This window comes from Selenomonas sp. oral taxon 137 str. F0430 (assembly GCF_000183625.1).
GTDB lineage: Bacteria > Bacillota > Negativicutes > Selenomonadales > Selenomonadaceae > Centipeda > Centipeda artemidis.
Genome location: NZ_AENV01000003.1, coordinates 1 through 54,177 on the forward strand (window position 1 = coordinate 1; position 54,177 = coordinate 54,177).

The window sequence follows — 54,177 nt, forward strand, 5'->3', positions numbered from 1 at the left end:
GGCGCTGCCGCGGGAGCGGGAGCCGCCGCACGCGGTGCGGGAGCCGCTGCGCGCGGAGCTGCCGATGCGCCGCCGCGTACTTCTTCGACTTCTACGTCATAGGCGGTGCCGTTGACAGTGATGTTGAACTTTTTCATGTGTGATTCCTCCAACGTGTTTATTCCAAAGTCTCCGGTATGATGGGATTCCTCAGATACTGCTGCGATTTGCAATCGTCCAGATCTCTGCCGGCTTAATGCTGACAGCAACGACCTTGCTCCCCGTCACCGTTTGAACGGCGGCGGTAATAGCGGCGACAATTTCCGGTGCAACGCTGCTCGTAGCCATGCTATCCCTCCTAAGGATTAGAGCGGAATGTTCCCGTGCTTCTTCGCCGGGTTCGCCTCACGCTTGCTCGAGAGTGCGTTGAGCGCCGTGATGATGTACGGACGCGTCTCGCTCGGCGTGATGACCATATCGACGTAGCCGCGCTCTGCCGCTTTGTACGGCGTCGCAAATTCCTTGATGTACTCTGCTGTGCGCGCTTCCTTATCCGGATCCTTGCGGAAGATGATGTTGGCTGCGCCCGCAGGTCCCATAACGGCGATCTCAGATGTCGGCCATGCCATGACCTGATCCGCGCCGAGCTCACGGTTGCACATTGCGATGTAGGAACCGCCGTATGCCTTGCGCGTGATAACCGTCACCTTGGGCACGGTTGCTTCGCTGTATGCGTAGAGCATCTTTGCGCCGTGACGGATGATGCCGTTGTACTCCTGGTTGACACCCGGGAGGAAGCCCGGAACGTCGACGAGGTTGACGAGCGGAATATTGAACGCATCGCAGAAGCGGATGAAGCGCGAGGACTTGCAGGATGCGTCAACGTCGAGGCAGCCTGCCATGACGTTCGGCTCATTCGCGATGATGCCGACCGCGCGGCCGTCGAAGCGTGCGAAGCAGCAGATGATGTTCTTTGCGTAGTGCTCGTGCACTTCGTAGAACTCGCCGTTGTCGACGATGCTGCGGATGACGTCCTTCATGTCATACGGTGCATTCGGGTTGTCCGGCACAACGGAGTTGAGCGACTCGTCCTGACGATCCGGATCATCGCCCGTATCAACGCGCGGGGTCTCTTCCATGTTGTTGCTCGGGAGGAAGGAGAGAAGATAGCGGATCTGCTCGATGCAGTCCTCGTCGTTCTCCGTTGCGAAATGCGCAACGCCGGAGCGGCTGTTGTGCGTCATCGCGCCGCCGAGTTCCTCTGCCGTAACCTCTTCCGCTGTGACGGATTTGATAACCGCAGGGCCCGTGATGAACATCTGGCTCGTGTTCTTCACCATGTAGATGAAATCCGTGAGTGCCGGGCTGTAAACGGCGCCGCCCGCGCAGGGTCCCATGATAACGGAGATCTGCGGGATCACGCCCGAAGCCTTCGTGTTGCGGTAGAAGATGCCGCCGTAGCCGGAGAGCGCGTCGACTGCCTCCTGGATACGTGCGCCGCCGGAATCGTTGATGCCGACGCACGGTGCGCCCATCTTCATCGCGAGATCCATGACCTTCCAAATCTTGTGGGCGTGTTTCTCACCGAGCGAGCCGCCCTCGACGGTGAAGTCCTGTGCGAACGCATAGACGAGACGGCCGTTGACCGTGCCGTAGCCCGTAACGACGCCCTCGCCGGGCAGTTCCTTCTCCTCCTGCCCGAAGTTCGTGCAGCGATGCTTCACGAACAGATCGAGCTCGACGAAGCTGCTCTCGTCAAAGAGCAGGTTGAGACGCTCGCGCGCCGTCAGCTTCCCTTTGGCGTGCTGCTTCTCGATGCTCTTTGCGCCGCCGCCCTGCATGACATGCTCTTTTTTCTTGAGCATCTCATCAATTTTTTCCTGGACTGTGGACATCATATCCCTCCTGATGTTTATATGTGGAATCTACGGCAGTGCGGCGGGGATGAGTCGCGCTCTGCCGGGGAATCACCCAATGAAATGATATGCGTAGAAGAGCCGCCTCAGCGATCCTCATGCTCGCAGATCTCAAGGAGAACGCCCTTCGTCGCTTTCGGATGAAGGAACGCAATCTTTGCGCCGCCCGCACCGATGCGCGGCTTCTCGTCGATCATGCGGACGCCCTTTGCCATGAGGTCGGCAATTGCGTTCTCGATATTGTCGACACGCAGAGCGACATGCTGGATGCCCTCGCCGCTGCGCTCGATGTACTTCGTGATCGGGCTGTCCGGCGCCGTGCCGATCAGGAGCTCAATTTCGCTGCCGTTCGGGGTCGGATGGAACGTCGTCGTGACTTTCTGCTCGGCGACCGTCTCCTGATTCGTGCAGGGGATGCCGATGACATCCGACCAGAACGATTTGCCCTCTTCGAGGTCTTTCACTGCGACACCGATGTGATCGATTCCCAAAACCTTGAACATTGTTAATCCTCCTCATCAAGGAAATGCCCGCGCAGAGTGATCCGGCGCTCGGTATTTCCCTATGACAACATTTCGGCCATGACCTCGCCCACTACGGTGTAGGGGTCTGTCTCATGTGCCTTGATCTGCGCCACATACGCGTCGAGCCGTCCGGTACTGACGATTCGTTTTTCGATATGGCGCCCCACCCCCGCATGGAGGATGTCGAGCATCTCGTCGCGTGTACGGCGTGTCCGCCGTTCCGTGAGGACGCCGTTTCCTTCGATGTGGGTGCGGTGTTCTTCGAGCGTGTCCACCAGATCCTCGATTCCTTCGCTGCGGTTGGCAACGACTTTGCGGATCGGCGGCCGCCAGTCTGACATATGATCGTCAAGATCCAGCATCATATTGATTTCGCGGACGAGTTTATCCGCACCGTCAAGATCAGACTTGTTGACGGCGAACACATCGCCGATCTCCAAGATGCCCGCCTTAATGGCCTGAATATCGTCGCCCATACCGGGGATCAAAACGACCATGGTAGTGTCCGCCGCCCGCACAATGTCCACCTCGGACTGCCCGACACCGACGGTCTCGACAAAGATGATATCTTTGCCGAACGCATCCATGACCTTTACCGCGTCAGCAGTCTTGTGCGAAAGCCCGCCAAGGCTGCCGCGCGTTCCCATACTGCGGATAAATACGCCCTCGTCGAGCGTCAGGTCGTTCATACGGATGCGGTCGCCCAAGATGGCGCCGCCGGAAAAGGGGCTTGTGGGGTCGACGGCGATGATGCCGACGGTTTTCCCGCGTTTGCGGTATTCCTTGGCAATCTTATCCGTCATGGTGCTTTTCCCAGCACCGGGGGGTCCCGTAATGCCGAGGACATAGGCGTGTCCCGTGTGTGGATAAAGAGCCTTCATGATGTCCGTCGCGCTCTCGCGCTCGTTCTCAATCGCCGTAATGGCGCGTGAGAGGGCAAGGCGATTGCCGCGCAGCACTTCGGCGGCGATATCCATATTACCCGCCTCCTTCGCGTCGCTGCTTCCATCAAAACATGTCAGGTGGATGGCAGTGAAGAGATTCCGCTGCCATCCACCTTTCTAAAAATGCGTTTGTTACGCTTTTACATGTGCCTTGATGAAGTCAACAATCGTGCTGGTCGGCGTTCCGGGTGTAAAGACTTCTGCGACGCCCGCCTGTTTGAGTGCGGGGATATCGCCCTCGGGAATCACTCCGCCGCCGATGATCAGGACGTCGTTCATGCCCTTGCTGCGGACGAGATCCACGACCTTCGGGAACAGATGCGGATGCGCTCCAGAGAGGATGCTCATCGCGATGACGTTGACGTCTTCCTGCAGTGCCGCTTCCGCGATCTCCTCGGGCGTCTGACGAAGACCTGTGTAAACGACCTCAAATCCGGCATCGCGCAGTGCGCGTGCGACGACCTTCGCGCCGCGGTCATGCCCATCAAGACCGGGTTTCGCAACGAGTACTCTGATTTTCTCTGCCATTTTTATATTCCTCCTGAACCTTGCATTCACCAATTCATTACAGGTTGACGTGTGCTTCGTATTCGCCGAAGACTTCGCGCATCACGCCGCAGATCTCGCCGAGCGTTGCGTAGGTCTTGACCGCTGCGAGAATATGCGGCATGAGGTTCTCGTCCTCGTCCGCACAGGCGTTCTTCAGATCCGCCAGAGCAGCCTGAACTGCGGCGTTGTCACGCTTTTCCTTCATAGCCTCAACCTTGGCCTTCTGTTTCTCGCCGACAGAAGCGTCAACCTTGAGCAGGTTCTTCGGAGCTTCCTCTTCCACCTGGAATTTGTTGACACCGACGATGACGCGCGCGCCGGACTCAACATCCATCTGCCACTTGTAAGCGCTGTCCTGAATTTCCTTCTGGATATAGCCCTTCTCGATCGCCGCAACAGCGCCGCCGATATCATCAATCTTCTTGATGTATTCCCATGCCTCCGCCTCGATGCGGTTCGTCATGGCCTCTACATAGTAGGAGCCTGCGAGCGGATCGATGACGTCGGCAAGCCCGCTTTCATACGCAACGATCTGCTGCGTGCGGAGAGCGACCATAACCGATTCCTCCGTCGGAAGCGCGAGCGCTTCGTCGCGGGAGTTCGTATGCAGCGACTGCGTGCCGCCCATAACCGCAGCTGCGGTCTGGAGTGCAACGCGGACGATGTTGTTGTTCGGCTGCTGCGCGGTCAGCATGGAGCCGGCCGTCTGCGTGTGAACGCGGAGCATCATGGACTTGGGTTTCTGCGCATGGAAACGCTCTTTCATGACCTTTGCCCAGACGCGGCGGGAGGCACGGAACTTCGCAACTTCTTCGAGCACGTTGTTGTGTGCGTTCCAGAAGAAGGAGAGACGTCCCGCGAAGTCGTCGACGCTGAGCCCCGCCTTGATGGCGGCTTCAACGTAGGCGATGCCGTCCGCAATGGTGAATGCAATTTCCTGCGAAGCGGTGGAACCTGCCTCGCGGATGTGGTAGCCGGAGATGGAAATGGTGTTCCAGTTCGGCACGTTCTTGGAGCAATATTCAAAAATGTTCGTGATGAGACGCATGGACGGACGCGGCGGGAAAATGTAGGTGCCGCGTGCCGCATACTCCTTCAGAATGTCGTTCTGAATGGTCCCTTTGAGTTTGTCCGCGGAGACGCCCTGCTTCTCTGCCACAGCGATATACATCGCGAGCAGAACGGAAGCCGGTGCGTTGATCGTCATGGACGTGGAGACTTTGCCGAGGTCGATCTGATCGAAGAGAATCTCCATATCGGCAAGCGAATCGATCGCAACGCCGACCTTTCCGACCTCGCCCTCAGCGATGGTATCCGTGGAATCGTAGCCAATCTGCGTCGGGAGATCAAACGCGCAGGAAAGCCCCGTCGCACCGCTTTCGATGAGGTAACGATAGCGCTTGTTGGACTCCTCCGCTGTGGAGAATCCCGCGTACATACGCATGGTCCAGAAGCGGCCGCGGTACATCGTCGGCTGAACGCCACGGGTATAGGGGTAAACGCCGGGGAATCCGATGTCCTCTGCGTACTCCGTCTCTTTGATGTCGAGCGGGGTGTAAAGCCCCTGCGCCGGAATGTTCGGGCGCGCCGGGAACTTCGCGGTTGCCTTTTCAACGGTGGCGTTGTACTGGTCAAGCCCCGCCTGGATTTTCTCATTGCTCATTTGGATTTTTTCCTCCTATGCTCTTTTCAGTTTTGCGCTTTGTGCGCTAAAGTGCTTTTTGCACTTTTTATCTTTTTTATTTCTGCATCGATCCCGTTGTTACGAAGCGCTGATGGAAGGAAAGCGCCTCATCGAGCAGATGCGGTGTCTGTGCGCCCTTGGTTGCCGCAAGCGCACGGTTGTAGTAATCGAGCAGAATCGGACGATAGTCCGGATGTGCACAGTTGTTGATGATCTCGAGAGCGCGTTGGCGCGGGGATTTGCCGCGCAGATCCGCAACGCCCTGCTCCGTGATGACGACGTCAACATCATGTGCGCCGTGGTCAATGTGTGCGCAGAACGGAACGATGGACGAGATCTTGCCGCCCTTTGCCTCGGACGTCGTATAGAAGATCGTGAGGTAGGCGTTGCGCGCGAAATCGCCGCTGCCGCCGATGCCGTTCATCATCTTCGTACCCGTGACGTGGGTGGAGTTGACGTTGCCGTAGATGTCGACTTCGATCGCGGTGTTCATCGCGATGACGCCGAGACGCCGGACAACCTCGGGGTTGTTCGAGATCTCCTGCGGACGGAGCATCATAATCTTCTTGTACTTGTCGATGTCCTTGTAGAAGCGCTGCAGCCCTTCCGGAGAGGGAGAGAACGCCGTGCCGGATGCAAACTTCAGCTTGCCGGCATCCGCAAGGTCGAACATGCCGTCCTGAATGACCTCGGTGTAAACCTCAAGATCCGTGAAGTCAGAGTTGACAAAGCCTGCGATAACGGCGTTTGCCACGTTGCCGACGCCCGACTGGAGTGGGAGAAGCCCTTTGGGCATACGCCCCGCCGCGATCTCCTTCTTGAGAAGCTCGACCGTGAAGGCACCCATCTTGCGCGAGGCATCGTCGAGCGGTGCGAGCGCACGCGTCTTGTCGGTGATGTCGCAGGGGACGATGTACTTGATCTTCTCGAGCGGGCACGGAATGAAGTTCGTGCCGATACGGTCGCCCGCCTTCGTGATGGGAATCGGCAGACGGTTCGGAGGATCGAGCGGGATATAGATGTCGTGCATTCCGACCAGCTCCATGGGCTGGCTGGTGTTGACCTCTACGATGACCACGTCCGCGCTCTGCACATAGGACGGGGTGTTGCCGACCGAGGTCGAGGGGATGATGCCCTCCTCGGTGATCGCAACCGCCTCAATGAGCGCGACGTCGATCTTGCCCAGGAAGCCCTCGCGGCTCTGCTGCGCGACTTCCGAAAGGTGCATATCGATGTAGTTCACTGCTCCCGAATTGATCTGATTGCGCAGCGGCGTGTTCGTCTGATAGGGCAGACGCTGCTCAATGCCGTTTGCCTCGGCGAGCGCGCCGTCCAGCTCGGGACCTGTGGATGCGCCTGTCCAAAGATTGACCTTGAACGGGCTCTTCTTCATCCGCTCCGCGATGGCGAGGGGCACTGCCTTCGGATAGCCGGACGGCGTAAAGCCGCTCGCACCGATGGTCATGCCGTCCTTAAAATACTCGGCAGCTACTTCCGCACTCACGATTTTGTCCGCAAGGGACTTAGGTACGCGATCGGAAATATCGATCATAGAAAAACCTCCCTCTTGCTACACCGACCAGTTCTCTTGGCGGCTGCTCTTCTGATACATCTATGGCACCGCGCCGGAACACTCGTAATCCATCCAAAACATGAGGTAAAAACCTCCGTGGAGAGTAGATGTAAACGCTTTGAATAGTTACGAGTTATCATAGCTGCATATGCCAATTATATCTGCCCCTTAGAATATCACGAAAAAAATTACCGTCAAGATTGTATTGACGGCATTTTCTGTGATTTGTGAAAAAAAGTGCACGCAAGCGCTATTCTATATTATTTTTCTATGACAATTCTTCATCTTCAACCGCAATATGTGTGAGCGAATAAGAAAGACTGCTGAGTCCGACGGACAGATCCTCACTGATCAGCGGAATGTTTTCCGGCACAGAGAGCTTCACGGGAGCGAAATTCCAAATCCCCCGTATCCCCGCTCCTACCAGTCTGTCGGCAACTTCCTGTGCATGCGCGGCAGGCACGGCGATGACGCCGATCTGAACGCCGCGTTCGGCGACGATCTCGGGGAGGTACGCAATGTCCTCGACACGCCGCTCGCCGAGGCGCGTTCCGATGACGACGGGATTCACGTCAAAGAGCGCGGCGATGCGAAAACCAAGGCGCGTGATCCCCTGATAGTTTGCAAGTGCAACGCCGAGATGTCCCATGCCGACGATGGCAATATTAAACCGCTGGTCAAGCCCCAAAATCCCGCCGATATTTTCCTTGAGTTCAGCGACGTAATACCCAACGCCTTTTTTTCCGAACTGACCAAAGACCGCAAGGTCTTTGCGAATCTGTTCGGGATTGACGGAGGTACGCCTGCCGATCTCTTCAGAGGACGTGATCTCGACGCCCTCGTCCGCGAGCAGACGCAGACAGCGGTAGTACCGTGGAAGCCTGTCTACCGTTGCCTTGGAAATTGAACTGTTTTCCTGCATACTCATCCTTCCTTCCGTTCCCCCGCGATCGCATGTACGGCAGCCGTCATTGCGGCAAGCATCCACAACAGCATGGAGGACGGAATGTTAAACAACAGGTGATCGGTGAGCCCGTTCAGAGCGACGGAGCAAAATGCAAGCCCCAGACCGAGGCTAAGCCCGTCAATAAATTTATCACTGCGCCACGCCTCGAGCCCCGCGCGCACGTCGGCGAGCGTTTTCCACGCCCGCTCATGCACGGCGAGCTGCGCTTCCCACGGCGGCGTATCGCGCTTTGTGCGCAGAGCAAGCACGAGCGTCCCGAAAAAGAACCACAGGAACGCGAGCGCCCCGGGGATGCCGATCTCTGCGGCGTAGTTCAGATACATATTGTGCGCGTGTACGATCTGCACGGGCGCGCCCTGCAAGTAAAAATCGTAATCGGGATAGACCACGAAGTACATCCCCCACCCAATGCCGAGAAAGGGATGGTCTAAAATCATCGCGACAGTGCTCTCCCAGAACGCGAGACGCATCTCCGAAGAGGTATCAATGCGCGTAAATACCGAGAGCAGCCGATCCGTCAGCACAGGGTCAAAGGCAAGAACAAGCCCGCAAATCACCGCAATTCCCGCGAGGATGCGCAAATCACGCAAGATGCCATAGCCTGCAAGCACCGCGGCAATGACAAGGCACGCGCCGCGCGCATAGGTCATGCCAAGGCACGCGAGTGCTGCGATGAGAAGGACAATTGCAAGGATGCGCAGCCAACGCTGAAGCCCGGTCATGAGACCAACCGCGATACAGGCAACGATGTCGAGATAGCCTGCAAGGATATTCGGATTTTCCCATGTGGAAAAAACCCGTTTCGACAGCTCCGGGAAGGACTCGCCGTCCACCCATTTCATTGCGGAGATATCAATGCCGAAGATGAACTGATAGAATCCGTAAAGAATGACAAGCCCCGCAGCAATTGCCATGACGAGTACCGTATGCCGCAGCGACGCCGTGTCGCGCAGCGTTTGCCCTGCGAGGAGGTAGGTCAGCGCATAGACCGGGACAAGGTGATAAAAGTTGTAGAAACTGAACGCCTTATCCGGTGCAGCGGCGACGGATGCCAATGCGATGACGACAAAGAGAAGCGCGGGCGCATCGTACGGCAGCCGCCGCAGCCGGAACTCCGGATCGATGCGCAGCCGAAGCGCAAGTGCCCCGCATCCGACGAGCAGGACTGCCATCGCAGCGAGCGGTACGAGAGGGATGAGGAAAGCCTCCGCGAGCACTGCATAACGCATGACGGCGCCCATGCGTGCCCCCCATCGGCGACGCCGCCGGAAGCGGCGGCGCTGCTTGACGTAATCCTCCGCCATCCGCTCACCTCCCCGCTGCGCGCAGGAGTTTGCGCACGCCGCCGACAAGATAGAGCGACCCACAAGCGACGAGCAGTGCATCGCCGTGTGCGCGCCGCTCCGCCTCAACGAGCGCCGTCTCCACATCACCGCAGGCAACGGTGTCGAGTCCCATCGCGGCGGCGACGGCAGCGACGACATCCGCTCCCGCCGCACGCTCGGAGTTTGGCCGTACCGTGACGACCACATCCCCGGGACGCAGGAGCGTACTGAGCATCGTGTCGATGTCCTTGTCCTTGAGGATGCCAAGCACAAAGACACGCTGCTCCTTCGGGAAATAACGGTCAAGACTCGCCCGCAGCGCCGCCATGCCCGCCGGATTATGCGCGCCGTCCACAACGGCGTCCCCCGCCGCCCATGATCGAATCTCAAAGCGCGCGGGATGCCGCACATGTGCCAGCGCCGTCCGCAGCGCCTCTTCCGTAATGCGCGCATCATCGCGCTCGAGGAGCTTTGCCGCCATGATGACGAGGGCGGCATTCTCCGCCTGATAGGTTCCTGCAAGTGAGAGCTCAAACGGCGCAGGCTCACGGCAGACAAGCGAATGAAACGCAACGCGCTGCCCTCCGCCCGCCGGGAAAATCATATCGGCAGAAAAGTCCTCGCCATAGACAAAGACGTCCGCCGTCATCTCCTCCGCACGCGCTTGGATGATCTCAAGAGGCTTGCCCGACGCCGCCGTGATCACAGGCACGCCCTCCTTGATAATGCCCGCTTTGTGCTCGGCGATGCCCGCGAGCGTACCGCCGCAGCGGTCGGCGTGATCCATGGCGACATTTGTAATGATGGTCAGCATCGGCTCTATGACATTTGTCGAATCGAGCAGACCGCCGAGCCCCGTCTCAATGACGGCGATCTCCACCTTCTCCTCGGCAAAATAGAGGAACGCGAGCGCCGTCAGCGCCTCGAACTGCGTCGGGTGCTCATGTCCCTCCGCGGTCATCTCGTCCGCCGCCGCACGCACGCGCGTTAAGATCGCGGCAAACCGCTCCTCGGAGATGTCCTCTCCGCCGACGCTCATGCGCTCCGTATAGGAAATGAGATGCGGCGACATATAACGTCCGCAGCGAATCCCTGCGGCGCGGTACACGGCATCCATCATCTGTGTCACGGAGCCCTTGCCATTCGTTCCCGCGATGTGGATGCTCCGGTACGCACGCTCGGGATGCCCCAGCCGCGCGCAGAGTTCCTCCATGCGCGACAGCCCCAAACGGATGCCGAACGTATTCAGTTCGTCCAGATATGCCAGTGACTCTTGATAGTCCATCGGCGTACCTCAGAGCTTTACGAGATCCGCAAGGCGAGTTCTGAGGAGCGTGATTTTCTCCTCATAGCCCGCGAGTTTCTCGCGCTCCGCCGCAACGACCTGTGCGGGCGCTTTGGAGGTAAAGCCCGCGTTGGCGAGCTTGCCCGACAAGCGCGCGATCTCCTTTTCGAGATTCGTCTGCTCCTTTTCAAGGCGCGCGCGCTCCTTCGGGACGTCAATCAACCCCGCGAGCGGCAGATAGACCGCCGCGCCCGCGAGTGCCCCCGTCACCGCATTCTCCGGATCGGATGCGTCCGCCGCGAGGAACGTCACGGACGAAGCGGAGGCAAGTGCGAAGAAATAGTCCTCGTGCGCCGCAAAGACCTCCCGCAGCGCCCCGTCCGTCACGCGCAGGATGAGCTCGCTCTTCTTGCCCGGGGGCGTGCTGAGCTCGGCGCGCAGGTTGCGCACGGTCTTAATGACCTCCATGACGGCGGTCATATCGCGCTCCGCCGCCGCATCGAGGTCGCTCTCATGCCCCGCCGGCCAGTGTGCCGTCATGATGCTCTCGCCCTCATGCGGCAGCTTTTGCCAAATCTCCTCCGTGAGGAACGGCATGAAGGGATGCAGGAGACGCAGCGTCCGCTCGAGCACGGTGCGCAGCACATAGAGCGCCGTATTCTTCGCGCGGACATTCTCTTTATCGTAGAGCCGCGCCTTCGTCAGCTCGATGTACCAATCGCAGAACTCGCTCCAGAGGAACTCATAGATCGTGCGCCCCGCCTCGCCGAGCTCGTATTTCTCGAGGTTCGCCGTCACGTCGCGCGCCGTCACCGCACAGCGCGAGAGAATCCAGCGGTCGGCGAGCGTATAGTCCTCCGCCGCGGGGACGAAGGAGGTGTCCGCCCCCTCGAAATTCATCAGCATGTAGCGCGATGCGTTCCATATCTTATTGGCAAAATTACGCGCCGCCTCGACGCGCTCCCAGTAAAAACGCATATCGTTGCCCGGCGTATTGCCTGTGATGAGCATGAACCGGAGCGTGTCCGCGCCGTATTTCTCAATGACCTCGACGGGATCGATGCCGTTGCCAAGGGACTTTGACATCTTGCGTCCCTCGCTGTCGCGCACGAGCCCGTGGATGAATATGTCGCGGAACGGCACGTCGCCGCCGAAGCGCAGCCCCATCATGACCATGCGCGCCACCCAGAAGAAGATGATGTCGTAGCCCGTGACGAGCGCCGCCGTCGGGTAAAAATGACGCAGATCCTTCGTATCGTCCGGCCATCCCATCGTCTCAAACGGCCAAAGCCCCGAGCTGAACCATGTGTCGAGGACGTCCTCGTCCTGCCGGATCTTCGTCGAGCCGCAGTGCGCGCACGCCGTCAAATCCTCACGCGAAACGCTCGTCTCGCCGCAGTCGTCGCAGTGCCACGCGGGGATGCGGTGTCCCCACCAAAGCTGACGCGAGATGCACCAGTCGCGGATATTCTCGAGCCAGTTTTCATAAATCTTCGTAAAGCGATCGGGCACAAAGCGGATACGCCCGTCCCGCACCGCCGCGATCGCGGGCTCTGCAAGTTCCTCCATGCGGACGAACCACTGCTTTGAGACGAGCGGCTCGATCGTCGTGCCGCAGCGTGAGCAGTGTCCGACCGCGTGCTCATGTCCCTCGGTCGAAACAAGTGCGCCGATCTCCTCGAGCTCCTTCACGAGCGCCTTGCGGCAGGCATAGCGATCCATGCCCTCATAATGCCCCGCGCCCGCGGTCATCTTCCCTTCCGTATCGATGACGATGATCTGCGCCAGATTGTGCCGCAGTCCCATCTCAAAGTCGTTCGGGTCGTGCGCCGGCGTCACCTTGACCGCGCCCGTCCCAAATGCGGGATCGACATAGGCGTCGGCAAAGAGCGGGATGCGCCGTCCCACGACGGGCAGAATCAGCGTTTTCCCGACGAGATGTTTGTACCGTTCGTCGTCCGGGTGTACCGCGACGCCCGTATCGCCGAACATCGTCTCGGGGCGCGTGGTTGCGATCTCGACGTACTCGTCCGTCCCCTCGATCGCATAGCGCAGATGCCAGAGATGCCCCTCTTCCGTCTCGTGGTTCACCTCGATGTCGGAGATCGCCGTCGTGCAGGACGGGCACCAGTTCGTGATGCGCGTGCCTTGATAGATGAGCCCCTGCTCGTAGAGACTGACGAACGCCTCGCGCACCGCACGCGAACATCCCCCGTCCATCGTGAACCGCTCGCGCGCCCAGTCACAGGACGAACCGAGCATCCGCAGCTGATACATGATGCGGTCGCCGTACTGCTCCTTCCACGCCCACACGCGCTCGAGGAACTTCTCGCGCCCGAGGTCGAACCGCGTCGTCCCCTCCGCGCGCAGCGACTCCTCGACCTTTGCCTGCGTCGCGATGCCCGCATGGTCGCAGCCCGGCACCCAGATGACGTTCTTCCCGCGCATCCGCTGATACCGCACGAGGATATCCTGCAGAGTATTGTCGAGTGCATGCCCCATGTGGAGCTGTCCCGTCACATTCGGCGGCGGGATGACGACGCTGTACGGTTCGCGGCTCTCGTCCGCCTCTTGATGAAAAAATCCGTGATCTTCCCAATACGCATACCATTTCCGCTCAAAGGAAGCGGGATCGTAGTTCTTCGGAATATTGGCGCCCTGCTCTTCTGACATCTATTTCGTTCCTCCCGAAAAAAGCGCCCCGTCCCGAGGGGGACGAGGGCGCCCGCACATCGTCGTTTATTTTGGTATGAAATACTACGTAAGAGTAGCACAAAACAATATTTTTTGCAAGGATCACGACGTCATGAGAGACGAATGAACCTTAACGACCGCCTTGCGGATCTCCATCGGCTCGCCTGCTGCGACCGTCGGGCGGTGGATTTCCCCCGGCGCAAAGATCGTCACCGTCCCCGGCACGGCGTCGATATACTCCGGATCGGGCGTCCCGCGGTAAAAGATCAGATCGCGCTCGGGGATGCGCGCCGCGACCTCTCCCTCTGTGCCCTGCGGCGCATAGTGCAGCCGCTCCGCTCCGCGCGCGAGGTACTGCACATCGTAGTACTGCTCGTGCGCCTCCGCGCGCTGATCGCCGTACCGCCGCGTCACCGCGTCGAACACATCCGCGTACATATCATCGCCCGCAATCTCCACGCGCCCCGCCTGCATATTTGCAATATCGCGCAGATGCAGCACCTGCAGCGCCTTTTGAATCGGCGCCGGCAGCGACTTATCCTTCACCATTTCCTTTAGTTGTCCGGTTTGCATATGTTGAACCTCCTTCATTGAATCCTATATTTCACGGCTGCCGCAGGAAGCTTTCCGTATCCTGCCCAAAACAATATCCACAAAATACCGCGCCAAGCGGTTCTTAAACCTCATTCTACCGAATCAAACGCATTCATGCAAGACAAAATCACTTCCTAATAAACATTCAATATTTTTGCATATTCTTTTTTTCTGTTCCACCCGAATCCATCTTGACAAATTCCATTCCCCTATAATACAATAAGCGCGCATTATAATATCATAAACTTAAACGGAACAGGTGTCCTTTGGACTTAATAGGGAATTCGGTGTAAAGCCGAAGCGGTCCCGCCACCGTAAGGAAGAGCAATACTGTATGATGTCACTGGGGAGATCGTCTCCTTGGGAAGGCGCAGCTGCGCGATGATTCCGAGCCGGGAGAACTGCCTGTTTGACGCTCACCGCCTGACCCACGAGCGATGGGGAGGAGAGCCGCGCCCACAGCGGCGGTATGACGGCATTTTCCTGCGCGGAGAACGCCGTTTTTTTGTGAGATTTTTCCAAAAGGGGGTGAGGAAATGCGTTTATACAGGATGTTGTTCTTTGCTCTTCTGCTTGTCCTGTGCACAGGCGGCAGAGGAATGGCGGCGGAGGTCTCGGACGATCCGATGATGCTCGAGTGGACGACGACGAAGGTCTGGATCTCGGGCGGCGAGCTGTGCGTGTCCGGCATTTTTGAAAATCGACGCGACGACATCACTGTCACGGCGCTGAACGACTTCACAATGCAGATCACATTCACGCGCGCCGACGGCACGACCTACCAATTCGTCGGCACGCCGAAGCGCCTGCCCATGTGCAAAGTCCCTGCGGGTGAGACAAAACGGCTGACACTGAACTTCGGCTCATTCGAAGGACAGTGGAAAACATGGGTCACGGAGCAGAACTACGAATTCTCTTACATCAACGGAGCGCGGTGGTAATCCGCAGCCCCTAGAAGCGTCAAGGAGGAACTATCGGTATGAAGAAAAAGCAGCTGTCGGCGCTGATTGCCCTCGCATTCGTGTCCATTGGGGGGGGGCATAACGCCGCCTATGCCGCACATGATGAAAATCTCAATTCGTATACGCTGGATGACGTCGTCGTCTCGGCAGAGCGTACGAAGGATCAGTTCGGCGACACGATTACAGAGCAGTCCTATTATCGTACGGGCGGTGACGTCAAAGTCATCACACGCGAGGAGATCGAGAAACGTCATTACGTTGATCTGACCGAGGCAATCAAGCGCATTCCGGGCATCACGTTCCAGAATCCCGGCTACCGCGGCGGCGAGTACGGCTATCAGTTCTACAACAACGGAGTCTCCATCAACGGCGACACACGCGTCATCATTCTCATCGATGGACGCCGTGTGGACAATCTCACAAGTACGCGCGTCGGCGGCAACAGCAAAACCGGCACCAAGTCGACAGGCGTGAATCTCGATCAGCTCATCGGTATGGAGAGCGTCGACAAGATCGAGGTCATCAAGGGGCCGGGTGCCTCTGTATACGGTCCCGATGCAACGGGCGGCGTCATCAACATCATCACGCGCAAGGGCGGCGAGCAGCAGAAAGGGACGCTTGATCTCTCCACGGGGGCATGGCACAAACATAATTATGCACTGACGCTCTCGGGATCGGCACTTCCCGATCACAGCCTGCGCTATTTCTTCACGACAACCCGTTCGATGAGCGGCGATACGAAATTCGTGGACGGCGTTGTGGGCGGCACAGGCACGCTCGGCGGATCCGAGTACAAGGAAGACGCTCTGAATATCCGTCTGGACAAGAAGCTCAGCGATAAGCAAAATCTCAAGCTCTGGTATAATTTCAAACAGGGAAAAGACGGCTATCCGATCTCCGTGCCGAGCCTCAAATACTGGAACGAAGCCGATTGGGACAGAATCATATTCAAGGCGGCTGTCGGCGACCTTAACAGCAACAATGTATTACAGGATATGACTAATTCGCAAGGTAAATGGGTGCCAAAACGTGGTGACACAGACGTCCCTGGCTACCGCAATCTCTTTGCACTTGACGGGCAGGTCTATCGCTCGTTCAGTAAGTTCAAGGACAATGACTGGGAACTCATGTGGACGTTCAATAAAGAGAACGGCATGGAGAGTTTCCTGCGTCTTTATAGTCAGAACCACCGCTATTCCAACCGGGATTATTTCCGTTGGCGCAGAGACGGAAAGAGCGCAAAAGATCTTGCTGACGAATACCGCGCCGCATTCCCAAGCGGTGCAACGAACGAACAGCTGACGCAGTGGATTCACGAGCATCTTGCGCCGTTCCCGGGCGGAGATCAAGCCAGGGTCAAGGAGTGGCTTGAGGCGACGGGCGGAACGGCAAAGGAGCCGACCAGTTGGCAGGAAGAACGCAACCGCGGTATTCAAGTGCAGTATGCAAAGTCCCTCGGCAAGAACGATATCATCGCCAGTATCACCTATGACCGTGCGAAGAACTACAGCAAGAAGCTTGAGGACGACGGTTCTGTTGTCTCATCACATGTCGGACGCAACTCCATCCTCGGCTATGTGCAGGATAAAATTCATGTTTCGGATAAATTCGATATTACTCCTGCGCTGCGCTATTCCTACTACTCCTCCTACGAATCAAATACGGCAGGCGACAAGGTGCAGGGCAAAGGATCGTCACGCACCGTGACACCGGCGCTCAATCTCCAATACACATTTGACTACTCCACCGATCTCTATTTCGGCTGGACACGCATCTACCGTCCCCTGCGCCAAGGCGACTATACCTCGACCGACGGCGTATTCAACACGCCGCTGGACGACGAGCGCGGCGACGCATGGACGCTCGGCATCCGCAAGGAGTTCTCCGAACATACGTCGGCAGCAGTCCACTATGACTGGACACGCATGAACAATGCCATTGCAACGCTCCCCATTTGGAACGGTACGAAATTCACGAGTACGGCGGTCAACGCGAAAGAGGATAAAAAATCCTTCAATATCACCGTTGATCATAAACTGAATAAATACGTGACAATGAGTGCTTCCTACTCACATATGCTGGACAAGTGGATGGCAAAGAACGGTTGGATTCTCGATCCGAGTTGGGGATATCAAAACAGCACGGACATCAATACGCAAATCAACCGTCTGCGCCCGCAAAACCACTATGCGCTCAATATTTCTTACGAGAAGGGCAGACTCTATACGGGGCTGCTTGCCAACTGGTACACAGGTGCAAGTACCAACGCCTTTACAAGCAGCCGCTTCCTCATTCTCGATTGGAATCTCAACTATGAGCTGCAAAAGGATATGACGGTATACCTCGTGGTCAACAACCTGACGAACAAGGCATACGAGACGTCATACAGCAGCTATCTCGGACTTGGCGGCGCGGCAATGCCGGGGCGGAGCTGGATGATCGGCGCGCGGTACAATTTCTAATGCGCCGCGGCATATAGACCGCTCCCTAGGGGCTGTTGCATGATGCAATAGCCCCTTTTTGAGCAGCGCAAACACATACGCCGCCCCCGTAACGCCGTATTTTTGAGGTATATCTCATGTATAAATTGTTATTGCCGGCGCTGTGCGCCCTTCTCCTCGCCGCCTGTGCGCCGATCGTCCGCGTCAATGAAGATGCGGCGCAGACACCCGCGCCGGCGGATGTGTCGCCGCGCGCCGGCTATCCCGTGACGATCGAGAACATCGACGCCAAGGGCAACCCGGCGACGGACACATACGACGCCCCGCCCCGCCGCATCGTCGCCGTGTGGCAGAACTCTATCGAGACGCCGCTCGCGCTCGGTGCGGGCGATCGTCTCATCGCGGGCATGGGCGTCCCCGATCGAAAATATCTCAGCCCCGCATATCAAGAGGCCTATGACCGCATTCCCTATACGAGCCTTGAAAATCTTGACGTCGAAACCGTCCTCATGATGGAACCGGATCTCATCATCGGATGGGCGTCAACCTTCTCCCCGAAGGTGCTGCGCGGTACGGATTTTTGGCATGCGCGCGGGATTCACACCTATATCGCCCCCTCCTCGTCCGCCGCACGCGCAAGAAAAACCATCGACGACGAGTGCCGGGATATTCTGAGCCTCGGTAAAATCCTCGGGCATCCGGCGCGCGCAGAGGAACTCGTCCGCGCCATGCGCAGCGAAATCGCTTTCGTCGCGGAGCAGACGCGTGACGCTGCGCGCCGCCCGCGCGCCCTTGTCATCGAGCCGATGGGCAGAGATATCCGCGCGTACGGGGACAACTCCCTCGCGGGCGATATCCTGCGCGCGCTGCACGCGGAAAATCTCGGCGCGGACGGGTTGAATCTCAGCCTCGAACAGATCATCGAGATGGATCCGGATGCGATTTTCCTCGTCGTCGTGGAGTCGGATTACGACCGCGCGGCGGAAATCAAAGCGCGCTTCTGCGACACTCCCGCGCTGCGCGGCCTCTCCTGTATCCGTGCGGGGCGCGTCGATACGCTCCCCCTCTACACGGTTTACAGTGCCGGCACGCGCACGTACGACGGCATCCGAATCATCGCCGCAGGGCTTTACCCGTCACTTTATAAGGAGTAAAATATATGCGGAACTTTTTTCAAAAATGGGGCGTGCTCGGCGTCTGTCTCCTGCTCCTCCTGCTGCTCTGCGCGGCGATCTTCTGGGCGCTCGGCATCGGTACGGTGCATCTGCCCGCAGAGGCCATTTGGAGCGCGGTCGGCGCACAGTTCGCGAGCGGCACGCCCGTCGACGCGCCGGGTAAAGGTCCGGTACACGACATTGTTTGGCTCCTGCGCCTGCCGCGCCTTCTCCTCGCCGTCGCCATCGGCGCGGGACTCTCGGTCTGCGGCGTCATCATGCAGGCGATTGTAAAGAACCCGCTCGCCGATCCCTACATTCTCGGCATCTCTTCGGGCGCTTCGCTTGGAGCGACCGCCGCCGTTCTCCTCGGCGTCGGCGCGGCGTTCGGCGAGAACGCGGTCGGCGTCTCGGCATTCGTCGGCGCGTTCGCCATATCGCTCGGCGTGCTCTTCATCGCAAACCTCGGCGGCCGTGCCAACGCGGTGAAGCTCCTGCTCGGCGGCATGGCGCTCAGCGCCGTGTGCAGCGCGTTCTCAAGCTTTATCATCTATTTCGCCAACAACAAGGACGGCATTCAAACCGTCACCTACTGGCTGATGGGCAGTCTCGCGGGCGCGAACTGGGATACGCTTCCCGTCATCGGCGGTATTGTCGTCCTCGCCGTTCTCTTCTTTTGGACGCAGAGCCGCATCCTCAATCTCATGCTGCTCGGCGACGAATCCGCCGTCACGCTCGGCAAGGATCTGCACGCCTATCGGCAGGCATACCTGCTCGTGAGCGCGCTCATCGTCGGCTTCGCGGTCTATGCGGCGGGCATGATCGGTTTCGTCGGTCTCGTCGTTCCCCACGTCGTCCGTATGCTCATCGGCACAGATCATAAGCGGCTCATCCCCGTGGCCGCGCTCTCCGGCGCCGTCTTTCTCGTCGTCGCCGACGGGCTGTGCCGCGTAATCATCCCGCGCACGGAGCTGCCGATCGGCATCCTCATCTCGATGATCGGCGCCCCCTGCTTCATCTATCTCATGGTGAAACGCACTTACGGATTTGGAGGAAACTGATATGGAAATACTCGCGGAGGCCGTGAAGCTCTTCATCGGTAAGCAGGCGATTCTCAAAGGGATGGATTTTCATCTGCACGATAAGGAGTTTCTCGGCATCATCGGACCGAACGGCAGCGGCAAGAGCACGTTTCTCAAATGCATTTACCGCGTGCAGCGTCCGAGCGAGGGAACGATCTCGCTTGACGGGCGTCCGATCGATGATTTTTCCTATCGGGAGTCGGCGCAGCGACTCTCGGTGGTCGCACAGCACAATTTTTACAGTTTTGACTTCCCCGTGCTCGATGTGGTACTCATGGGGCGCTCTCCGCACAAGAAGCTACTCGAGCGCGACAATCTGCGCGACTATGAGCTCGCACGCAAGGCGCTGGGGGTGGTCGGCATGGCGGCGTTCGAGGAGCGCAGCTTCTCCAGTCTCTCCGGCGGCGAGCAGCAGCGCGTCATCCTCGCGCGTGCGCTTGCACAGCAGACGGAGTGCATGATCCTCGACGAGCCGACAAACCACCTGGACATCAAGTATCAACTCCAGATCATGGACATCGTAAAGGGGCTCGGTCTGACCGTTGCCGCCGCCATCCATGATCTCAACATCGCCGCGCTCTACTGCGACCGCCTCATCGCGATTAAGCAGGGTCAAGTCGTCGGTCTCGGCACGCCGCGCGAGCTCCTCACGGAGGAGTTTATCTACGATCTCTACGAGGTGCGCTCCACTGTCAGCATCCACCCCGATACGGGTCGGCTGAACATCGTATATCTGCCGCAGTACGAGGAGCATCCGTAACCGGTGCGCAAAAAAGACTGCCGCACATTCGTCAACACCTTTGTGCGGCAGTCTTTTATTGTGCGCGATATTTTTTAGAAATTATATGTCGCGCCGAGGACGAAGTGGCGGCTCGGCATGGCATAGGCGCCGCGCTGCGCGCCAAAGCCGATGCCAATGGATTCATAGGCTTCGTTTGTGAGGTTATAGCCCTTCAGATAGACCTTGAACGCATCGCTCACCCGATAATTCACACCGAGGTCGAGGGTAAGATAACTTGTATCGGTGAACCGCTCGATGCTCCGCCCCGTGACGTAGTTCATATCCGCATCCGCGCTCCAACGGTTCATCGTGTAGGAGAGCCCAAGGTTATACCCGTTCGGACGTGTATTCGTCGAAAGATAGTTTTTGTTCGTATCCGTCGATTCGACATGCGCATAGCTATAGGCGGCGCGCACCGTCCATGCATTGCTTGCGCGGTAGCGCGCGCTCAGCTCCATACCGCGGCGATCCTCGTTGTCCACATTGTAATAGCGCGTATAAACGTTCCACGACCAGTTGAGTGCATCTTTTACCTTGCTCTTATAGATGCTCGCCGAGACGTTCCACTTGCGCGAGAGCTGGCTTTCCGCCCCGAGGGTATAGGTCTGTGATTTCTCCTGCTTGAGATTTGGATTGCCCTTCATATACGGGGTGTCGGCATAGCGCATTTTAAGCGTTGGATTATTGACTGCCTGCCCCCATGAGAAATAGACGTGTGTATTGCGTCCAAATTTTTTATTCAAGCTGATATGAGAGGCGACATCGCCGCCGAAGTCACTGTGATGCTCGTACCGCGTGCCGAGTTTCAGCGCATACCCGCCGCCAAGCTGCCAGTCGTCCTCAGCAAAGATCGCCTTCGTTGTCGCGGACGCGTTCATCTCCGATCCGTCGTTGTTCTCATAGATGCTTTCCTTCGCCCACAGGAATCCGCCGACGAGCATATTCTTATCGCCCAACATCCAAAGTTTTTGTCCTTCAAAGCTGTTGCGGCGCAGCTTATGATTATACGGCGCGCCAAACGGCGAATCCGCCGTGGATTCATTGCGATAATAACGCAGGAACGTCCCCTCGCCGTCCTTCTCCGAGCCGAACATATAGGTGATGCCATAGGCGGTATCCAGCGTTTCCTGACGCCCCGTGTAGGTGGGTTCGCCGGTCTTTGGGTTCTTTAACAAAACACCGAATCCATCGTCCATTTCGTGCCGTGAAAAGTCAAAGCTCAGTCGGTCATTGCCAATGATGCGGTCATAACCGATCGTATAGTCCGTATGCTTGATGTCACTGTTGCCAAAGGTGCGCGTGTCTCCGTCCGCGTTCCGGTAGCGGAAATCATGACTGCGCTCATGCGCAGCGCTTGCCTTGATGCTGTTTTTCGCATCACCGCCGGTCACATAGACGCCCGCACGCTTTTCCCCCCACGCGCCGAGCTGCATGTTCAGCGATCCGGACGGCTTGCCCGTCTTGGCGCGCTTTGTGATGATGTTGATGACGCCCGAGACGGCGCGCTCGCCGTAGAGCGAGGAGTTCGGCCCGCGCACGATCTCAATGCGCTCGACGTTCTCCATCGGCACTTGATCCACGTTGACCGCATTGTCGTCGCCGCTGACCATGAGATGATCCCAGTTGACCTTCTTACCGTCGACCATGACGAGGACGCGCGTATCGCCGTTGATGATCGGATAGGCGGCAAAGCCCTTCTTGACGACGTTGATGTTCGCCCCCGCCAGAGCATCCGAGACGCTCTTATAGTTGCCGCGCTCGATCTGCGCCTCACTGATGAGCGTGACGTCGGCGGGGACATCGGCGATCTGCGTGTCGCTGCGGCTCGCCGTGACGATAACATCGGCGAGGCTGTAGGTTTCAAGATCTCCCGATTCCGCCTCAGCGGCATAAACGTACACCGAAGGTGGGCAAACAGATGCTCCTACCGTGAGTGCGCCCGCGATGAGCCCGCGCAGTACATTCTTCTTCATGATAATCCTCCCAATTCCCTAGTCCGCGAGGGCATCCAGCCCCGCGGCAATATCTTCAAGCGCCGTGATCGTGCGCCCGTTCCCATTGTTCACATCGGCGTAGGAAACGACGATGATGTGGTTCTCGCGGATCGCCCGCATATTCCTTAGATTCTCATCCGCGCGCAGCTCGGCGCGCGCCTCCTCCGCGGAGATATTCTTCGGATTCACATAGATAACGACGTCGGGGGCAAAGCCGAGCACACGCTCGGGTCCAACGCCGTTCATCTGCCGCTCCGTCACATTGTCCGCGCCTGCCCGCCGCGCGATGTCGTCGATGATGTATGTGGCGCCGTAGAGACTATAGAGACTGCTCCCGTGCGCCTGCAGGATCATCGCCGTATACCTTTTGCCCCGTGCGCGCGTCCGCTCCTCAATCGCTGCGGAACGCGCCCTCAGTCCCGCAGCATAGGCGGCGGCACGTTCCTCCACCGCAAACATCCGCCCCATATCCTCAATGAACGGATAGACCGTGCCGTCGAGCGTCGGATGCCCTTTGCGCACGGTGGCGGGGACGACGTAGCATCCGATGCCCTTGCGGAAATAATTGTGCACGTCGCCGAGCGCGTCGGGCGTGAAGTGATGCGACCAGCCGATGATGAGATCGGGGCGCAGCGCCGTCACCTCCTCGCGGCTCGGCATATAGGGCGCGCCGAGAATCGGCAGGGCGGCGTAAGCGTCCCTATAGACAGGCGGCTCCTCCCCATACGGCGCGATCGCGCCGACGATTCGATCCGCGATGCCGAGGTCGATCATCAGCTCCGCCGCCCCGGGATAAGTGACGAGGACACGCTCCGGCACATGCACGAGTGTGAACGTCGTCGGGTGCCCGTCGCTGTCCGCCGTGACGAACGTCTCGCCGCCCGGCGTGCCCGCCGCCTCCTCAGCCCCGCGCCCCTCCGTATAGGAGAGAAAGAGAACCAGCGCGGTGACGGCGAGGAGCGGCAGCAGACAGAGCGCTGCGCGCAGCCGCCGCCTCATGATGCATACGCTCCCGTGCGATAGTCGACGAGCGGCAAGCCCTCTGCATCGTAGGCGACATGCGCCGCAACGCCGTAGACACTTTGCAGCAGCTCCTCTGTAATCACCTCGCGCGGCGCGCCGATCTCTACGATTTCCCCCGCCTTCATGACGACAAGCAGATCGGCGAACATCGCCGCGAGGTTGAGATCGTGGAGCGCCGCGATGACGCCGATGCCGAGCCCTTTGACGAGGCGCAGCAGATGCAGTTGGTACTTTACATCGAGATGGTTCGTCGGTTCGTCGAGGATGAGCAGGCGCGGCTCCTGCACGAGACAGCGTGCGAGCATGACGCGCTGCTGCTCGCCGCCCGAGAGCTCGTTGAAACTGCGCGCCGCCGCGTCCGCCATGCCGACCTTATCGAGCGCGGCGCGGACGAGTGCAAAGTCCTCCGCCGTGTCCTCCTCAAAGCTCTCCTTGTACGGGGCGCGCCCCATGAGCGCGATCTCCTCCACGGAGAAATCAAAGTCCACCGCGTGGAACTGCCCCATCACGCCAATCTCCTGCGCCGCCGCGCGCAGCGGGATGTCGGCGATGGGCATGCCGTCGAAGTAGACCGTGCCTTCTTGAATCTGATGTACGCGGTAGAGGTGTTTGAGCAGCGTGGACTTGCCGCAGCCGTTGGGGCCGAGAAGCGCAACAAAACGGTCGGCGGGCAGCACGGCGGAGATGCCGTGGAGAATCTCTTTTGTTCCGATGCAGAATTTCAGCCCCTCAATGCGAATCTCCTTCATATCAGCCTCCGAAATTCCCGCCGCTGCCAAAGAGCAGCTTCATGAAGAGCGGCGCGCCGATGAGCGCGGTGATGATGCCGATGGGCAGATCGCCCGAGGGGAGAAGTGTCCGCGCGATGAGATCTGCGACGATGAGGAAGATCGCCCCAATGAGGAGCGCCGCGGGGAGCAGCCGCCGATGCGACGCCCCCGTAAAGGCGCGCACGAGATGCGGCACGACGAGCCCCACGAAACCAATGATGCCGCAGGTCGCGACTAGGACGCCCGTCAGGAGCGCAAGCAGCGCCATATAACGGCGCCGTTTCGCGCTCGCATCGATGCCGAGTGTCGTCGCCAGCTCCTCGCCGAGGAGGAGCACGTCCAGCGTGCGCAGCTGCGAGAGGAAGTACACGGCGAGCGTGCTCACAATGAGGACGGGCAGAAAGAGACTGCGCCATTTCGCATCGGCGAGCGATCCCATCGTCCAAAATGCCGCGGACTGCATCCCCTCCGCATCCGCCGCCATGTAGACGATGAAATTCGTCGCGGCAACGCAGAGTGCGCTGATCGCCGCGCCCGCGAGCACGAGTTTCACCGTCGAGACGCGCCGCCGGATCCCCGCGAGCATGAGCACGGCGAGTGTTGCGAGAATCGCGCCGAGAAACGCCGCCCCCGGTACGCCGAACGGGATCGTCCCAGAGCCGAGGAGGATTGCGAGCGTCGCTCCGACGGACGCGCCCGAGGCGATGCCGAGGATGAACGGTTCGGCAAGCGGGTTCTGCACGGACGCCTGCATCACAACACCCGCAAGCGCAAGCCCCGCGCCCGCCGTCATTGCAAGCAGTACACGCGGCACGCGCAGTTCCCAGATGATGTCCGTCACCGCGGGATCGATGGACGGCTCATGCCCCATCAGCTTCGCCGTCACAACGGCGAGTGTATCGGATGTGGGAACGGCGACGCTGCCCGCAGAGACCGCATAAAGCGCGATGATTGCGAGCACTGCCGCGAGTACGGGCGGCGCTGTCAGTATACGCCTCATATGCACGAGTGCTCCTTTCTCCCATATGCCGCATCAAAACAAGGCAGTTCTTAAATATGAACAATATTCACCTTTGCAGAATAAAGTATTTCACAGCAACTGTCAATGAAAATCCGTCTCATAAGATATAATAGTTTTATTCTGTCGATTTTAATATAGGTGGTATAGAAAAAGGGCTTACTGATTGTGTGCAAAAAGTACCTTTATGCAGTAAGCCCACCTTATATTTATTTTTTTAGAACAGCCCGGTAATCACGCCGTCCTCGCTGATGTCCATGTCCATCGCAGCGGGATGTTTCGGCAGTCCGGGCATAGTGAGGACGCTCCCCGTGAGCGCGACGACGAAGCCTGCGCCGCACGACGCGCGCAGTTCGCGCACGGTGATGCGGAATCCCGTCGGGCGTCCGAGCAGGGTCGGATCGTCGGAGAAGGAATACTGCGTCTTTGCCATGCAGACGGGTGTCTCCGTCATGCCGAGCCGTTCCATCTCCGCAAGCTGTTTTCTTGCCGCGGGCGTAAAATCCACGCCGTCCGCGCCGTAGATTTCTTTTGCAATCGTTTCAATTTTCTCCGCAATCGGGCATGCCGCATCGTAGATCGTGTGAAAGTTTGCAGGCTGCGCGAGCGCACGCTCCACGGCGTCCGCGAGGGCAAGACCGCCCGCCCCGCCCTTTGCCCAGACCTCGGAGCGGACGGCGGGCGCGCCGAGCGACGCGCAGAGTTCTTCGAGCAGCGCAAGTTCCGCTTCGGTGTCCGTCGGGAATACGTTGACCGCGACGACGGCAGGCAGACCGAACTTGCCGATGTTCTCGATGTGCTTTGCGAGATTTGCCGCGCCGCGCCGCAGCGCGTCGAGGTTTTCTGCGCCGAGTGCGTCTTTTGCCACACCGCCGTTCATCTTGAGCGCGCGCACGGTCGCGACGATAACGACCGCATCGGGTACGAGTCCCGCCATGCGGCATTTAATATCAAAGAATTTCTCCGCGCCGAGATCAGCGCCGAAGCCCGCCTCGGTGACAACGTAATCGGCAGATTTCAGCGCGTATTTGGTCGCCATGACGCTGCTGCACCCGTGCGCGATGTTCGCGAAGGGACCGCCGTGGATGAGTGCGGGCGTGCCCTCGATGGTCTGCACGAGGTTGGGGTACACCGCGTCCTTAAAGAGCAGTGCGAGCGCGCCCGTCGCGCCGAGTTCCTCCGCATGGACGGGGCGTCCGCCGCGTGTGTAGCCGATGAGGATGCGCCCGAGACGGCGTTTCATGTCCGAGATGCCGTCCGCGAGACAGAGAATTGCCATCATCTCCGAGGCGACCGTGATGTCAAAGCCCGATTCGCGCGGGACGCCGTGCGCCGTGCCGCCAAGTCCGATCGTGATGTGGCGCAGGGCGCGGTCGTTGACGTCGAGCACGCGCTTCCACACGATGCGCCTGACGTCGAGGTCTAGTGCGTTCCCCTGTTGGATGTGATTGTCGATGAGTGCGGCGAGCAGATTATGCGCCGTCGTGACGGCGTGGAAGTCGCCCGTGAAGTGGAGGTTGATGTCCTCCATCGGCACGACCTGCGCATAGCCGCCGCCCGCCGCGCCGCCCTTCATGCCGAAACAGGGGCCGAGTGAGGGTTCGCGCAGAGCGACGATCGTTCGCTTCCCCCGGCGGTGCAGGGCGTCGGCAAGTCCGACGCTCGTCGTTGTCTTGCCCTCACCCGCGGGGGTCGGGTTGATCGCGGTCACGAGGATGAGTTTGCCGTCGGGATTATTTTTTACGGCGTCAAGCGCGGCGCGCCCGATCTTCGCCTTGTATTTTCCATACGGTTCGAGATGATCGGCGCGGATGCCGATGCTTTCGGCGATCTCCGCGATGGGGCGCATTTTCGCTGCGCGTGCGATTTCGACGTCGGTTTTCATGTTGGTGCTCTCCTTTACCAAATTTGACCGAATTTAAGCGATTTTTTTACCCACGATGTAAGGCGCGCGTAGATCGCGGGAGGGCGCGGCAGCGCGGCGCCCCTACAAGGCGTGCATATTGAATTTCCTCTTCCCACGATGTTGGGCGCACGTTGAGCGGTTGTTCTCCCGCAATGTGTACCGCCGTAGTTGATATGCCGTTTGGGCGTCCGCCGCAGCCATTTTTAAGCCCCGCTTTTTTGGCAAGGCGGATGCCCGAACGGCGCCGGAACATATGACTCACCCCTGCTGTAGCTTAACTGCCTCAACAACATTATTCATAAGCATTGCGACAGTTAAGAGCCCCACGCCGCCCGGCACGGGCGTGATCGCTCCTGCGATCTCCGACACAGCATCAAAATCCACGTCGCCGACGAGTTTTTTCGGGGCGATGCGGTTGATGCCGACGTCGATCACGGTTGCGCCCGGCTTCACCATATCCGCGGTCACAAAGCCCGGACGCCCGACTGCCGCGACGAGAATATCCGCCTCACGTGCGACTGCCGCGAGGTTCTGTGTGCGCGAGTGGCAGACCGTCACGGTCGCGTTCCGCTCGAGGAGAAGATGCCCCATCGGCTTGCCGACGATGTTGCTGCGCCCGATGATGACGGCGTGCGCCCCCTCGATGGGGATGCCCGCGAGTTCGAGCATACGGATACAGCCCGCAGGCGTGCAGGGGCGCAGTCCCGGCGCGCCGAGCACGAGCCGCCCTGCGTTCATGGGGTTGAACCCGTCCACGTCCTTGCGCGGGTCGATACGCTCCAGCACTTCCTCTTCATAGGCGCGCAGCCCCTCCGGCAGAGGAAGCTGCACGAGAATCCCATGCACGGATGCGTCTGCGTTCAGGGCATCGATGCGCGTGATCAGCTCCTCCTTTGCCGTATCGGCAGGCAGGGCGATGTGATCCGAGATGATGCCGAGCTCCGCACACGCCTTTTGCTTGTTGCGGACGTAGACCTCCGAGGCGGGATCAGCGCCGACGATGACGACGGCGAGCCGCGGGTGAACGCCCTCCGCCTTGAGCTCCGCGACCGCGCGTCCCGCGTCCTCTTTGATTTTCGCGGCAAATTCCTTGCCCGACAGTATGCGTGCCATATGCTCTCCTCTTTTTCAGTTCTATATATAGTAACTCATCCACGCGAACGCGCAAACGGCGATCGATACGATGCCGTTCCGCATGAAATACGTCTGCGTCACGCGTGAAAAATCCGTAGGACTCGCGATGCGGTGCTGATAGACGAGTGTCGCCGCCGCGATCAGGACGCCGACAAAATACGGCCAATGCAGCCGGCACATAATGCCGACGGCGACGAATCCGACAATCGACAGCACATGCGCGATGCGTGCGATGCGGAACGCCCCCGCCGCGCCGTAGGAGACGGCGAGGGAGTGCAGTCCTTGACTGCGGTCGAACTCCTCATCCTGCGCGCCGTACATTGCGTCGAACGCACCGATCCAGAGGGCGACGGCGAGACAGAGCACGACCATCGGCGCCGCGATCTCCCCCGTCACCGCAACCCAGCCGCCCGCAGGCGCCATCGCGATCGCGATGCCAAGGAAGAGGTGTACCCAGCCCGTCACGCGCTTGAGGAACGGGTAGACGAGAAAGGGCAGCGCGGCGATCGGCAGGAGATAGATGCAAATGGGATGCAGCTGCAATACCGCAAATACAAGCACAAGGAGGCACACGCCTATAAAGACGAGCGCCTCCCGTTTGCTCACGCGTCCCTGCACCATCGCGCGGTACGCGAGGCGGGGCTGCTGCCTGTCATATTTCAGATCGGCGAGATTGTCGAGGACGAGCGCCGCCGACCGCGCCGCCGTGATGGCAAGGACGATCCAGCCGAGGTCTCCCGGACGCGGATGTCCGTCCGCAGCGAGCAGCGCCGCCATGAGTGCGAACGGCAGCGAGAACACCGTATGATGAAAAGCGGTGTTGTTCGCATGCGCCCGAATCCGTTCGATCAGTCGGTTCAATCGAGTCCAAACTCCTTCCAGCGCGCCGTGACGCGCGCCTTGATCTCATCGCTCATCGTGATCTCGTCCGGCCACTCGCGCGCGTGCCCCTCGGACGGCCATGTCTTGGTCGCGTCGATGCCGAGCTTTGAGCCCCACTGCGCCATGGGCGAGGAGTGGTCGAGTACATCGAGCGGCCCCTGCACGATCTCAAGGTCATATTTCGCGTCGATGTTGTTAAAGACGCGCCACCAGACTTCCTTCATGTCCTGCACGTTGACGTGCGCGTCCACGACGATGATCATCTTGACGTTCATCATCTGCCCCATGCCCCACAGCGCGTGCATGACCTTGCGCGCGTGCATCGGGAACTGCTTTTTGATGGAGACGACGATGCAGTCGTGGAACACGCCCTCGAGCGGCATGTTGACGTCGACGATCTCCGGCAGCATCTGTTTCAGCAGCGGGAGGAAAATGCGCTCGGTTGCCTTTGCGATAAAGCAGTCCTCCATCGGCGGCTTGCCGACGACGGTCGCGGCGTAGACGGGATCTCTGCGGTGCGTGATCGCCGTGATGTGAAAGACGGGATAGTCGTCGGCGAGCGAGTAGTAGCCCGTGTGGTCGCCGAACGGCCCCTCGCGCCGCCGCTCGTCCGTGTCGACATAGCCCTCGAGGATGATCTCCGCCGTCGCGGGTACTTCGAGATCGACGGTCACGCATTTCACGAGCTCGACGGACTTGTGCCGCAGGAATCCCGCGAACACCATCTCGTCGATGTCGCGCGGCAGCGGCGCGGTCGCGGCGTAGGTGAGGACGGGATCGGTGCCGATGGCGACCGCCGCCTCGATGCGCGTGCCGCCGCGCTCCTTCGTATCGCGAAAGTTCTCCGCGCCGTTCTTGTGGATGTGCCAGTGCATCCCCGTCGTGCGGCTGTCATATTTTTGCAGGCGGTACATGCCGACGTTGCGCTTGCCCGTCGCGGGGTTCTTCGTAAAGACGAGCGGCAGTGTGACGAAGGGGCCGCCGTCGTCCGGCCAGCATTTCAGGATGGGGATATTGTCGAGGCTCGGATTCTCGGTCTCGATCACTTCCTGACAGGGCGCATTTTTCACATATTTCGGGAAATTAATCGCCTTGCGCGCCATCGGGATGAGCGTCATGAGGTTCATCTTGTTTTGGAGGGAGATGTGCGGGATTTTGAGCAGCTCGGTCAGCTCGTCCGCCACGTCGTCGAGTTTTTCCACGCCGAACGCGAGCGCCATGCGCTCGTAGCTGCCGAACGCGTTCATGAGGACGGGCATGGTCGAGCCCTTGACGTTCTCAAAGAGGAGGGCGACGTTTTTCTCCCCCTCCAGTTTCGATATGCGGTCGGTAATCTCGGTGATCTCGAGCTCCGGGTCGACCTCCGCCGTGATGCGTCTCAAGAGGCCGCGCTGTTCGAGCACGTCGATGAATTCGCGTAGATCTTTATACGCCAAGGAAATCCCTCCTAGATGTTATTTGCGCAGGATGTACCGCACGATGAGGTAGCCGACGCCGTAAAGCGCGATCATCGGCACGGCGATCATCGACTGGGTAAAGACGTCCGGCGTCGGCGATATGACGGCGGCGACGACGAACGAGAGGAAAATGACGATGCGGGCATATTTCCGCAGAAATTTAGACGAGATAAAGCCCATTTTGCCGAGAATCGTGATGATGAGTGGCAGTTCAAAGACAAAGCCGAACGGCAGGACAAACATAATGACAAATTCGAAGTAACGGTTGACGGAAAAGAGCGCCTCGAGTTCGGCGCTGCCAAAACCCTTGAAAAAGAGAATCGCGGCGGGGAACACGAGGAAGAACGAGAACGCGAGCCCGAGGAAGAACAGCACGACCGAGACCGGCACAACGATCCCGAGGACGATGCGCTCCGCGCGCGTGAGTGCGGGCAGGAAGAACCGCCACACATGGTAAAATATGACGGGCAGCGCGAGAAGAAAGCCCACGACGACGGCGATCTTGATGTAGGTGAAGAACGCTTCGGCGGGCTGCATGTAGTAGAGCTTTCCGACCGGTCGGGTCAGATAGTGCATGATGTCTTCGATGAAGTAGTAGCCGACGCCGCTCCCAACGGCAACGGCGAGGAGACACTTGATGAGGCGCGACCGCAGCTCCGTCAGGTGTGCGATGAGCGACATGCTCCCCTCGTCGTCCTCCTCCGTCTCTGCGGCGGTGGGGGAAAGCGGCGGTTCCTCTCCGCCCGTCGGATCGGGTTCCGCGATCGGAGGAGTGTCCTCCGTGGACGGCACATCGTCAGGAGACGAGATTGTCTCGGGTGTCTGTGCCGCCTGTTCCGCAGCCTCCGCCGCCCGCCGCTGCGCGGCGATCATGGCGTCGCGCTCCTCCGGTGTGGCGGGGCAGGAGACAGGCGCCTCGGGCGTTTTCGATTCCTCAGACATAGATTAGCTCTTCGTTTCCGTCTTTCCGTCCGCGGGGAGCGTCTTTGTCTCCGCCGTGACATTGATCTCGGATTTTTCCCGGTCTTGTTCGTTGTTCGCGGATTTGAACTCCTTGATGCTCTTGCCGAGCGCCTTGCCGATATCCGGCAGGCGGCCGGGGCCAAAGACGACCAGTCCGATGATGAGAATGAGTACGAGTTCGGGTACGCCGAGTCCAAACATGATGATTGTTCCCCTCCCAAGGCGTGAAGTGAGATTTTTTCAAAACTTTCACTTCACTCTATTCTTCCTAAAAATAATACAACTTGTTATATCGTTAAACATTTTGGCTGCCGGACGTTACGCCGCCGTGAATCGCAGGAGGGCACGGCGGCGCCGTGCCCCTACGGGGGCGGCATAACGAGGTACTTCACACGCGATGTCGCGGTGAATCTCCATGCCGACATGATGTGATGCTGTTGGCTGCCGGACGTTACGCCGCCGCATATCGCAGGAGGGCGCAGCAGCGCGGCGCCCCTACGGGAGCGGCATAGCGAGAGATGTTTCGCTTGCGATGCGATGCCGCCATATATCGGCAGAACCGTTACTATCCGTTCTTTTGTGCGGGTTCTGCAGTCTCTGCGGCGGTGGGCTGCTCTCCCGCCGTTTCCGCCTGCGCTGCACGATGTGCCGCGACGGCTGCCGCCGCGCTCTCCATGGTCGCGGGAGCGGGCTGTGCCGTCTCCTGCACAGGCTGTGCGGTCTGTATAGGCTGCGCCACGGGCGGTTGTTGTGCCGGCTGCGGCGCGGGTGCGGCGGGCGGCGGATCGGGTGCGTTAATCGCCTGTGTCAGGGCGTTCGACGCTTTGCGGAACTCGCGGAGTCCCTTGCCGAGCGACCGCCCCACCTCGGGCAATTTACCGGGACCGAACACGATCAGTCCCACAACGAGGATTAAAATGAGTTCGGGGACACCGATACCAAACATGAATGACACCTTCTTTTTATGATAACCGATTGATGCAGAGCCCAATCAAGAACAGCGCGCATACCGAGTTACAGGGCACGGCACCGCCGTGCCCCTACAACGCGCGCACAGCACGATGTGTTCTCCCTCGATGCAAGGATACGGCGCAGAAACGAGATATCCACAAGGACTATCACCTTTTCGCCGTAATCTTGCATTCCATGCCGCCCCCGTAGGGGCGCCGCGCTGCTGCGCCCTCTACCGATGCACGGCGGCATATCTTCCGGCAGCGAAAAACGTCCTCGTTATGCCGCCCCCGTAGGGGCACGGCGCTGCCGTGCCCTCAGTCGCTTTATGGCGGCGTATCTTCGCGGCGCGGCAACACCGTCACACATCAAAATCCCGCTGCGATCTCTCAAAACTCTCTGCGTCCGATGAAATCCGCCGCCATGAGGCACGTTTCCCTGATGCGCGGGTCGAGCGATGCGGGGAGCGCCGCCTTGGCGCGCGTGAGGTAATCGTCCGCCCGCTCCTGCGCATAGTCCACGCCGTCCGTACTGCGGACGAGGTTCAGCGCGCGTGCGACCTCCTCCTCCGACATCTTCGGATTCGTAATAAGCGCCGTGAGCTCGGCGCGCTCCTTTTCGCCGAGCACCGAGAGCGCGCGGATGACGGGCAGGGTCACATACCCCTGCGCGAGATCGCGTCCCGCGGGCTTTCCGATGCGCTCGGCGGTCTGCTGCAAATCGAGCAGGTCGTCCGTGATCTGGAACGCCATGCCGATCGCGTGCCCGTACCGGGCGAAATTCGCCGTGTCCTCCGCGCTCATCCCGCCGATGCCCGCGCCGAGCTCGCAGCAGATCTCGAGAAAGTCTGCCGTCTTTTTCCGTATGCGCTCGTAGTATGCGTCCTCACTCACGGGTACCTGATAGACCGTATGATCCTGCAGGATCTCCCCCTCGCTGAGCGTGCAGACAAGGTCGGCGAGACGCATATAGATATGCCAGGAATACCCGACCCTCGCGACCTGCTTAAAGGCGCGCGCAAAGATATAGTCGCCGCTCAGAATGGCGACCTGATTCCCCCATTTTGCATTTGTTGTTGCCGCCCCGCGCCGCGTATCCGCCTCGTCGATCACATCGTCATGCACGAGGGACGCCGTGTGAATCAGCTCGAGCGCAACCGCAATCGGCATCGCACGGTCACGGTCAAAGGCTGTGCCGCCGCGCGCCGCGAGCAGGAACAGAGCGGGACGCAGCCGCTTCCCACCGGAGGAAACGAGATGCGCGCCGATGTCGCTCACGAGCGCCGAGTCCGAGGAAAGTGCCGCCTCCAGCGCCGTCTCGAGTACGGTGAGGTCTTCCTCTATGACATCAAACATGTCGTTCTTCAATGTCTTATCACCTACAGTAACGCGATCCGCAACGCGGAGCGGCGACTCTCTTCATTGATATTTCTAATGCCCGCAGGCATAAACCTCATCACATTCTATCATATTGCCGCTATACCGTCAAAATTATTTCTTCTGCAAAACGAGCGCGCTGCCGACACTGCGCTCCGTCCCATCCGAGGGGAAATTCTGCACTTTGCCGTCCGCATAGAGTGCTGAAGAACCGCCGCCGTCGAGGTTCACGGCATCCCGTACCCCCTGCTTTACAAGGAACTCCGCGAACTCCGTCAGCGTCAGTCCGTGGCTGTGCGACTGCCGCCCGTCAACCACGGCAAAGAAAATCATCCCGTTTTTCGTTACGCCGACCGCACTGCGCGGCGAGCGTCCGTAGCGGATGTCACCGGGGAACTGCTCGTCCCCTGCCGTCACATGTACTTTTCCATTTTCAACGAGCCGAGGACCTGCGCCGACGACCTGCACGGCGCGGTCGAACGCCCCTGTTATATGCTCCGTCAGCGTCACAGGATCGCCAACGCGCACGCCTGCCGAGGCGAACGCGTCCATTGAGGATCCGTGTACCGAGACGACATAACCGTCCGACGGAATCACGGAGTCGTTCGTATTGATCTCTGTCACACGCCCGTTCCGCACAACGTACTCCAGCCCGTAGGGGTTCGTCCCCGTCGTCCTGCCGTAGGCACGGTTGTAGATGATAAGGTTATTCTCCCCGCGTTCTGCATCGACACCCGAGACGGGCAGCGTCGTTTGGTCGATCTTCACCGTTCCATTATAGGACACAACGCCGAAAATAAAGGAGCCGTCCTCCATCACGCCAAATGCGGAGCGATCGAAATACGTCGTTCCAACGACGAGCCCATCGATCTTCGTCACGCCGATGAGCTCGCCGTTCGGGGCAAAATAAGATGCATTGATCGCTGCGGCCGCGTTTGTCGCGCGGGCGATACCGCTGACTGTCTGCCTTCCGGGGATATAACCGCGCGCAAGTGCGGGACGCACACTGTAAAACTGCGGATCAGCCTCGATGAAGAATGCCGTCACGAGACCGTCCTCATCTTGCCATACCTGTGTCGTCATTTGGAGCCCCTGCCCGAGATTCGTGACGCGGCTGACGGGCAGGACACGCCCCGCGCTCACATCACGCGGATCGACGTCGCCGAGCAGTCCATGCTCCTGCAGTACTTTGATATAGGCGGGCATTTCCTGCGGCGGCGCATCGCTCGGCACAGGTCTTTCTACCGGCTTTTGCGCGGGTTTTACCGCAGGATTTTCCTCTGATTTTGCCGCCCCCTCGGACGCAATGTCAACAAAAATACGGAACGGATTTGTCAGGTTTCCAATCCGGTACGACATCCCCTTTGCCATCGTAACGGTGACATAGAAATGCCCGTTGCGCTTTGCATAGGAGACAGACTGAATGCGCTTTGTCCGAATCGCTGCCCGATTAAGTTTTGCTGCATTCACATTCGCAAAGTCGAGCGTCAGTTCACGTCCATCCTCGGAAATATTCGCATGGTAGATCGGCATCTCCGTGAGGTCGAACACGATGCGGTCACGCGCTGTGCCCGATGACGAGCGCAGTCCGGTCAGATCTGCCGCCGCATGTACATAAGAAGCTGCCGCAAGCATCAGCGCCGCGGCAAGCACAAGGATTTTCTTCAAAACACGCATAACAAACTCCAAACTAAAAATCGCAGCCTCAAAACAAAAAGAGAGCTGCCCAAAAACAGCTCCCTTCATTACAGCATCCTCCTAGGGACATTTTCTCTCTTGCTTCGTTATTTCTTCAAGGCGGTCGGCGCAAGCTGCTTGTACATCATGTCCGCGATGCCGATACCGCCGCTCTTAGAGACCTCGTTCATCAGCTCCGTGTCCCGCATATCCTCGAAGATATTCATCGCGTTGGACTTTTTGCCGAAAAGTCCGCCCTCGGGCACGGTTGCGCGCATCTGCTTATACATCATGCTGAGGAACATCGCCTCGAATCCCTCGCACGCCTCGCGCAGCTTCTTTGCCTCCACGTCCGCGTCCGTCATCGTTCGGACGAATCCCTGCGTCTCCGACGCGGTTTTTGCGGGCGACGCATTCGCAGCGGCGGCTTTGCGCTGTAATTCCTCCAATGTCGATTGGAACGATTTCTCCTCGGCGTTCGTGCGCGCGGCGTCATAGGAGGTTCCCGCGGCGCCGTTCATCATGGCGGCGCTATTGATCGGCTGTATTGTCATGCCTTCCTCCTTAGATAATCTCGAGTTCGGCGTGCAGTGCGCCCGCCGCCTTCATCGCCTGAAGGATGGAAATCGTATCGCGCGGTGTCGCGCCCACGGTATTGAGCGCACCTACAATATCGCTGACATTCGTCGTCGCGGGCAGAACGATGGTACTGCCCTTTGCCTCGGAGACCGATACGTCAGGGTTCTCCGTCACAACCGTGTTCCCGTAGCTAAATGGTCCCGGCTGCGAGACATCCGGATTCGCCTGAATGCGGATCGTAATGCCTCCCTGCGTGATAGCGACCGCATCCACGGAAACGTCGCCGCCCATGATAATCGTGCCGGTGCGTTCGTTGACCACGACCCGCGCCATATTATCAGGGCGGATCGGCAGCTCCTCGAGCGATGCAATGAAGCTGACCACGTTCCCACGGTAGTAGGATGGGATCGAAACGTCCACGCGCCCTGCATTCGCCGCCTGCGCGATGTTCCCATACTGTGCGTTGATCGCCCCCGCGACCCGCGATGCCGTTGTAAAGTCCGCGCGCGAGAGCGAAATCGAGATGCGCCCGTCCCCGCCGATGTCGTCCTCCACTGTGCGCTCGACAATGCCCGCGTTCACGGCGATACCGACGGTTGGAAATGCCGCCTGCATGCTGCTGCCACCGCTGCCCGCGGTAAAGCCGCCCGTAGAAACCGCGCCCTGCGCGACGACGTAGACCTCGCCGTTGCCCGCACGCAGCGGCGTCTGGAGCAGCGTGCCGCCGCGCAGGCTCTTCGCATCGCCGATGGAGGAGACGGTCACGTCGAGTGCGTCGCCTTCGCGGACGAAGGGCGGCAGGTTCGCCGTCACCATGACCGCTGCTGCGTTCTTGAGCTTGATCGAGCTCGTATTGACATTGATGCCGTAGCTGATGAGCATATTTGCAATCGACTGAAGCGTTTCGCCCGAGCTGGAGCCGTCGCCCGTACCGTTGAGTCCGACGACAAGTCCGTAGCCCATGAGCTGGTTGGAACGCACGCCCTGCACCTTCGAGATGTCCTTGAGACGCGTGACTGCGGATTCCGCCGATACGATGCCCGGAAACGTTCCGAACACGAGGGCGAGGAGGAGCAGCGCTGCTGCAAATTTCTTCATAAGAACTCCCTCCCCTTTAGAACAAGATATTGAAGATCTGGGTCAAAATGCCCTGCCGCTGTTTTGCATTGAGCGGTCCCTTGCCGTCGAAGCGCACCGTCGCATCGGCGACACGTGTCGAGAGCACGGTGTTCGTTGCGGAGATGTCCTCCGGGCGGCACATGCCGCGGAACGTGATCTTGTGCTCATTGCGGTTCTGCCAGATGGACTGCGTCCCCTCAAGGATGAAGTTCCCTGCGGGCGTGATCTCCGTGATGGTCACGGTCACGTTGCCGATCGTCCGATTCGTCGAGGATGCGGAGCCCTTTGCGTTGAATTTATCGGATCCGCTCGCCGAGGCCGCCTTGAGGAAGTCAAAAATCCCGACGCCCGCACCGATCGAAACAGAGCCGCTTTTCTCATTCGCGGACGATCGCGTCGCCGATGTCGTTGTGGTCTCACTGATGATGATGGTCACAATATCGCCGACATTCATCGCACGGTGATCCGCGAAAACATTTCGTGTCGGGTAACCGCTCGGATTCTTCCACAGGGACTCCGCCGAGACGGCGGGTGCAACGCTCCCGACCGCAAAGGCGGCGGCAAGCATTCCTGCAAGCCATTTCCTCTTACTCATCATGTTCTCCTCCCGAACTCCCGTTGTCCCGTTACCCCGAAATCTGTACCGTCTCCGCGTCAATCACCTTGCCGCGCAGAATCTTCCCTGAGCGCACATTGCGCACGCGGATCGTGTAGCCGATGCGGCCGCCCTCCATCGCCGCCCCCTCAGCACGAACGACGATGCCGTTCATGTCGAAAATGAGCGTCACGGGATTTCCCACACGAATCACGAGCGGCATCGCCAAAAAGTTTGGCGTAATCACCGTATCCTTGCGAATCCAGCGTCCCGCAACGCGTCCCCCGAGCTTTGAAAAATCTGTCAGCGTTACGGCGGGTACGGTATCCACCGCGCGCTCTTCGATCCGCGCATTCGCGGGGCTGATCTCCGCCTCCTGGCGGATGTCCGTCATGGCAACGAGCACGCGGTCATAGACCGTTACGCGGTAATAATTCGTCGTTTTCCGCTGCAATACGCCGTCTACATAGACTGAAATCAGTGCCGGGAAATCTCTGCCGTAGGGAATGCCGCGCGGAAATTCTACGGTCGCTGTCACCTCGCCTGCCGGGAGGTGCATTGTGTTTGTCGATCGCTGCAAATGCAGCTCATGCCGCCGTGTTTCTCCGTTCTCCGTAAGCGTCTCTTCGATTTTTTTCTCTGCGAGCGTTGAAATCTGCACGGCGGAAAGTACGTTTGGAAACTGCTCCCCCGCCGTGCCGTACGGGACGGCAACGACCGTCTGCGCAGGCAAAAAAGCGAATAAGCCACTCCATAGGAATAGAATGGCTGTGATGATTCTAATTTGAATGCTCAACGCTTGAGCGTATTTGCAATCTCGAGCATCGAATCAGACGTCGTAATTGCCTTGGAGTTGGATTCGTACGCACGCTGTGAGATGATCATCTCGACCATTTCCTCAACGATCTGCACATTGCTCATCTCGAGTGTCCCCTGCGTGAGCGTTCCCGTTCCGTCAAGACCGGGCGTCGACTCGATCGCCTCGCCCGAAGCGTCGGATACGACGAAGAGGTTCTTGCCGATAGAGGTCAGTCCCGCAGGGTTCACGAAACGTGCAAGTGTGATCTGTCCCGCTTCCTGCTGCTGCGTCTGCCCCGCCTCACGGTAGGAGACGCGCCCGTCGCCGGAGATCGTGATGGACTCCGACGGCGCATTCTCACCGATCTGAATGCCGTCCGCAATCAGATAGCCGTCCGTCGTCACCATGCGGCGGTTGCTGTCGAGCTTCCACGTGCCGTCGCGCGTATATGCAGTCGAACCGTCCGGCAGCGTGACGCGGAAGAAGCCCTCGCCCTGAATGCCGATGTCGGTCGGGTTGTCCGTCGTCTGGAGTGCCCCCTGTGTGAAGATACGCTGCGTCGCGGCGACGCGCGTGCCGAGACCGATCTGCAGTGCTGTCGGGTACTGCGAATCCGTGCCGTTCCGTGCGCCCGCCTCGCGGAGCGTCTGATAGACGAGATCCTGGAACTCTGCGCGCACCTTCTTTCCGCCGTGAGTGTTGACGTTTGCGATGTTGTGCGCCACGATGTCCATATGCGCCTGCTGCGCCTTCATGCCGGACGCCGCAGACCAAAGTGCTCTCATCATAGTCGATATCCCCCTCCATAGAGAAGTATTTTTCCCTAGTTATTCACTCTTTTATATCGAAATCTTTTCCGTTTTTCTTAAATGTATTTAACTCGTACGTCCGACGTCGTTGACCGCCTTGTCGAGGAGCGAGTCCTGCGTCTGCACGGCGCGCGATCCTGCCTCGTAGACACGGTAGTTGTTGATGAGCTCGACCATCTCGGTGACGATGCTCGTGTTCGACATCTCGAGCAGTCCCTGCTCGATCGTTCCCGTCGCCTGTGTGGGGCGTGCGCCCTCCTGCGGACGGTAGAGGTTATCGCCCTGCTTGATGACCGCATCGGGTGCGTCGAACTGCACAAAGCCAAGCTGCGCGATCTCCGTATTTCCTACATAGATGCGCCCGTCACCCGAGACGTTCACGCGCGTCGCGTCCGCGGGGATATTGATGGGACGCCCCTGCGCCGAGAGCACCGCCTGCCCGCGTACGTTCTGCAGCTGCCCGTTCGCCGAGCGGTAAAAGCTGCCGTCGCGCGTGTAGCGCGGTCCCTGCGGGGTATCGATAACGAAGTAGCCCTCGCCCGAGATGGCAAAATCGTAGGTGTTGCCCGTTGTCTGAAGCGCGCCCTGCAAATGATCAGTCGCGATCTCATCTACCGCAGAACCGAGTCCAAGCATACCGACGCGTGGGGCGCCATGCCCCAGCCGAAAGCCCTTAAAGCTTGTCACATCCGTGTCCGCCGTATAGTCGTTGATGCGGCGCAAGAGCATCGGTTCGAACTCGCGGATCGCCATATCGTCACGCTTAAAGCCCGTATTCGACGCGTTCGCAAGGTTGTTCGCGATCATGTCCGTGTGCTTGGTCTCCGTGATCATGCCGGACGCCGCGATATAAAGACCTCTCCACATAACTATCCCTCTTTTTCCCGAAAGTTTTCCTTCTCGTATAAAATTCGCCGCAGAGAAAAATTTTCCTCTATTTTTTCCTGCCGAATGTCGTATTCGTCGCCTTGCCGTCAAATTTGTCAAAGACGTCGAGTGCCTTGCCGCACCCCATCGCAACGCAGGACATAGGATCATCCGCGACAAGCGTCGGCGTCCCCGTCTCGCGCTGAATCAGCTCCGCCATGCCGTAGAGGAGTGCGCCGCCGCCCGTGAGGACAATGCCGCGATCCATGATGTCCGCCGCAAGCTCCGGCGGCGTATCCTCGAGCACCTTTTTCACACAGTCAACAATGCGCATCACGGATGTCTCAATCGCAGCCGATGCCTGTGCCGTCGAGATCGTGACCGTCTTCGGCAGCCCCGAAAGGAGATCGCGCCCGCGAATGTCCATCTGTTCGCGCCGTGCCGCCGTATGTGCCGCGCCGACACGCGTCTTGATCTCCTCCGCTGTGCGTTCGCCGATGAGCAGGTTGAACTCACGCTTCACATACGCGATGATATCCTCGTCGAACGTGTCGCCCGCCATGCGCAGGCTCTCGCTTGTCACGATGCCGCCGAGACTGATGACAGCAATATCGGTCGTACCGCCGCCGATGTCGACGACCATCGAGCCCTGTGCCTCCACGATGTCGAGTCCCGCGCCCATCGCCGCCGCGAGCGGCTCCTCGATGAGCTGAATGTGCCGCGCCCCCGCCTGCTCGGCGGCCTCCTGCACGGCACGCTGCTCGACCATCGTCACCCCCGAGGGGATACAGATCATGATGCGCGGGCGGAAGACGATGCTGCGCCCGACGACTTTTTCGATGAAGAAACGGAGCATACTCTCCGTGATGTCGTAATCCGCGATCACACCGTCGCGCAGCGGGCGTATGGCAACGATGTTGCCGGGCGTGCGCCCGATCATGCGGCGCGCATCCTCTCCGATGGCGAGCACCTGATTCGTGTCGCGGTTGACGGCGACGACGGACGGTTCCTTGAGGACGATGCCCTTGCGTTTCACATAGACGAGGACGTTTGCCGTCCCGAGGTCGATTCCTATATCCATTGACATGCCGAACATGTACGGAAATCCTCCTAATAATTACGGTTCAAAAATCAATTGTCCTCATCCTCGACCACGAATTGTTCGGGGACGGGCGTCACGGCAGTGCGGATCTCTTCGAGCGATTTCTCAAGCGACTCCATGTATTCCTCTTCGAGCGTCTTGTTGTCCCATTTGCACTTTTTCCCGTAGTTCAAAATGCCGTCGAGATAAGGAATCGCCATTTCCGAGACATACGCCTTTGAGACCTCGGCTGCGGTCATGTAAGCATCCTTCGTACGCAGCTCGAACGCGATGCGGTCGATGTAATGCTCCCCTTCAATAACATAAGCAAGCGAGCGCAGCCGCAGGCTCATCTCGCGTGCGGTCACAGCGTCGCGCGATGTCGCCGAGCGATCCGCTGCGATCTTCTCAAAAATAGCCCACGCCTCATCGCACAGATTCCCGACCGTGGCAAGCACCCGGTCGCGCGCACGCTTCTTGCGCCAAAGCACTTCGCGGACGGTCGGCTTTTTCTGCTCTCCCATGCCTGCTTCCCCATTTCCTTTGGTACAATCTCTATCAAGTCTTTCCATTATATGATTTTCCCCGTGCCGCGTCAATCTATAATTATGCGCCGATCACCGCGCCCACCGCGTAAAATATTTGCATTGACGGGGCGATTCAATGTAAAATAGCAAAGAGAAGTTCTTTCATAAAAGGAGTACATGATGGCGGAAATCCTAAGAGAAAGCAGGCGTCTCTTCCTGCGCCGCGCAGAGCCGGAGGACATCGACTACATCTGCGCGCTGCAGGAGGCGGAGGACAACCGGGACTACATCGTCCCGTTTTCCCGCGCAGATCACGAGACGATTATTTTACAAGGAAAGGCGGCGCTCGACCTCATTGTCGTGGAGAAGGAGCCGCTCGTGCGTGTCGGCTACCTCCACGTTGGCGGGCTGCTGCTCGAGAGCAAGGAGCAGGAGTGGACGCACGTCGTCGTCGAGAAGAAGGGCTGCGGCTACGGACACGAGACGATGCAGCTCCTGAAGGCATGGGCGTTTGACGTCTGCGGCGCCCACCGCGCATGGCTCGACTGCAAGGACTACAACGCGCGCGCGCTGCACCTCTACGAGTCCGAGGGCATGGTGCGCGAGGCGCTCATCCGTGAGACACTGCTCCACAAGGGCGTTTACGAAAACCTCGTCGTCCTCGGCATCCTCGACCGCGAGTATCGCGCACGCAAACGTGCGGGTCTTGAATTAGAAGGGATTTGAGTTCCATGAAAAACACAGGCATCAACCGCGTTTTCCTCATCGTGCTCGACAGCTTCGGCATCGGCGCAGCCCCCGACGCAGCGGAGTTCGGCGACGCGGCGACGTGCAGCACGCTGCGCTCCGTCACCGAGAGCGGACTGTTCCCCGCAAAGAATCTCCGAAAGCTCGGGCTTTACAACATCGACGGCGTAGACTGCGGCAGGATGCACGATGAACCCGTGGGAGCGTACGCGCGCCTGCGCGAGCTCTCGCGCGGCAAGGACACAACGATCGGGCATTGGGAGATGGCAGGCATCGTGCGCAACGAGCCGCTGCCAACCTATCCGGACGGCTTCCCCGAGGACGTCATCGCGCAGCTCGAAGCGGCGTTCGGACGGAAGGTTCTCTGCAACAAGCCCTACTCGGGCACGCAGGTCATCCACGACTACGGACAGGAGCATGAGGAGACGGGTGCGCTCATCGTCTACACATCCGCCGACAGCGTGCTCCAAATCGCGGCGCACGAGGACTGCGTTCCCGTCGAGCAGCTCTATGCCTATTGCCGCAAAGCACGCGAGATCATGTGCGGCGCGCACGCCGTCGGACGCATCATCGCGCGCCCCTTCGTCGGCGCGTATCCAAACTACGAGCGCACGCCACGCCGTCACGACTTTTCTCTCGAACCGACGGGCGAGACGATCCTCGACGCGCTGAAGCACGCGGGCAAGGACGTCATCGGCGTCGGGAAGATTTCGGACATCTTCGCGGGGCGCGGGCTGACGCGCTCGCTCGGCGTGAACGAGAGCAATACGGACGGCATGAGGAAGACGACGACCCTCGTGGACGAGGACTTCACCGGGCTCGCCTACATCAACCTCGTCGACGGCGACATGATCTACGGTCACCGCCGCGACGTGGAAGGATATGCGCGTGCCATGCAGGAGTTCGACGACTGGCTCGGCACATTCCTCCCACGCATGAGGGAGAGCGACGTTCTCATGATCACCGCCGACCACGGCTGCGACCCCGGCGCGGCGGGCACGGATCACACGCGCGAGTATGTCCCGCTCCTCGTCTACGGTGCCTACATCGCGCCGCACAGTCTCGGCACATATCCGACCTTTGCCATGATCGGCGCAAGCATCGCGGACATGTTCGACGTGCCGCTCACGACCAAGGGCGAGAGTTTCCTCCCCTCCATCTTGATCTAGAGGTGCGCCATGAATATGTACGACCTCATCACGGTGAAAAAGCGCGGCGGCGCGCTCTCCTACGACGAACTCTCCTACATGATCGGCGGCTATGTTGCGGGCGAAATCCCCGACTATCAAATGTCCGCCATGCTGATGGCAATTTATTTCAATGGAATGACGCCCGAGGAGACCACGAACCTCACGAAAATCATGGCGGCATCGGGCGACCGCATCGACCTCTCCGCCATCGACGGCATCAAGATTGACAAGCATTCGACAGGCGGCGTCGGTGACAAGACAACACTCATCGTAAGTCCCATTGTTGCGGCGTGCGGCTGCTATGCGCCGAAGATGTCGGGGCGCGGGCTCGGACATACGGGCGGCACGGTGGATAAGCTCGAGTCCATCCCCGGATTCCGCACCGACCTCACGCAGGAAGAGTTCTTCGCCGTCGTGCGCGACTGCCGCATGAGTCTCATCGCGCAGGCAGGGACGCTCGCGCGCGCGGACAAGCTGCTCTACGCTCTGCGTGATGTGACGGCGACCGTCGACAGCATCCCCCTCATCGCATCGTCCATCATGAGCAAGAAGCTCGCCTGCGGCGCCGACGCCGTTCTCCTCGACGTGAAGGTCGGGCGCGGCGCGTTCATGAAGACCGCCGAGGAGGCGCGCACGCTCGCCGCCCTCATGGTTGACATCGGTCGGGGCGCGGGACTCTCGACCGCCGCGCTCCTCACGAACATGGACGTCCCGCTCGGCAATGCCGTCGGCAACAACCTTGAAGTCACCGAGGCGATGGAGGTACTGCGCGGCGAGGGTTCCGCCGATCTCCGCGAAGTCTCCCTCTCCCTCGCGGCGGAAATGCTGCATCTGGCGGGATGCGGTACGCGCGTGGACTGCCGTTCCCGCGCCGAATCCGCCGTTGCGGACGGATCGGCGTTCGAGACCTTTGCCCGCATGACGGCGGCACAGAGCGGCGACACCGCCGTGCTCTCCGATCCGCGCAAATTCCCGCAGGCAAAACATCAATGCGTGCTCACGGCAAAAGAGACCGGCTATATCGCGCGTCTCGACGCTGAGACCGTCGGTCGTGCCGCCGTCCTCGTCGGGGCGGGGCGCGCGGACAAAAATGCCCCGATCGACCATGCCGCGGGCATCTACCTCGACAAGAAATACGGCGATCCTGTCACAACGGGCGATGCACTCGCAACACTCTATGCCGAGAGCGAGGAGCGGCTCACGGCGGGCCTCGCCCGTCTCGGAGACGCCTATGCCATAGATGCCATACCGCCTGCACCGCAGAAGCTCATCTACGGCACGGTGGACGCGGAGGGGTATCATGACCGATAGAGAACTCGTTGCGGCGGCGATGCGCTTTCGTGCGCACGCCTATGCGCCCTACTCACGGTTCGCCGTTGGGGCGGCTCTCCTTGCGCGCAGCGGGCGCGTCTACGGCGGCGTGAACGTCGAGAACGCCTCCTATCCCGTCGGCATCTGCGCCGAGCGCGCGGCGATCGCCCGCGCCGTTACGGACGGGGAGCGCGATTTCGACGCGCTTGCCATCGTGGCGGACAGCCCGGACGTCTGCGCCCCCTGCGGCATGTGCCGGCAGGTGATGGCGGAGTTTCCCATCCGCCGCGTCATCCTCGCGAATTTACGCGGCAATATGCATGTCCTCTCGCCTGCCGAACTGCTCCCGCACGCCTTTGGCGCGGCGGCGCTCCCTGCAAAGGAGGAATCCCCCACATGAAAATCCTCATCGTTGACGACTCGCGTCTCGTCCGGCTCAAGCTGCGCGCGGAGCTCTCCGACCGCGGTCACACCGTCGTCGAGGCTGCGAATGGCGAAGAGGCGCTGAAACAGGCGGAGAGTGATCTGCCCGACGGCGTCTTTCTCGACGTCATACTGCCCGGCGTCGACGGATGCGAAACGCTCCGCCGCCTGCGGGCGGTGCACCCCCGTCTCCCCGTCGTCATGATCTCGACCGACGCGTCGGAGGAGAACGTCGCCCGCGCCCATGCAAGCGGCGCGCTCATGTTCATCCAAAAGCCATATGCCGACCACGAGATCACAACAGCGCTCGCCAAGATACGCGCGTATCGGGAGGAATCATGAGCGAGTTGTTCGGTGCATATACGGCATCATTCCTGCATGGGCTCTCGGTCTATGCACATGTGGAGGCATCCGTGTCCGCACAGCCTGCGGACACGCCGCCCCCATACATTACCTTGTCCCAGCGTCTCACGGCGGACGGTCTGCCCTTCATCGTGGGACTTGCCATGCCTGCGGACGCGTTCTATGCGATCGCGGCGGGCTACAGCGGCGTCTGTCTCGACACCGCCGAGGAGCTCGCCGTCGATGCCGCAGGGGAACTCTTCAACGTCATCAACGGGCATTTTTCCTCCGAAATGCGCGCGCGCGGACATGCTGTCTCTATCGAAGAGCCGCCGAGCCATGCGTACGCCGCCCCTTTGCCTGCCGGCACTGTCCTCCGATGCGACGCCGCAAGTCCGTTCGGTACGATGCACATTATCGCCGCGCAGGAAGAATTTCTCCCTGCCTGAACGCAGCCAGCTTTTTGAAAGGAGCTCATCTTGACTGCCCTATTCGATCTCGATCTCCATACGCTTTTAGATCTTCTCCTCGTCCCGGTTTGCATCGTCTGCGCCGCGCTCACCGTCGGCATCATCGCCGACCGCTTGATCCGCCGCTATGTCAACCGCCACCTCGCGGTGGAGGAAAGCACTTGGAAATATGTGCTCATCCGCTCTATGCACGGTGTGCCGATTTTTTTCAGCTTCATCATCGGTCTCTACTGGGCGATTGACGCCGTGGAGATCTCGCCGACGCTCACAAAATTATTTTCCTATCTGCTCTTTACGAGCAACGTGCTGACCATCACACGCGTGATTGCGCGTACCGTGGACGGCGTCGTCACCATGTATTTCGAGCGATCGGACAAAAATCTGCCAAAGACGACGCTGCTCAACAGCATTCTCATCGGTGTCATCTACGCGATGGGGATTCTTGTCATCCTCCAATACTACGGCATCTCCATTGCCCCCATCCTCACGGCAGCGGGCGTCGGCGGCATGGCAGTCGCGCTCGCCCTGCAGGAAACGCTCGCAAACATCTTTGCGGGACTCCATCTCATCCTCTCGAAACAGCTCCGTCTTGGCGACTACATCAAACTCAGCAGCGGTGAGGAAGGGCGCGTCACGGACATCACATGGCGGTTCACGACCATCATCCCCGTCGGCGCAAGCAATACCATCGTCATTCCAAACAAAACGATTGCGGGCGCAAACATTACGAACTACAGTCTGCCGAGCAATCAGATCAACATCAGTGTTCCCATCGGTGTCGCGTACGACAGTGATCTCGTGCTCGTGGAGCGCGTCACCGTCGAGACGGCACGCGAAGTGCTCGCACGCGTCGACGAGGATGCAAGCGCGAACCCGGTCGTGCGTTTCACGGATTTTGGCGAATCCTCCATCGACTTTGTCGTCGTCCTACAGTCGAGTCTTTTTGACCATCAGGGCGTGATCAAGCACGAGTTCATCAAGGCGCTCACCGAACGCTACCGCAAAGAAGGCATTGACATGCCCTATCCGATCCGCACCATCATCCAAGAACAGGAAGCGAACGAATAGGCTTATCCACAGAATACACCGCCATGAGCGGCGGATTATTGTGGATAATTTTGGCGCCGCCGGAATGCCCGAGGCGCCTTTTTTTCATTGGAAAAATCGACATTGCCATATCTTTTTCCCAAAATTTTTCTGTGGATAAGTCTGTGTAAAACAACTATATATAGATTTCCTATTGACTCCTGCCCACTACATGTTGTATAATCCTCACCAGACGGCGCAACAAACGCCCAAAACATTATCCCGCCGCATGCGGCGGAACTCAAAGGAGAATGCAGCATGATTGTCAACGATATCAACGTCACGGTAAACGGTCTTACGGATGTCACCGCGCACGAGGTAGAGAACTACATCTCGTACATCGAGGGACAGACGAACGAGAAGCTCGACAGCCTCTCCATCACGGGCACGGACGACGGTCGCGTCACACTCGGCTACGAAGTGCGTCAGCCGAAGTTCGAGCGCGTCCGCCGCATCACGGGCTATCTCGTTGGCACCACGGATCGCTGGAACAACGCCAAGCGCGCCGAGGAACACGAGCGTGTCAAGCACGGACTCCACTGAGATCCGCATCTCCGGCATCGCCCGCGACTCCATCGTCGACGGTGAGGGCATCCGCCTGACGGTCTTTACACAGGGCTGTCCGCGGCGGTGCCCCGGATGTCACAATCCGGAGACACAGCCGCTCGTCGGCGGACGCACGACAACCGTCGGCGCCGTGGTCGCGGAGCTGGATGAAAACCCGCTCCTCACGGGGCTGACGCTCAGCGGCGGCGAACCGTTCCTTCAGCCGGGGGCACTGCTCCCGCTCGCACGCGCCGCACACGCACGTGGGCTCGATGTGTGGAGCTACACGGGGTTTACTCTCGAAGAACTCCGCGCACAGGGCGACACGGACGTGGACGCGCTGCTCGAAGAACTGGACGTCCTCGTTGACGGCGACTACCGCGAAGAGCTGCGCGATCTCACGCTGCACTTTCGCGGATCGCGCAACCAGCGTGTCATCGATCTCGCCGCCACGCGCCGCACCGGCGAACTCACACTTCTTTACGCAAACGACTAACAACACTTAGCAACACCACACCTAACAACAACGCAAAAGGGGACGACTGCAAATGCGGCCGTCCCCTTTTGTTGTATTTATATTTTCTCTTTTTAATGTGGGTATGTCAAGTAAAGTGTGTAAGTTTCTTATAGAGCGGAATATTTTCGGATCATCTGTCCGAGCCGCTCATCAATACAGAGTTGATTCATCACAATCGCCCAGTTCTGAATGGAGTGTCCCTTCCACTTCTTGTACAGCTCCTTGATCCGTAAGTAAAACACCTTGAACACAGCCGTCTCGCTTTGAAATGCCCCCTGCTTCGTTACTTTGCGAAAACTTGCATTGACGCTCTCTATCGCATTTGTTGTGTACATGACACGACGGACATCACTGCCATATTGGTAAAGCTGCTCAACATGCCGGAAGTTGTCCTTCCATACGCGAATTGCGCCCGGATACTTGCTCCAAGTCTCACAGAATTTCTCAAATTCGCTCTGTGCAGCCCGAAGGCTAACTGCCCCATAGATCTTTTTAAGTTGTGCCGTAAATGCCTTGTAATCCTTGCTCGGAACGTATTTAAGAGAATTGCGTATCAGGTGAACAATGCACCGCTGTACCACCACGTTCTTAAAGATCGACTTTGCGCCGTCTTCCAGGCCGCTCACTCCGTCCATTGATATGAAGCCGATGTCCTGTACGCCGCGTGCTTTGATCTCGTCAAATACCTGCATCCAGTGATGTTTGCTTTCCGTATCTCCCATCCATAGCCCTAGAACGTCTTTCTTGCCTTTTAGGTCATATCCGAGGATCACATATACCGCTTGATCAGATACGCCTTTGTCACCGCGCATTGAAACATAGATACAGTCAACGAAGACAAATGGATAAAATGCCTTGAGCGGTCGATTTTGCCATTCATGCAGCTCGTCAAGCACACTGTCTGTAATATGCGAGATTTGCTCGGCACTGAGCATAAAGCCATAGATGTCATCGATGGTGGAGGAGATGTCTCGCTGACTCATTCCTCTGGCATACATCGCGAGCACTTTTCCTTCAATGGACGAAACGTCCGTCTGTCTTTTGGGAACGATTTGCGGTGTAAAAGAGCCGTCACGGTCTCTTGGGACGCTGATGGGAACCTCGCCTGCTGAGGTTTTGAGGACTTTGGGGGTATATCCGTTGCGGCGATTTGCTGTATCCTTTTCGCTGCGCTCGTTGCTCATGTAACCGAGGTGGTTTTCCATCTCGCCGTTGAGCATGGCTTCAAACATGGGACCGAAGATTTCTTTGAGGGCGTTTTGCATATCCTCTACGGTTTTGGGTTGATACTCTTCGATAATTGCCTTGGCGAGCGTTGCACCGCGCCGTGGGGGGGCTCTTTGACATAAGGTTTCCTCCTTAGTTTTTGACTTCCCCTCACGGGGAGTGTTCCTAAGCTGTATCCCTATTTACACAGTTTATTATACACTCCCGGGTAAAGTGCTTTCCCGATTTACGAACAGCTTCCATTGTGGTAGAATAGGCGTAATCCATAGTGATTGCTCCTTTGCTGATGTTTTGTAGCGGAACCATTATAGCACGGGATGTCACTATGGATTTTGTTTTTGTTTAGCTGTTCAACTTCATTTTACAACGAACCGATTTCATTTTATCCTTTCATTTCGTTCTGTCATAGCTGCTGCGAGTGCTGCGCCGAGGGCGGAGCCGGTGTTTTCGAGGATGATCTTGACGTTGACCGCCTCGTCCAAGAGCAGCGTGTCGAGTGCACCACGCAGATGATGCGCGACAAGCGGGACTTTCTCATAGACGGAGCCGTCGACGGCGACGAACTGGTTCTCAAGCGCGTTTTCACCCATGCGGTGCTGAATGATGGCGACGTAGGTCGCCGCAACGATGCGTGCAGAGCGGACGATGACTGCAGTCGCGAGCTCCTGCAGAAGGGCACGCTCGGAGGCGGTGAAGGTCATGCCCGTTTTTGCCTCGATGACGGCGCCCGCCGAATGGCGGTCGAGATAGGCATCTGCGATGATCTCGGAGAGTTCAATGCTCGAAAAGGGGTAAACCCCGTCCGTACCGAGGAGGTCGGCGAGCGCCGCGCCATAGAGCGACCCGAGGTAGCGTCCCGATACCATCTTCTCAAGACGCTGTGCGCCGGGCTGCTCGGACTCCCTGTCCAGAATCTCATCGTATTTGGAGAAGGGCAGTTTTCCGAAGCCGCCCGACTCCATGTTGATGACGGTAGGCGGCTCGCTGCCGTCCGCGAACTCCTCGTAGTAGCAGGTGTTCTGCCCCGTGGCGTAGATGGAGCCGATGTAGGTGTGCTCGTGCTTGTATGCTGCCGCGAGCAGGACTGCGACCGTGTCATTGATAACTGCGACGGGTTCGACGTTCCTCATGCCGCGCCGTGCGAGTGCCTCTTTGAGGAGGTCGTTGACGACCTTACCCTCGACCCCCTGCGTGGCGAATTCCTTCGTCCATACAATCAGCTTCGCATTGTAGAGGTCGGTCTGCTGCGAGGGGAAGGAGAAGGTGTGTCCGAGCAGGTATTTCGTTGTGCGATTTCCCTCGATCGCCTCATCGATGATCTCAGCGAGGAAGTCAAACATTTCTTCCGCCGTTGCATCCGCGCTGACGTAGTCATAGACACCGGGGAGGGTGAGCGGCTTTGCGACCTTGCTCAGTACCTCATATTCGCCGCCGCCCTTGAGGAGGATGCGAAGTGCTCGTACATTTGTGCCGCCGAAGTCGAGCGCGAGGAAGGAGCCGTGCTCCTTTCCGCTTGGAAGTCCTGCGTAGGAGCGGAGCATACGGAGCGTTGCGCCCTCTTTGCCGGCAAGCCCCGCGCACATATCGGCACGGAAATCATCAGCGATTTTGCGGAGCGCATCGTTGTCTATGGTGAAGGCAGCCTTTGTCTCGTCAAATCGTTCACGATCAAATCCCATGGTAACTCCTCCCAAGAAAAGTTGTGGGAACGCCCCTATCGGTTCGCCCTAGCCTCCCCCGTTCGAAACGGGGGAGGGGGACCGCGTAAGCGGTGGAAGGGGCGCCACTTATCAGTGATAGCTTAGCAAAAGTGATCGAGCATCGCGCCGACGCTCGGGAACACCTGCTTCGCCTGTGCTTGTATCTCGGGACGTGCGGTCGTAAGCGAGTAGCCTCCCCATGCCTTCAGCATCGGCAGGTCGTTCGTCTCGTCGCCGATGGCGAACACCTCCGCGCCATCCCATCCCATGACGGAGAGGAGGGTGCGGATGCCCTGATCCTTGCTGATGCCGGCGGGCGTGATGTCAAGGCTGCACGCATTTGGGAACGCATGAATCTTGTCACTGAGCTTTGCGTTCAGCACCGCCGCACATTCTTCCGAGAGAGCAGGTTCATGAAAGCCGAGCGAGAACTGCTGAATCCCCGTCAGTCCTCCGATCTCGCTCTCCTCGATGTAGACGATGGGGAAATCCCAGTCCTTTGCCTCGCGCTCGATCCACGAACCCTCGGAGTGGTGGCAGAGATAGGTCACATCTGCTGCAGAGAAGGCGAAGTGGAAGGATTTCTGTGCGCTCGGCTCCGACGCAATCGCCGTGAGCGCGCGAGGATCAATCTCCGCCTGAAATCGGACGGCTGCATCCGCACCCCGTATGATGCCGCCGTTGTTGCAGACGGTGTAGTCGAACTCCACGCCGTATTCCTCAAGCTGCGGGACAAGCATCCCATAGTCGCGTCCCGAGATCACACCGAACTTGTGCCCTGCGGCACGCCAGCGGGCAATGCCCTCCTTAGTCTCCTCGTCGATTTTGCCGCCCCGGAGGAGCGTGCCGTCGTAATCGCTTGCCGCTACCTTCATTTTACTTCCTCCTCATAGACAACCGCCTCGAGCGGACGGAGCGCAGCCTTTGGCGCATCCGCATAGCTGCCGATGAGCCGCACGCCCCTCAAAAATCCTGCGGGAAGCTGTGCCTCCTCTGCGGAAAAGTTGACTGCCGTAACGATGCGGCGATTGCCTTCTGTACGAGAGAATGCGTAGATCTGCTCGTTTTCGGCAAGCAGTTCCTCATAGACCCCGTTGAGCAGTACGGGATTCGTCTTGCGCAGACGGATGATCTGCTTGTAGTAATTGAGCACGGAGTCCGCATCCGCTTCCTCTGCCGCCGCATTGATTGTGTGATAGTTCTCGTTTGCGGGCAGCCACGGCGTACCTGTGGTGAATCCGGCGTTCGCCGTATCGTTCCACTGCATCGGCGTACGCGCATTGTCACGGCTGTTGAAGTGGACAAAGGACAGTGCCTCTGCGGGCGAGAATCCTTCCTTCAGTGCAAGCTCGTATTGCCCGTGGGAGGAGATGTCATCGTATGCGTCGATCGTATCCCATTTGACGTTTGTCATGCCGAGCTCTTCGCCCTCGTAGATGAAGGGCGTGCCGCGCAGAGTCATGAGAATGGTCGCGAGTGCCTTTGCCGCAAGGCGTGCATCGCCGCCCTTCGGGAAGAAGTAGTTCACCGAGCGTGCGCGGTCATGGTTCTCGAAGTAGATCGGATACCAGCCCTCCTTGGCAACACCCTCCTGACTCGCGGAGAGTGCGCCCTTGAGCTTTGTGAGCTTCCACGGAACCATCTTCGACCAGCATTCGCCGTCCTCGTAGGGGACGAGGACGTGCGCAAACTCGAACAGCATCGAGAATACGCCGTTCTCGCCGACCCAGTCGGGCAGCTCCGGCACGCTGACACCGTTCGCCTCGCCGACGGTGAAGATGTCGTGCCCGTCAAAGACCTCCCTGCGGAACTCGTGGAGGAAATCGAGGATGCCGGGCGTGTTCGCCGTCATTGTGTGGACGCTCACCATGCCGTCCGCCGCGTCGGGCGTGCCGTCCTCGAAGACGGCGGGTTTCTTGATGTAGGTGATCGCGTCAATGCGGAAGCCGCCGACGCCCTTGTCGAGCCAGAAGTTCGCCGCTGCAAAGAGGGCTGCACGTACCTCTGGATTCTCCCAGTTGAGATCTGGCTGCGCCTCGGCAAAGGTATGGAGGTAGTATTGATCGCGTTCCGCGCAGTACGTCCACGCGGAGCCGCCGAAGATGCCGCGCCAGTTCGTCGGCGCACTGCCGTCGGGTTTCGCGTCGCGCCAGATGTACCAGCCGCTCTTTGCGTTATTGCGGCTGGACTTCGACTCGATAAACCACGGATGCTGATCGGAGCTGTGGTTGTAGACGAGATCCATGACGATGCGCATATCGCGCTTCTTTGCTTCGGCGATCAGCTCCTCCATGTCGGCGAGCGTGCCGAACTGGGGATTGATGCCCGTGTAGTCGCTGATGTCGTAGCCGTTGTCGACCATGGGCGAGGGATAGACGGGGGTGAGCCAGAGCGCACCCGCGCCGAGATCCTTCAGATAGTCGAGCTTTTCCGTGATGCCGCGCAGATCGCCTGTGCCGCTTCCCGTCGTGTCATTGAAGCTCTTCTGGTAGATCTGGTAAACGGCGGTGTTCTGCCACCATTTCGTTGCTTTCATGCTTGTTCCTTTCGTTATATGAGTTTCCCCCGTCGCAACGGGGGAAGTGGCGAGCATGCGAGCCGATAGGGGCGCCGGTGACGATACTCGGACCCCTGTCG

The 54,177-nt window shown here is 59.1% G+C and carries 53 protein-coding genes, 1 pseudogene and 1 riboswitch; of the genes and pseudogenes, 14 read left to right on the forward strand and 40 right to left on the reverse strand.

Going from position 1 to position 54,177, the window contains the following annotated elements:
- The 13 genes and pseudogenes from HMPREF9162_RS12640 to HMPREF9162_RS01165 form a co-directional block, all read right to left on the reverse strand.
- Positions 1-137 (reverse strand): annotated as a pseudogene (locus tag HMPREF9162_RS12640) (acetyl-CoA carboxylase biotin carboxyl carrier protein subunit); the annotation flags it as partial.
- A gap of 52 nt (positions 138-189) precedes the next feature.
- On the reverse strand, positions 190-327 hold the full coding sequence (locus HMPREF9162_RS12470; RefSeq protein ID WP_009438184.1) for a hypothetical protein: 138 nt from the start codon (positions 325-327) through the stop codon (positions 190-192).
- Positions 328-344: 17 nt separating this feature from the next.
- Positions 345-1,874, reverse strand: a complete 1,530-nt coding sequence (locus HMPREF9162_RS01115) for an acyl-CoA carboxylase subunit beta (protein WP_009438198.1) — start codon at positions 1,872-1,874, stop codon at positions 345-347.
- Positions 1,875-1,981: 107 nt separating this feature from the next.
- Positions 1,982-2,398: a methylmalonyl-CoA epimerase gene (mce, locus tag HMPREF9162_RS01120; RefSeq protein ID WP_009350214.1), complete on the reverse strand. Its 417-nt coding sequence runs from the start codon at positions 2,396-2,398 to the stop codon at positions 1,982-1,984.
- Positions 2,399-2,457: 59 nt separating this feature from the next.
- Entirely contained in the window at positions 2,458-3,396 is a 939-nt protein-coding gene (gene meaB, locus HMPREF9162_RS01125) for a methylmalonyl Co-A mutase-associated GTPase MeaB (RefSeq protein ID WP_009438197.1), read from the reverse strand.
- A gap of 99 nt (positions 3,397-3,495) precedes the next feature.
- Positions 3,496-3,891, reverse strand: coding sequence for a cobalamin B12-binding domain-containing protein (locus HMPREF9162_RS01130; protein ID WP_009438163.1), 396 nt, complete (start codon positions 3,889-3,891; stop codon positions 3,496-3,498).
- A gap of 37 nt (positions 3,892-3,928) precedes the next feature.
- Positions 3,929-5,575, reverse strand: coding sequence for a methylmalonyl-CoA mutase (locus tag HMPREF9162_RS01135; protein ID WP_009438173.1), 1,647 nt, complete (start codon positions 5,573-5,575; stop codon positions 3,929-3,931).
- A 76-nt stretch (positions 5,576-5,651) separates the two neighbouring features.
- A complete protein-coding gene (locus HMPREF9162_RS01140) occupies positions 5,652-7,148 on the reverse strand; it encodes an acetyl-CoA hydrolase/transferase family protein (protein WP_009438187.1) in 1,497 nt (498 codons plus the stop codon).
- A 289-nt stretch (positions 7,149-7,437) separates the two neighbouring features.
- The gene (locus HMPREF9162_RS01145) at positions 7,438-8,091 is read right to left on the reverse strand and encodes a redox-sensing transcriptional repressor Rex (protein ID WP_009438154.1); all 654 of its coding nucleotides are present in this window, start codon (positions 8,089-8,091) and stop codon (positions 7,438-7,440) included.
- Between the two features lie 2 nt (positions 8,092-8,093).
- On the reverse strand, positions 8,094-9,440 hold the full coding sequence (locus HMPREF9162_RS01150; RefSeq protein ID WP_009438170.1) for an O-antigen ligase: 1,347 nt from the start codon (positions 9,438-9,440) through the stop codon (positions 8,094-8,096).
- A gap of 4 nt (positions 9,441-9,444) precedes the next feature.
- Positions 9,445-10,746 carry a folylpolyglutamate synthase/dihydrofolate synthase family protein gene (locus tag HMPREF9162_RS01155; protein WP_009438200.1) on the reverse strand — a complete coding sequence of 434 codons (1,302 nt, stop codon included), beginning with the start codon at positions 10,744-10,746 and terminating at the stop codon, positions 9,445-9,447.
- Between the two features lie 9 nt (positions 10,747-10,755).
- The gene (locus tag HMPREF9162_RS01160) at positions 10,756-13,419 is read right to left on the reverse strand and encodes a valine--tRNA ligase (protein WP_009438177.1); all 2,664 of its coding nucleotides are present in this window, start codon (positions 13,417-13,419) and stop codon (positions 10,756-10,758) included.
- 123 nt (positions 13,420-13,542) lie between these two features.
- Positions 13,543-14,013 (reverse strand): YhcH/YjgK/YiaL family protein, encoded by a 471-nt coding sequence (locus HMPREF9162_RS01165; RefSeq protein WP_009438196.1) that lies wholly within the window; start codon positions 14,011-14,013, stop codon positions 13,543-13,545.
- A 261-nt stretch (positions 14,014-14,274) separates the two neighbouring features.
- A riboswitch (cobalamin riboswitch) is annotated at positions 14,275-14,458 on the forward strand.
- 175 nt (positions 14,459-14,633) lie between these two features.
- Between HMPREF9162_RS01165 and HMPREF9162_RS01170 the strand changes: the two genes are divergently transcribed.
- The 5 genes from HMPREF9162_RS01170 to HMPREF9162_RS01190 all read left to right on the forward strand — a co-directional run bounded on the left by HMPREF9162_RS01170 (position 14,634) and on the right by HMPREF9162_RS01190 (position 20,433).
- Positions 14,634-14,975, forward strand: coding sequence for a hypothetical protein (locus tag HMPREF9162_RS01170; protein WP_009438178.1), 342 nt, complete (start codon positions 14,634-14,636; stop codon positions 14,973-14,975).
- Positions 14,976-15,013: 38 nt separating this feature from the next.
- Positions 15,014-17,458, forward strand: coding sequence for a TonB-dependent receptor domain-containing protein (locus HMPREF9162_RS01175; RefSeq protein WP_009438158.1), 2,445 nt, complete (start codon positions 15,014-15,016; stop codon positions 17,456-17,458).
- A 116-nt stretch (positions 17,459-17,574) separates the two neighbouring features.
- Positions 17,575-18,591: an ABC transporter substrate-binding protein gene (locus HMPREF9162_RS01180; RefSeq protein ID WP_009438190.1), complete on the forward strand. Its 1,017-nt coding sequence runs from the start codon at positions 17,575-17,577 to the stop codon at positions 18,589-18,591.
- 5 nt (positions 18,592-18,596) lie between these two features.
- Positions 18,597-19,652, forward strand: coding sequence for an iron ABC transporter permease (locus HMPREF9162_RS01185; protein ID WP_009438194.1), 1,056 nt, complete (start codon positions 18,597-18,599; stop codon positions 19,650-19,652).
- A 1-nt stretch (position 19,653) separates the two neighbouring features.
- Positions 19,654-20,433 carry an ABC transporter ATP-binding protein gene (locus HMPREF9162_RS01190; RefSeq protein WP_009350229.1) on the forward strand — a complete coding sequence of 260 codons (780 nt, stop codon included), beginning with the start codon at positions 19,654-19,656 and terminating at the stop codon, positions 20,431-20,433.
- A gap of 74 nt (positions 20,434-20,507) precedes the next feature.
- Here HMPREF9162_RS01190 and HMPREF9162_RS01195 read toward each other — a convergent pair whose 3' ends face one another.
- From HMPREF9162_RS01195 to HMPREF9162_RS01295, 23 genes are all read right to left on the reverse strand, one after another.
- The gene (locus HMPREF9162_RS01195; protein WP_009438168.1) at positions 20,508-22,427 is read right to left on the reverse strand and encodes a TonB-dependent siderophore receptor; all 1,920 of its coding nucleotides are present in this window, start codon (positions 22,425-22,427) and stop codon (positions 20,508-20,510) included.
- Positions 22,428-22,445: 18 nt separating this feature from the next.
- Entirely contained in the window at positions 22,446-23,447 is a 1,002-nt protein-coding gene (locus tag HMPREF9162_RS01200) for an ABC transporter substrate-binding protein (RefSeq protein WP_009350232.1), read from the reverse strand.
- The gene (locus tag HMPREF9162_RS01205) at positions 23,444-24,220 is read right to left on the reverse strand and encodes an ABC transporter ATP-binding protein (RefSeq protein ID WP_009350233.1); all 777 of its coding nucleotides are present in this window, start codon (positions 24,218-24,220) and stop codon (positions 23,444-23,446) included. Before HMPREF9162_RS01205 ends, HMPREF9162_RS01200 begins: the two co-directional genes overlap by 4 nt.
- Before the next feature lies 1 nt (position 24,221).
- Positions 24,222-25,241 carry an iron ABC transporter permease gene (locus tag HMPREF9162_RS01210; protein WP_009350234.1) on the reverse strand — a complete coding sequence of 340 codons (1,020 nt, stop codon included), beginning with the start codon at positions 25,239-25,241 and terminating at the stop codon, positions 24,222-24,224.
- A 235-nt stretch (positions 25,242-25,476) separates the two neighbouring features.
- Complete coding sequence (locus HMPREF9162_RS01215; protein ID WP_009438171.1) at positions 25,477-27,144, reverse strand: formate--tetrahydrofolate ligase; 1,668 nt, start codon at positions 27,142-27,144, stop codon at positions 25,477-25,479.
- Between the two features lie 46 nt (positions 27,145-27,190).
- Entirely contained in the window at positions 27,191-27,418 is a 228-nt protein-coding gene (locus HMPREF9162_RS12475) for a hypothetical protein (RefSeq protein ID WP_009438162.1), read from the reverse strand.
- A gap of 5 nt (positions 27,419-27,423) precedes the next feature.
- Positions 27,424-28,278: a bifunctional methylenetetrahydrofolate dehydrogenase/methenyltetrahydrofolate cyclohydrolase FolD gene (gene folD / locus HMPREF9162_RS01220; RefSeq protein WP_009438186.1), complete on the reverse strand. Its 855-nt coding sequence runs from the start codon at positions 28,276-28,278 to the stop codon at positions 27,424-27,426.
- Positions 28,279-28,299: 21 nt separating this feature from the next.
- Positions 28,300-29,160, reverse strand: a complete 861-nt coding sequence (locus HMPREF9162_RS01225; RefSeq protein ID WP_009438183.1) for a 4-hydroxybenzoate octaprenyltransferase — start codon at positions 29,158-29,160, stop codon at positions 28,300-28,302.
- Complete coding sequence (locus HMPREF9162_RS01230) at positions 29,157-30,617, reverse strand: menaquinone biosynthesis decarboxylase (protein WP_009438191.1); 1,461 nt, start codon at positions 30,615-30,617, stop codon at positions 29,157-29,159. Before HMPREF9162_RS01230 ends, HMPREF9162_RS01225 begins: the two co-directional genes overlap by 4 nt.
- Positions 30,618-30,635: 18 nt before the next feature.
- Entirely contained in the window at positions 30,636-31,580 is a 945-nt protein-coding gene (tatC, locus tag HMPREF9162_RS01235) for a twin-arginine translocase subunit TatC (protein ID WP_009438166.1), read from the reverse strand.
- 3 nt (positions 31,581-31,583) lie between these two features.
- The gene (gene tatA / locus HMPREF9162_RS01240; protein ID WP_009438175.1) at positions 31,584-31,802 is read right to left on the reverse strand and encodes a twin-arginine translocase TatA/TatE family subunit; all 219 of its coding nucleotides are present in this window, start codon (positions 31,800-31,802) and stop codon (positions 31,584-31,586) included.
- Between the two features lie 117 nt (positions 31,803-31,919).
- Positions 31,920-32,066 carry a hypothetical protein gene (locus HMPREF9162_RS12560; protein ID WP_217490376.1) on the reverse strand — a complete coding sequence of 49 codons (147 nt, stop codon included), beginning with the start codon at positions 32,064-32,066 and terminating at the stop codon, positions 31,920-31,922.
- A 100-nt stretch (positions 32,067-32,166) separates the two neighbouring features.
- Positions 32,167-32,547 (reverse strand): twin-arginine translocase TatA/TatE family subunit, encoded by a 381-nt coding sequence (locus tag HMPREF9162_RS01245; protein ID WP_009438195.1) that lies wholly within the window; start codon positions 32,545-32,547, stop codon positions 32,167-32,169.
- 394 nt (positions 32,548-32,941) lie between these two features.
- Positions 32,942-33,907, reverse strand: a complete 966-nt coding sequence (locus HMPREF9162_RS01250; RefSeq protein ID WP_175282233.1) for a polyprenyl synthetase family protein — start codon at positions 33,905-33,907, stop codon at positions 32,942-32,944.
- Between the two features lie 135 nt (positions 33,908-34,042).
- Positions 34,043-35,674: a phosphodiester glycosidase family protein gene (locus HMPREF9162_RS01255; RefSeq protein ID WP_009438188.1), complete on the reverse strand. Its 1,632-nt coding sequence runs from the start codon at positions 35,672-35,674 to the stop codon at positions 34,043-34,045.
- A gap of 38 nt (positions 35,675-35,712) precedes the next feature.
- Entirely contained in the window at positions 35,713-36,159 is a 447-nt protein-coding gene (locus HMPREF9162_RS01260) for a rod-binding protein (protein ID WP_009438153.1), read from the reverse strand.
- A gap of 10 nt (positions 36,160-36,169) precedes the next feature.
- A complete protein-coding gene (locus tag HMPREF9162_RS01265) occupies positions 36,170-37,282 on the reverse strand; it encodes a flagellar basal body P-ring protein FlgI (protein ID WP_009438161.1) in 1,113 nt (370 codons plus the stop codon).
- 16 nt (positions 37,283-37,298) lie between these two features.
- Positions 37,299-37,898 carry a flagellar basal body L-ring protein FlgH gene (locus HMPREF9162_RS01270; RefSeq protein ID WP_009438199.1) on the reverse strand — a complete coding sequence of 200 codons (600 nt, stop codon included), beginning with the start codon at positions 37,896-37,898 and terminating at the stop codon, positions 37,299-37,301.
- Between the two features lie 31 nt (positions 37,899-37,929).
- Entirely contained in the window at positions 37,930-38,631 is a 702-nt protein-coding gene (gene flgA, locus HMPREF9162_RS01275) for a flagellar basal body P-ring formation chaperone FlgA (protein ID WP_009438192.1), read from the reverse strand.
- 59 nt (positions 38,632-38,690) lie between these two features.
- Positions 38,691-39,485 carry a flagellar basal-body rod protein FlgG gene (gene flgG / locus HMPREF9162_RS01280; RefSeq protein WP_009350251.1) on the reverse strand — a complete coding sequence of 265 codons (795 nt, stop codon included), beginning with the start codon at positions 39,483-39,485 and terminating at the stop codon, positions 38,691-38,693.
- Between the two features lie 87 nt (positions 39,486-39,572).
- Positions 39,573-40,373 carry a flagellar hook-basal body protein gene (locus HMPREF9162_RS01285; protein ID WP_009438174.1) on the reverse strand — a complete coding sequence of 267 codons (801 nt, stop codon included), beginning with the start codon at positions 40,371-40,373 and terminating at the stop codon, positions 39,573-39,575.
- A gap of 67 nt (positions 40,374-40,440) precedes the next feature.
- The gene (locus HMPREF9162_RS01290) at positions 40,441-41,469 is read right to left on the reverse strand and encodes a rod shape-determining protein (protein WP_009438179.1); all 1,029 of its coding nucleotides are present in this window, start codon (positions 41,467-41,469) and stop codon (positions 40,441-40,443) included.
- Between the two features lie 35 nt (positions 41,470-41,504).
- Positions 41,505-41,978: a hypothetical protein gene (locus HMPREF9162_RS01295; RefSeq protein ID WP_009438157.1), complete on the reverse strand. Its 474-nt coding sequence runs from the start codon at positions 41,976-41,978 to the stop codon at positions 41,505-41,507.
- Positions 41,979-42,161: 183 nt separating this feature from the next.
- Between HMPREF9162_RS01295 and HMPREF9162_RS01300 the strand changes: the two genes are divergently transcribed.
- The 9 genes from HMPREF9162_RS01300 (at position 42,162) to nrdG (ending at position 48,592) form a co-directional block, all read left to right on the forward strand.
- On the forward strand, positions 42,162-42,707 hold the full coding sequence (locus HMPREF9162_RS01300; RefSeq protein WP_009438185.1) for a GNAT family N-acetyltransferase: 546 nt from the start codon (positions 42,162-42,164) through the stop codon (positions 42,705-42,707).
- Between the two features lie 5 nt (positions 42,708-42,712).
- Entirely contained in the window at positions 42,713-43,897 is a 1,185-nt protein-coding gene (locus tag HMPREF9162_RS01305; RefSeq protein ID WP_009438181.1) for a phosphopentomutase, read from the forward strand.
- Positions 43,898-43,906: 9 nt separating this feature from the next.
- A complete protein-coding gene (locus HMPREF9162_RS01310) occupies positions 43,907-45,229 on the forward strand; it encodes a thymidine phosphorylase (RefSeq protein WP_009438165.1) in 1,323 nt (440 codons plus the stop codon).
- Positions 45,219-45,629 carry a cytidine deaminase gene (locus HMPREF9162_RS01315; protein WP_009438172.1) on the forward strand — a complete coding sequence of 137 codons (411 nt, stop codon included), beginning with the start codon at positions 45,219-45,221 and terminating at the stop codon, positions 45,627-45,629. Before HMPREF9162_RS01310 ends, HMPREF9162_RS01315 begins: the two co-directional genes overlap by 11 nt.
- Positions 45,626-45,994: a response regulator gene (locus tag HMPREF9162_RS01320; RefSeq protein WP_009350259.1), complete on the forward strand. Its 369-nt coding sequence runs from the start codon at positions 45,626-45,628 to the stop codon at positions 45,992-45,994. Before HMPREF9162_RS01315 ends, HMPREF9162_RS01320 begins: the two co-directional genes overlap by 4 nt.
- Positions 45,991-46,443 carry a hypothetical protein gene (locus HMPREF9162_RS01325; protein WP_009438169.1) on the forward strand — a complete coding sequence of 151 codons (453 nt, stop codon included), beginning with the start codon at positions 45,991-45,993 and terminating at the stop codon, positions 46,441-46,443. The genes HMPREF9162_RS01320 and HMPREF9162_RS01325 overlap by 4 nt, the downstream gene beginning before the upstream one ends.
- Positions 46,444-46,473: 30 nt before the next feature.
- Positions 46,474-47,532, forward strand: coding sequence for a mechanosensitive ion channel family protein (locus HMPREF9162_RS01330; RefSeq protein WP_009438159.1), 1,059 nt, complete (start codon positions 46,474-46,476; stop codon positions 47,530-47,532).
- A 276-nt stretch (positions 47,533-47,808) separates the two neighbouring features.
- The gene (gene nrdD / locus HMPREF9162_RS01335) at positions 47,809-48,093 is read left to right on the forward strand and encodes an anaerobic ribonucleoside-triphosphate reductase (RefSeq protein ID WP_009350263.1); all 285 of its coding nucleotides are present in this window, start codon (positions 47,809-47,811) and stop codon (positions 48,091-48,093) included.
- Positions 48,071-48,592 (forward strand): anaerobic ribonucleoside-triphosphate reductase activating protein, encoded by a 522-nt coding sequence (gene nrdG, locus HMPREF9162_RS01340; RefSeq protein ID WP_009350264.1) that lies wholly within the window; start codon positions 48,071-48,073, stop codon positions 48,590-48,592. Before nrdD ends, nrdG begins: the two co-directional genes overlap by 23 nt.
- Before the next feature lie 128 nt (positions 48,593-48,720).
- Here nrdG and HMPREF9162_RS01345 read toward each other — a convergent pair whose 3' ends face one another.
- The 4 genes from HMPREF9162_RS01345 to HMPREF9162_RS01360 all read right to left on the reverse strand — a co-directional run bounded on the left by HMPREF9162_RS01345 (position 48,721) and on the right by HMPREF9162_RS01360 (position 54,076).
- Positions 48,721-49,914: an IS256 family transposase gene (locus HMPREF9162_RS01345; protein WP_050782852.1), complete on the reverse strand. Its 1,194-nt coding sequence runs from the start codon at positions 49,912-49,914 to the stop codon at positions 48,721-48,723.
- Between the two features lie 303 nt (positions 49,915-50,217).
- Positions 50,218-51,519 (reverse strand): hexokinase, encoded by a 1,302-nt coding sequence (locus HMPREF9162_RS01350; RefSeq protein WP_009438176.1) that lies wholly within the window; start codon positions 51,517-51,519, stop codon positions 50,218-50,220.
- Between the two features lie 122 nt (positions 51,520-51,641).
- Positions 51,642-52,415 carry an HAD-IIB family hydrolase gene (locus HMPREF9162_RS01355; protein ID WP_009349131.1) on the reverse strand — a complete coding sequence of 258 codons (774 nt, stop codon included), beginning with the start codon at positions 52,413-52,415 and terminating at the stop codon, positions 51,642-51,644.
- Complete coding sequence (locus HMPREF9162_RS01360; protein ID WP_009438156.1) at positions 52,412-54,076, reverse strand: alpha-glucosidase; 1,665 nt, start codon at positions 54,074-54,076, stop codon at positions 52,412-52,414. Before HMPREF9162_RS01360 ends, HMPREF9162_RS01355 begins: the two co-directional genes overlap by 4 nt.
- Positions 54,077-54,177: the final 101 nt, after the last annotated feature.

Bases quoted from the DNA above. Each gene is read 5' to 3' on its own strand.
- HMPREF9162_RS01155 (WP_009438200.1), bottom strand. From the start codon at position 10,746: ATGGACTATCAAGAGTCACTGGCATATCTGGACGAACTGAATACGTTC.
- HMPREF9162_RS01165 (WP_009438196.1), bottom strand. From the start codon at position 14,013: ATGCAAACCGGACAACTAAAGGAAATGGTGAAGGATAAGTCGCTGCCG.
- HMPREF9162_RS01310 (WP_009438165.1), top strand. From the start codon at position 43,907: ATGAATATGTACGACCTCATCACGGTGAAAAAGCGCGGCGGCGCGCTC.
- HMPREF9162_RS01290 (WP_009438179.1), bottom strand. From the start codon at position 41,469: ATGTTCGGCATGTCAATGGATATAGGAATCGACCTCGGGACGGCAAAC.
- HMPREF9162_RS01360 (WP_009438156.1), bottom strand. From the start codon at position 54,076: ATGAAAGCAACGAAATGGTGGCAGAACACCGCCGTTTACCAGATCTAC.
- HMPREF9162_RS01205 (WP_009350233.1), bottom strand. From the start codon at position 24,220: ATGAAGGAGATTCGCATTGAGGGGCTGAAATTCTGCATCGGAACAAAA.
- mce (WP_009350214.1), bottom strand. From the start codon at position 2,398: ATGTTCAAGGTTTTGGGAATCGATCACATCGGTGTCGCAGTGAAAGAC.
- tatA (WP_009438175.1), bottom strand. From the start codon at position 31,802: ATGTTTGGACTCGGCGTACCCGAACTCGTACTCATTCTCATCATCGGA.
- HMPREF9162_RS12475 (WP_009438162.1), bottom strand. From the start codon at position 27,418: ATGTTCCGGCGCCGTTCGGGCATCCGCCTTGCCAAAAAAGCGGGGCTT.
- HMPREF9162_RS01190 (WP_009350229.1), top strand. From the start codon at position 19,654: ATGGAAATACTCGCGGAGGCCGTGAAGCTCTTCATCGGTAAGCAGGCG.
- HMPREF9162_RS01305 (WP_009438181.1), top strand. From the start codon at position 42,713: ATGAAAAACACAGGCATCAACCGCGTTTTCCTCATCGTGCTCGACAGC.
- HMPREF9162_RS01170 (WP_009438178.1), top strand. From the start codon at position 14,634: ATGGCGGCGGAGGTCTCGGACGATCCGATGATGCTCGAGTGGACGACG.
- HMPREF9162_RS01150 (WP_009438170.1), bottom strand. From the start codon at position 9,440: ATGGCGGAGGATTACGTCAAGCAGCGCCGCCGCTTCCGGCGGCGTCGC.
- HMPREF9162_RS01140 (WP_009438187.1), bottom strand. From the start codon at position 7,148: ATGATCGATATTTCCGATCGCGTACCTAAGTCCCTTGCGGACAAAATC.
- HMPREF9162_RS01300 (WP_009438185.1), top strand. From the start codon at position 42,162: ATGGCGGAAATCCTAAGAGAAAGCAGGCGTCTCTTCCTGCGCCGCGCA.
- HMPREF9162_RS01130 (WP_009438163.1), bottom strand. From the start codon at position 3,891: ATGGCAGAGAAAATCAGAGTACTCGTTGCGAAACCCGGTCTTGATGGG.
- HMPREF9162_RS01350 (WP_009438176.1), bottom strand. From the start codon at position 51,519: ATGGGATTTGATCGTGAACGATTTGACGAGACAAAGGCTGCCTTCACC.
- HMPREF9162_RS01250 (WP_175282233.1), bottom strand. From the start codon at position 33,907: ATGTTTGATGTCATAGAGGAAGACCTCACCGTACTCGAGACGGCGCTG.
- HMPREF9162_RS01270 (WP_009438199.1), bottom strand. From the start codon at position 37,898: ATGAGTAAGAGGAAATGGCTTGCAGGAATGCTTGCCGCCGCCTTTGCG.
- HMPREF9162_RS01295 (WP_009438157.1), bottom strand. From the start codon at position 41,978: ATGGGAGAGCAGAAAAAGCCGACCGTCCGCGAAGTGCTTTGGCGCAAG.
- HMPREF9162_RS01285 (WP_009438174.1), bottom strand. From the start codon at position 40,373: ATGTGGAGAGGTCTTTATATCGCGGCGTCCGGCATGATCACGGAGACC.
- flgG (WP_009350251.1), bottom strand. From the start codon at position 39,485: ATGATGAGAGCACTTTGGTCTGCGGCGTCCGGCATGAAGGCGCAGCAG.
- HMPREF9162_RS12470 (WP_009438184.1), bottom strand. From the start codon at position 327: ATGGCTACGAGCAGCGTTGCACCGGAAATTGTCGCCGCTATTACCGCC.
- HMPREF9162_RS01175 (WP_009438158.1), top strand. From the start codon at position 15,014: ATGAAGAAAAAGCAGCTGTCGGCGCTGATTGCCCTCGCATTCGTGTCC.
- HMPREF9162_RS01185 (WP_009438194.1), top strand. From the start codon at position 18,597: ATGCGGAACTTTTTTCAAAAATGGGGCGTGCTCGGCGTCTGTCTCCTG.
- HMPREF9162_RS01115 (WP_009438198.1), bottom strand. From the start codon at position 1,874: ATGTCCACAGTCCAGGAAAAAATTGATGAGATGCTCAAGAAAAAAGAG.
- HMPREF9162_RS01145 (WP_009438154.1), bottom strand. From the start codon at position 8,091: ATGCAGGAAAACAGTTCAATTTCCAAGGCAACGGTAGACAGGCTTCCA.
- HMPREF9162_RS01135 (WP_009438173.1), bottom strand. From the start codon at position 5,575: ATGAGCAATGAGAAAATCCAGGCGGGGCTTGACCAGTACAACGCCACC.
- HMPREF9162_RS01320 (WP_009350259.1), top strand. From the start codon at position 45,626: ATGAAAATCCTCATCGTTGACGACTCGCGTCTCGTCCGGCTCAAGCTG.
- HMPREF9162_RS01180 (WP_009438190.1), top strand. From the start codon at position 17,575: ATGTATAAATTGTTATTGCCGGCGCTGTGCGCCCTTCTCCTCGCCGCC.
- HMPREF9162_RS01210 (WP_009350234.1), bottom strand. From the start codon at position 25,241: ATGAGGCGTATACTGACAGCGCCGCCCGTACTCGCGGCAGTGCTCGCA.
- HMPREF9162_RS01200 (WP_009350232.1), bottom strand. From the start codon at position 23,447: ATGAGGCGGCGGCTGCGCGCAGCGCTCTGTCTGCTGCCGCTCCTCGCC.
- HMPREF9162_RS12560 (WP_217490376.1), bottom strand. From the start codon at position 32,066: ATGCGGCGGCGTAACGTCCGGCAGCCAACAGCATCACATCATGTCGGC.
- HMPREF9162_RS01195 (WP_009438168.1), bottom strand. From the start codon at position 22,427: ATGAAGAAGAATGTACTGCGCGGGCTCATCGCGGGCGCACTCACGGTA.
- tatC (WP_009438166.1), bottom strand. From the start codon at position 31,580: ATGTCTGAGGAATCGAAAACGCCCGAGGCGCCTGTCTCCTGCCCCGCC.
- HMPREF9162_RS01355 (WP_009349131.1), bottom strand. From the start codon at position 52,415: ATGAAGGTAGCGGCAAGCGATTACGACGGCACGCTCCTCCGGGGCGGC.
- HMPREF9162_RS01160 (WP_009438177.1), bottom strand. From the start codon at position 13,419: ATGTCAGAAGAGCAGGGCGCCAATATTCCGAAGAACTACGATCCCGCT.
- HMPREF9162_RS01255 (WP_009438188.1), bottom strand. From the start codon at position 35,674: ATGAAGGGAGCTGTTTTTGGGCAGCTCTCTTTTTGTTTTGAGGCTGCG.
- meaB (WP_009438197.1), bottom strand. From the start codon at position 3,396: ATGGATATCGCCGCCGAAGTGCTGCGCGGCAATCGCCTTGCCCTCTCA.
- folD (WP_009438186.1), bottom strand. From the start codon at position 28,278: ATGGCACGCATACTGTCGGGCAAGGAATTTGCCGCGAAAATCAAAGAG.
- nrdD (WP_009350263.1), top strand. From the start codon at position 47,809: ATGATTGTCAACGATATCAACGTCACGGTAAACGGTCTTACGGATGTC.
- HMPREF9162_RS01260 (WP_009438153.1), bottom strand. From the start codon at position 36,159: ATGACAATACAGCCGATCAATAGCGCCGCCATGATGAACGGCGCCGCG.
- HMPREF9162_RS01315 (WP_009438172.1), top strand. From the start codon at position 45,219: ATGACCGATAGAGAACTCGTTGCGGCGGCGATGCGCTTTCGTGCGCAC.
- HMPREF9162_RS01265 (WP_009438161.1), bottom strand. From the start codon at position 37,282: ATGAAGAAATTTGCAGCAGCGCTGCTCCTCCTCGCCCTCGTGTTCGGA.
- HMPREF9162_RS01215 (WP_009438171.1), bottom strand. From the start codon at position 27,144: ATGAAAACCGACGTCGAAATCGCACGCGCAGCGAAAATGCGCCCCATC.
- HMPREF9162_RS01245 (WP_009438195.1), bottom strand. From the start codon at position 32,547: ATGTTTGGTATCGGTGTCCCCGAACTCATTTTAATCCTCGTTGTGGGA.
- HMPREF9162_RS01325 (WP_009438169.1), top strand. From the start codon at position 45,991: ATGAGCGAGTTGTTCGGTGCATATACGGCATCATTCCTGCATGGGCTC.